Consider the following 56,025-nt stretch of genomic DNA (forward strand, 5'->3'; position numbering starts at 1 on the left):
GATTGTGTTGAAAAACCCGGCGCTGAGATCGGCGCTGGCGCGAGCCTGAGCGGCGCTCTGAGGCTTCGCCCCCGCTTATGCGGGGGCTGTGGTGGCTGGCATGGGGATCAGCTTGGCCATTTTCCGGAGGTTTTGGGCGGTGGCTGCGAGGAGGAACTCGTCTCTTGCGCCGTTTGGACCTCGCAGGCGCAGGCGATCCATCCTGAGGATGCGCTTGAGGTGCGCGAACAGCATCTCGACCTTCTTGCGCTGGCGGCGCGAGACCAGATAGGCGTCGGTCGTGGCGATATCGCGGGCCAGATCACGGGCGCCCTCGTGGACTGAACGCAGGATCTTGCGCGCTGGTTGGGTCGGGCAACAGCGCGGCTTGAGAGCGCAGGCACTGCAGTCGAGCTTGCTGGCGCGGTAACGCAACATGCCGTTCTCATCGACGAACGGACGTTCCTCGCGATAGACCTTCTGCCTCTGGCGCAGCCGCTTGCCAGCAGGGCAGATATAGCTGTCATCCTCATGGTCGAAGGTGAAGGCCGAACGCTCGAAGGTATCATCGCGGCGGGCAGACTTGTCGAACACAGGGATGTGCGGCTCGATGCCGCGCTCCTCGACCAGCCAGGACAGGTTCCTTGCATCGCCATATCCGGTGTCGCCCACGAGCCGCTCGGGCCAGAGGCCGAAGCGCTCCTGCGTCCGGTCGATCATGCGGCGCTGGGCGGTCACCTCGGCCTGACGGATGGCGGTGGTCGCCTCGACATCGACGATCACTGCGTTCTGGAGATCAATGAGGTAGTTGGTGGCATAGGCGAAGAAGGCACGCTCGCGGCTTGCCGCTGTCCAGCGTGCGGCCGGATCGGCCACCGCCAACTGCTTGGGCGGCACCGGGGTTGCGCCCCCGAAGGCCGCATCGTCGAGCACAGCCAGATACTCGCGAACGGCATGGCTGGTGGCCGGGTCCGGCAAGCCATCGGCCTGATCGACGGCATGCTGGCGGTTCACATCGGCGCGCACGAGGCTGCCATCGACCGCGAACCCTTCACCGCCGACCAGTCCTTCGGCGATGCAGCGCGCCACGGTCGTCTCGAACAGCTGGCGCAGCAGATCACTGTCGCGGAAGCGACCGTGACGGTTCTTCGAGAAGGTCGAGTGGTCGGGCACATCGCCTTCCAGCCCCAGGCGGCAGAACCAGCGATAGGCGAGGTTGACATGCACCTCCTCGCACAGCCGCCGCTCGGACCGGATGCCCATGCAGTAGCCGATGATCAGCATCCGGATCATCAACTCGGGATCAACTGACGGTCGTCCGGTCGAGCTGTAGAAGGGACGCAGATGTTCGCGAATGCCCGACAGGTCGACGAACCGATCGATCGAGCGCAGCAAATGATCCTGCGGAACATGCCGCTCCAGGTTGAAGCTGTAGAACAGGGCCTCCTGCGCCACCGTCCGCTCACCCATCATCCGACCGTCTCCGCTTGTCTGCCAAGACATAGAATCAATACTTTAGCCCGATTGCAAGGAGGAGTTTTTCAACACAATCCACCCACTTGCGGTCATTGCACCACTTCCGCCCTCTCCCCGGAAACGGACACCCCATCCCCGGTGGATGGCTCGAATGCCAAAACACCGCCTGATTGGCTACATCAGGGTGAAACACTCCGGCAAGGGCTAGGACCTCTTCGATTTGTAGTGCTGCGCTATGCTACAAAGACCGCCTCGTCTTTCAGAGCCCTGTAGACGCTTGCTCGTGCGATCCCGAGCTTCTGGGCGATCTTGGTGGCACCAAGGCCCTGATCGCGCAGAGAACGCACCTGAGCGGGGTCTATGGTGCTTCTACGACCTTGATACACCCCGGCCGCCTTTGCACGCTCTATCCCCTCTCGTTGGCGCTCTTTGCGAATATCGGTCTCGAACTCCGCGACTGCACCGAGAATGCTAAGGATCAGCTTACCCATGCTGGTCGTGGTGTCCACCGCGCCCTGCTGCAAACACCGGAATCCGACACGCTTGTCAGACAGATGCGCGATGATGTCGTGAAGGTCGCGACCTGATCGCGCGAGGCGGTCCAATCTCGTTACTACAAGGGTGTCGCCCTCGCGGACCCAGTCGAGGCAATCTGCGAGAGCGAGACGATCATCGCGTGTCGTCCCGGTCACCTTCTCCGCGAAGATCTTCTCGCAGCCCGCTTCGGCCAATTGCTCCTCTTGGACTGCAAGGTTCTGGGAGCTGCTGCTGACGCGCGCATAACCGACGATGCTCATGATCTCACTTTCGCTGTCTCATTTAGGTTTAGAGTCAGCGCAGCTTACTGTTTCATTGAGAAAATCGAAGTCATATGAGACACTCTGTGGATGCTTTGAGACGCCTCGGGAGGGTATACTCTATGCAGACGCTCAAGCCTCGACTGTTGGTGCAGTCGCGCTGGAAATAGGACAAATGCCTGCTATCCTTCCCAGAAATAGGGGAAGACTATGCGTTACATCGATAGCGGCACGCGGAGTGAAGATCAGGCGGTTGCTCATTGGCTCCAACAGGAGCTCACCAACTCCATTACACAGCTGCGAGTTCAGTCTGGGTTCTTCAGCCGCGACGCCGTTCGCCCTTTCTTGCCGCGCCTCGCTGCCATGCAGGAAGGCGGGGCCCTTCTACGCTTTGTGATCGGCTCGAATGATGGTGGCACTGTAGCCTCTCACGTAAGAGAACTGGTCGAAGCCTTGGGTCTCCCACGCGAAAGATCATCGCTAGGGATCGTCTACCTTTCAGGAGCCTATTATCATCCGAAGACGATCCACCTTCGGCGGAACGATGGCTCACAACTCGCGTATGTCGGTTCTGCGAACTTCACCTTGCCCGGTATTGCGGCAAGGCACATTGAGGCTGGGCTTTTGCTTGATAGCGCCACCGGCGACTCCGACGAAATCCTCAATGAGATTGCGAAAGCGGTCGATGACTGGTTCGAACAAGATCGACCCGGATTCGAGCTTGTCTCGAATGCTGAGGATGTAAATCGCCTTCAGGACGACGGCATACTAAGCCTCGCCCGGCCTCCCAGCGCACCTCGACCAAAGGGAGCCGGAGGGCAACCACCCAATCGTCCGAAGCAGACCTATCTGGTTCAGTTGCAGCAGCCGCAGCAGAAAGAAGCCGTTAGCACTGGCGCTCCACCCGCGGAAGCACCGGATGATGATCTGGACTTGGCCATCGTGCAACACGCCCCTCCATATCCACCATACATGTATTTCTCGCCATCTGCTGAGGGCCCGACAGTTGGCGCGGAAGCGCTAACCGGGTTCACTTTGGGAGACGCGATGGGCCTCATTGTCAGATTGAGCCGAGACAACGACCGGCATTGGAGGGACGCACCCGGAACGGCGAACTTGAGTGTCCCAATTTCGGCAGTCTCAAGCATCAGGTTCGGCTTTTATGGCGACCGCAACAGACCTCGTGCCGAATTTCCGTTTCTTTTGCGCTACGTAGATGATGGGAAAGAGATCCGAGCAGATGAGACCCCCACTGGATTGATGTCATACGGCTACACTAAGGGAGATACGGGTCATGCCGACCTCAGGTTAGTCCTGCCAAAGGCGGCGATCACCCCGGTCAAAGCTGAGCTAGAGGGTTACGGAACTCGCATTCCTCAAGCAGGCGATCTCGCCATCCTAGAATGGCCGACTATCGAAGATGCGGCCTTCCGCATGACGTTCACCGACCCAAACTCCGCCTTAGGGACAGCGATCGCCGGGGTGTGGGAAGCAGACACGAAAGCCGAGAGGATGGCCAGTCGTGGAGCTTGCTGGCTACCCTCTGGATTATCCCCCAAGTGGTAAGCTGCGCCGCTCCAAGATAATGAGCGACTCCTCTTTCGTCGCATTTGCCGCGTGCAAGCCGTAGCGTTGATAGGGCTGGAGCGCGGTAACCTCTTCGACGTCCCAGCCACGATGTGCTGCCAAGGAAGCGAGATGCGCAGGGGTATCTATTTCGAAGCGCCTACCGCCAAGCTGAGTGTGATTGTGTCCGACTATGAGCGCGAAGCGGGCACCAGGCTTCATTGACCTTGCCACCCCTTCGAACGCTTGGGCCATCAGATTGAAATAGCGATACATAAGCATCGGCATTGCAGCACGCCGGAATCCATCTTCAGGCCCCAATGCGCTGTGGAGGGTCGCGCAGAATGTCGCTTCCTTGTCCGGTAGCGATGCCGAATTTGAGACGAGAGCCTCAAGCATTCGCCTCTTCTCCGCCGGCGCCATTTCGCGGCTGCCGATCAGATCACCATCTACCGACCTAATCTCAGATGGCGACAACAATCCCAGCCAAACCAACGACAACCTCTGAGTGTCGATATAGGGCAAAGCAGTTGCATACGGCGGACTCGTTATGGCGCCGTCAAACCTAACCTTGGGGACCGCGCTATCGATAAAGCGATTGTCGCAGACAAGTGCCCGCCCGATCGGATCGACTGACCCAAGGATGGCCAATGCGGCCTCTAGTCTGTCGATCGCGACTTCTGCGCTCCTCATAAATGCGTCTACGAAGTGCTCAGTCTGATTGGCGCTCACCCGACGACGTATCCGCAGGTCCGCTGGGTTCTGGAGGGAGAAATCGCGCAAAAGGTTGCTTGCGATCACCAAAAAGAATGGACGGAAATCTGCAATTTCAGCCTCGATGCACACTCGCAACGCTTCAATCTGCCTGAGCGGCTCATCCTCGAACCACGCCGAGAGGTAATCCAATCGCACTCCGGCATCTTCTTGTGCTTCAACCTTCCGAGCCTCTGCGCAAAGCCGCTGAAGGGTCCGACGGAGATCTGCCGGCGAAAGTTTGAGGGCCCCCAGCTTGGCATTAGATATGAACACAGCCAAGGGATTGAGATCTGTCCCGAGCGCCTCGATCCCGCGGTGAGCCGCCTCTACCAGAGTAGTCCCACTTCCACAGAAAGGGTCGAGCAGCCTATCGCCTTCTGAAAGTCCTAAGACGTTTATGAGAGCGCTGCATACTTGCGGATTGAACTTCCCGCGATATTCATGAAGACCATGCACGGAATAGCGTGTCGATTGCCGCCGGCTGTTACCCGAACCGGAGCTCTCCAGGCGACTTTGCAGGGTGGATGCACAGTCATTCCCCTTGCGAGCGCGGGAAAAATAGGTGAGTTTTTGTGTGAGGCTCAGGTCACCTGTAGGGACCAAGACGTCGCCTTCAGATGAAATTCTGGCCTCACAACCAAGCACAGCGGTAGCCTCCCGCAATGCCAGTTCCCGTTCATAAGGAAAATGCCGATACTCACTCCAGTCGAGGTGTATCATTGCGCGCCTCGCAGGATCAGGACTGTCTCTGTCTTGATGTTCGCATGGGAGAGATTGAAGGACTTCCTTGAGCTCTTTACAACTCGTTCGGTGCGAAAGAACGGCTCAAATCCCGCTTGTGCCGCAACATCTTCGATAATTTTTGCATTATCCACAATAAGTCCATGTATCTTTGATCTGCCTACTACAAAGCATGCCCATGCCTTAGGCGCCGCAACGAAATTCATTATCTCGAATACAGCACTCATCTGCTCAATGAATGTGTCAGCCGTGTGATGATTTTTCTTAAAGAAGTGAGCCCTTGCACCTATTTCCTTCTGCTTGACCGCAAGAGGATCGTGCCCAAGCCACCACATGCGGTATTTATGATAAAGCCAATACTCGTAGGCGTTGGGGTATGGCGGGGATGTAATGAAGATTCCTACTTTTTTCTCTAAGTCTTCACAATCAAATGACAGAATGTCACTTTCGATCACGCGGCTGTTCACAAGATCATAGTCTCGACGCTCCAACGCTTCGTAAAGTTTGTTGCACGCTCGTTCAAACAGTTTTGCGACGTCGGAGCCAGTTACTGGCTTATCAACAGCCGCATACCGAGTATCACTGTCCTGATTGGAAACGCGAACGATGATGCTTGATGCTGCAAGCTTGAGAAAATCCTGATCGGCCGCAGGCGCTTCGCTGATTGCCTGCATTAGATTTGCCAATTGGGCCTGCACCGAACCTTTGAACCAGTGGCCTAGGTTGGGAATAAGGGGAACAAGAGCTGCGGAATTTCCGAGCTTATCGAGAACCATGGCCGCGCTCTGAGCAGCCGACTTCGGCAGGGGTGCGGTTTTGACCCTTGCGATCAAGCATGCAACCGGATTCAGATCTACTCCGATCGTTTGCAAGCCTCTTCTCTGCCCCTCCGCCAAAGTGGTTCCGCTGCCACAGAAAGGGTCCATCAATAGCGTATTCGGGCGGCTTGGAAGTGCGTCCAAGATTGCAGCGGGAAGGTCTGATATGAACTTAGCCGGATATGGATGGACGCTCTCGACCTCGTGCTGGATTATGCGAGATTCAAAGCTCCAATCTGTGGTCTCAAGCTTCCGCAATATCTCCTGGTCGGTGACATCCACCTTCGGGGACTCAAGCGATGTGGCATGCAAGCTGGTTCTCACGAGGGTTCTCCGATGGCAATCGACCATGGGCGGCGGGCTGTGACAGTCAAGATCACTCTGGGTCGTGCCGGTAGCTTTTGCACCGCCGCAGCCCACCTCCCCTAATCTCTACCATACCCACCAGCCGTCGTGTTCCTCGTCGCACTCTGCGATGCCCGCCTGACCAGCCGCGAGCACCTTGTCGAGGTTCTTGCGCTCCGGCTCGACGATGGTGTCGGTGACGTCGCGGATGTCGAAGGTGTAGACCTGACCAGCGCGTGGCAGCTGTGTGTTGACCATTAGGGCCAAAGCGACACCTTTGTTTGGGGCTGCGGCGTAAATCGGTATTCCCCTACTGTCCTCAGACGCAAACAGCCGGAGCTTGTGGACCGGCGCGGTATGAGCAACCCATCCAATGTCGGTGAAACTCACTAGGCCCGCCGGGGCATTCTCAAGGATCTCGTCGAGCTCGGCGCCACCACCCCACTCTTCCGGCAACACTTCATCGACGCGCTGAAGTTTGTAGCGAGCCTCGGTCAGGCCGAGTGCTACGAAATGGTCCTCGATGAGAATCGATGCATGTTCCATATCCGAGGAGACGATGTGGCAGATGGATGTTCCAGAGTTTTGTAGTATCTGACATTCGAAAAGCTTGAAGCGCACTGCATTTTTCCTTGTGCAAGTTGACGTTGCACAAGGTCTACGAGCACCACAGACGTAAGTCGGGTGGGAAACACCACCTCGACCTTGGATTGTTTAGAAGGCGCTGTTCATGATGCGATCGCGGGCGATCGCTGCAGCGCATTCGGTGTCTTTTACTCCGAAGAAATTGTAACATTCGGCGTAGGGGTCATTGCTCTCAGGCTTCAGCACAATAATGCCGACGCCGCCCACCACTGCAATCGTGCTGCAAATCAGCAGTGTCATCGTCGATCTCGACATTTCCTTTTCAGCCACCTGTGAATCTCCATTCGTGCGTGCCATTGACCATAGGGAGATTGGCTGCCCGCGCAACGCCGGTCAGTCGCTATACCATTAGATTTTTTGAAGGATCATGTATTACGCGTTGCCGCGACTCCAATGGCAGATGTGATATTGATCGGGTCAACCACGACGCGCAGCTCCGGTGGCCCGAACGCCGCAGACTTCAGCCAATTCTGGCCAGCGCCGGTGAAGGGCAGAATTGCGCACAAGGAAGAAGTTCAGTGACGCCGAACGCAAGCGAGGCGAAAAAGATGCCGGATTCGGTCAACAACTTTGCAACAACTCTCAACCGAGGTCGGGCCTAGCGATGTCGTTCCAGAAATCACGGGCCGCCTGCGTCATCGCCCGCGACATCACCAGCCTCTTTTCATCTAGACGCGGATCGCGCCGCAGCGTGAATTTGAATAGGTAGTTGGGGTAGGCGACCTGCATGAGCTGAAACCATTTCGACCTAGCGGCTCGATCAGGCCGCCCTCTACCGCGCATGTCATGGCCGGCAGCCTTGCATAGCACATCCTCGATCATTTCGAGGCTCTCACCATCCCTTGCAGCCAATGCCCCATGGACGTGCAGGTGCGTTTGCGAGCCCGTCCAGTTGCTGTGGCCCTCGATGACAAAGAAGTATTCACGGCCTGCCCCTAGCGACCGGGTCACATGCTTGCGCACCCGCTCGGACAGCTTCCCCCTCACATCACCATTGGCAACCAGCTCAGCCTCAAGGTCGGGGTGTAGGTTGACGTTGAATGTGAGCAGCTCCCACTCGTCACTAACCACCGTCGCCATGGTTACCTTCATCCATTGGGACAGATCTTCCCATTGCGGCATGGGCCTCCCATTCACCTGTTTTCCCATGGGGAAGGGGCTGAGTTCCCATGATGCCGGTTTCGTTTCTTTCCCATAGAATACTGACAGGGCTTCGACAGGCTCCCCGAACATGGCATGACGGCGCTCTGCTTCAGCCACCAAGAGCCGTAGTTTTCCGAAGATTTTGCGATCTCGTGCCAGCCGCTTCGCCTCACGGCCACGGCGCCGTTTCTGTCCGATATTTCGAGGATTCGGGGATGGCATGGGGCTGAGAGACAATGGTGAGAGACAACTGGCCTCGCGCTTGCACTAAGCCCTTGAAAAATAGTGGATGGTGAGCCCGACAGGATTCGAACCTGTGACCCGCTGATTAAAAGTGCGGCATCAGTGGGTTAATCGGCGTCAATCATGGTCAATCAGGCGCTCCCAAGCATGTAAAACCACGACATTCCAGTCAATCAGCGTCAGCAGGCGGCAATCAAGGGTGATGGCCGTTCGGTGCCTGGCGCGGTACTTGAAGGAGAATGTCGGCATGGCCGTCACCAAGCTCACCGAAGCCCGCATCAGGGACTTGCCCCTGGGATCGGGCATCCACCGCGATACCGAGGTCAAGGGCCTCATGGTCATCTGCCACAAGACCACCCGATCCTACGCCGTCCAAGGCGACGTCAGGCGGAACGGTCGCCACATCCGCACCGTGCGGGTCAAGATCGACAGGGTGGACAGGATCGGCCTGCGCGACGCCCGCAACCGCGCCCGCGTGTTGATGAGCCAGATACAGTCTGGCGTTGACCCGACCGACGGGCCCGAGGAGACCGGCATCACTTTGGCCGCCGCGCTGGACGCCCACCTCGACGAGAAGCAGCACAGGCCCCGGACCGAGGAGGGCTACCGTTATCATCTCGATCACTACCTCAAGAACTGTCGGAACAAGGCCGTGGCTGACATCTCGCGCCAGATGGTGCGGGACCTGTTCGCCGACCTGAAGCGAAAGCATGGCGAGCCCACCGCAGCCTCGGTCATGCGGACGCTCAGGGCGGTCATCAACACCGCCATGCGGATTGACGAGAGCCTCGACGGTAATCCGGTCGCCGCGCTTCGGGTTCCGACAACGCGGCGAAGAAAGGTGGCGCCGCTCGACATGAAAGAGTGGTGGGGCAAGGTCATGCGCCTCAGCCCTGCCCGTCGCGACCTGCACGTCGCGATGCTACTGACGGGTGCCCGCCGGTCGTCGATATTGAACGTCAAGCGAGAGGACGTCGACTTTGCAGGCAAGGTCCTGACGCTGACCCACATGAAGACCTCGGACGATCCGTTGAAGCTGCCGATCGGGTGGCGGCTGGCCAAGGTGTTGGCGGTGCGGATGGAGCAGGACCGCCCGCTGAACAGCGAATGGCTGTGGCCCTCCGTTACCAGCCGCAGCGGCCACGTCGAGGAGCCCAAGGAGAAGGGCCTGCCTTCGCCCCACGAGTATCGCCACCACGCCCGCACCCTCTACATTCAGGCTGGTGTTGGTTATGCCGAAAGCGCACTGTTGCTCGGCCAGAAGCTGCCTGGCGCATCCGGCGGATACGTGCATGCAGACCACCTCGTCGAGCACCTCAGAACGCACGCGCAGGCGCTCGAAGACCTCGTCTTCGACGCTGCGCTACCGGACGTCACCGAGACGCGTGACGGCGAATTCGTGGACCCGCTGGGCTTCACTCTCGTCCTGCCCGCGTCGGAGTAATGGGTTAGGATAATCCGTCGATCGTCCACTCATGCCCCCAAGCAGCAGGAGGCGTGAGTGGACACGATCACAATCGAAGACATGCGGGCGATCCTGCGCGAGGAACTGGCCAGGGCGCAGAGCCCGTGGCTCGACAGTGACGGCGCCGCCGCATACCTCGGAACCACACCCGGAACGATGAAGACATGGCGGGCGTCGGGCAAGGGCCCCCGCTACCATGTCGTGCAGGACCGATTGGTCCGTTACCACAGGGATGAACTGGATCAGTTCGTCCGCAGCGGCGGCTGACCGCCACAACTTCCAGCAGCAGCAAACGTTGATACCGCGTGCACGCCGAAAGGCGCAGGGCACCTCCGTACCCGCCGCAAGATTGCCGGCGACTGAAACGGAGGAAGCAAGAAATGACGCTCATGCAAGCGCAGGAGGCCGCTCGGCAGGCGCGACTCGACTGCGGCATCATGACCCCCACCGAGGCCGCAGCATACATCGGTTCGACCGAGGGAACCCTGCGGTCCAACAGGTGCAGGGGCAAGGGCCCGCCATACCAGAAAGACGGCGGCCGGTACTTCTACAAGATCGAAGACCTCGACGCCTACCGCGCCGAGCGAGCGCGCTAGGCGCCCAAAAGGAAGGGGCGCCCTCGTTGACAAGACGAGAGCGCCCCGAGGCGGGAGCCGGAATGGGATTGGCCCGCTGCAGACAGACCCAACAACGCCCAACCAATAGGATCGAAAGTGTCTGACAAAATCTCCAATAGCCCCTCGCGAGGGGGCAACACGCCAACGTTTGAGTTCGAACCCGAACAGTTGGAACCGTACCGCGGCACCGGGTACGAGCTGATACGGCTGAATGCGCCAAACGCACTGGATGCGCGGGGCAGGTCGGTAGGCAAGGTGCCGGACAAGGGCTGGCGTAATGCCGTTCCTCTGGACGTCGATGAAGCACGCGACTGCCTGAGTGCGAACGTGAACGTGGGCGTTCGCCTGCGTGAGATCGACCTCGTCGTCGATGTGGACCCCCGCAACTTCATTGATGGTGACGACCCCGTCGCCCGGCTGCAAGCCGAACTCGGCATCAAGTTCGACCAGTGGCCGCGCGTGGACACCGGATCGCGTGGAATTCACTTCTACATGACCGTCCCCCCAGGCTTCCGCGCCGTCGACACTCTAGAGGCTTACCCCGGCATTGAGTTCAAGGCCTACGGTCGCCAGATGGTCGCGCCCGGCAGCAGCCACCCTGACACGGGCAAGCCGTACCGATGGGACACGCTAGCTGAACCGGTCGCCGACGCAGCGGCTGCGCCCGACGCGCTTCTCGACCTCATCCGCCGCCCCGACGTCAGCGAAGCGAGTGGCGCGGGCGAGTTCGACGCCGAGCAGGTCGAGCGGATGCTTTCCGGGCTCGACCCTACGGACTTCCGAGACCAGTCCAAATGGTTGGACATGATGATGGCCTGCCACCACGCGTCTGCGGGCGATGCGCGGCAGGAGTTCATCGACTGGTCTATCTCCGACCCGCAGTACGCCGACAACGCTACGATCATTGGGCGCCGGTGGGATAGCCTTCACGGCGATGACGCGGGCAAGCGGATTACCGTCAAGACGCTGTTCAAGGCGCTCATTGCAGCGGACAGGGGCGACCTCATCAACGCCGCCACCGTGGCAAACGACTTCGCTGATGAATTGGAAGACGCGGCCCCTAACGGCTCAATCGACCCGGCGAAGGCAAAGCTCCAGGCAAATGCGGCCAAGGCCCGCGCGGTTAAGCTTGAGAAAGGCAAGCTGCGGAAGTTGAAGCAGGCTGCTGACCAGCAAGAGTACGCAAGATGGCTGAACGCGACCTTTGTGCGCGACCGCTCGACGGGCCTCTGGGTCAACAAGGAAACCGGCGAGACGCTTGACGACAGGGGGCTGGAGATTGAGCACGGGCCCGGTTGGGCCAAGTCGAACGGCAAGGGGTCGCTCCTCGACGCCATCAAGAAGGGACGCGCGGGTATCGACATCCCCTCAGTGCGGATGTGCGGCGCGTTCCCCGGCAAGCCGCGCTTGGTTCCGATCGACATGGGAACCCACAGTGATCTCGCGCTCAACTCTTGGTACGACACCACGCTGGAGGCGGTCGAGGGGGACGCGTCCTGGTGGCTCGCAGAGATCGAGCGCCTGTTCCCCGGCGATCTGCTGCAGCAGGAGATCATCACAGACTACTGGGCGGCGCGATGCTTGGAGCCGGGGCGCAAGGTGCGTTGGGCACTCGTTCTCGAGAGCGCGCAGGGCGCCGGGAAGGGTATGATGAAACTCGGACTCAGCACCATGCTAGGCTGGCGCAACTGCGGCGACTTTGGGCCTACGCAGATGACCGACAAGTACGACTCGTGGCGGGTCTCCGCAGCGAACCTGTTCGGGGAGGAAATCGGCTTCCCGAACTGGAGCAAGGCACGGGAGGCCTACGAAGGGATGAAGGCCCCGCTCACCGAGGACTTCATCGCTGTGCGTCCGATGCACAGGGAGAGCCAGTTGCAGGTGCCTAACGGCACGAACTACATCATCAACCGCAACCCGGACCTCAAGTTCTACATATCGCCGGGCGAGGACGAGCGACGCTTCTGCTACCTGCGTCCCGCTCCCGAGCCGATGGACGAGCGGGCCCCATACTTCAGCAGGCTGAAGGCCAACTATCAGAACCGCAAGGCTATGGCCGCCGTGCGGTGGTGGCTCCTGAATGTGTGGGCACCCAAGCGGGTGCGGTGGGATGACATGGGCATCGAACGGCTCGGCGTCGGGCTGGTTCTCTACGACACGGACCCACCGATGACGCCGGCCAAGGCGTCGATACAGCGGGACAGCCTCCAAGCGGACGGTGACGCACCGGTCGACTTCCAGCAACTGGCCAGGCTGATGGGCGAGGTCGGCGCCCTGTTCACGGCCAACGATGTGCTTAAGCTCATCTTGGACGGCGCTCTCGACCGATATGACGCGACCGACACCCAGCTGCTGGACGCGATCCGCAAGTGGCTGAAGGTGTCCGGCTACCATAGCGGCCGCAACAAGAACGGCGAAGGAATGACGATCTATTACCGCGCCGACGACGCGGCCGCCGAAGCGCTCGGTCCAGCAGGCCGCGAGCGGGCATATACGGAGAGCAAGATGGTGTAAGACAGGGCCAGGGAGGCGCGGTCGCCCAGAGCCGCGTCTCTAAGCCTTCGGGCAAGACACGGCCACCAAGACATGGTTCGTCAGCTTATCCCGAGAATGACTATGTTTCTATGTCCTTCAATGTTGCTTGACGCTGGGTTTGATAGGCTGATGGCTTAGAGAGACATAGAAACTTAGAGATTTTTGCAATGAAAGGCTTAGCCGTGCCTTACCGGCAAGACAGGGGGATTGGACGTATGGAGGATCGGCATGACGGGCAAACCCATGGTCATCGGTGCGGCCGTCCATTCTCCGCCCGGACCCAAAAGGCGCGCGCGCGTGCATAATGCCCGCACATACGGGCCCGCGTGGGACACCCACTGATCGGCAATTCAAGGTTGCATCCGGCGAATATCCAGCATGGTGAATAGCTTGGACCACCTTGCATCGCACAAGCACCGCAGTAAGCACCGTTTGGGCGGGCCCAATGGCTCGAATGGGAGAAAGCCATGGGCAGCTGGACAGATAACACTCAATCGGTCGAACTGGATGGTTCGTCGTCGGTCAGGCACCGCGTAGTCTATTCCGTCCGCGATGTTCCCGAACAGAAAGTGCAGTTCGGTACGGTAAAGGTGGACTACGGCACCGTCGCTGTCTGGCGCCCCTTCGACCCCGACGACAAGGGAGTTGATGCGTCTTGGAGAAACGGCGTTTGGCGCAACGTTTATCGCATCAAGGTTCCCCAACATCCGATCCCTAACCGACTCAAATATGTCCAGTACGGCGTCGAGGAGGTCACCGTGGGGGAGGTATGTGCTAAATTACCTGTCGCTGAGCTTCAGGTAAGCTACCAGCTCCAAGAGCATCTTCGATCCATATAGGCCGACGCTGGCTTCGCTCGCCCACGCCCGCGTGGCATCTGCCCGCACATGGTAGGTTCACCGAGGAAGCGAGCAAGGCGTGAGAGGGCAGCCGCTGCGGTCGATCCGCTGGACGAGGCGGGGCCGCGCCAGCCGCTCAGGCCCATCCCCTGGAACAAGGTCGAGTTGACCGACGACGGCCGCCATGCGGTCGCTACCGCACTGACGCAGGGATACCCCCGCCACCAGATCGCGCAGGCACTGGGCACGACCGTCAAGACGCTCAAGCGGCTGATCGACGATAGCGAGGAACTGCGCGACGCCATCGAAGCCCGCAAGGACGCCGAGGAGGCGGAACTGCGCGACCTGCTGATGGGCATGGCCCGCGGCGGCGACACGGTCGCTGCTATCTTCCTGGGCAAGAGCCAGTACGGCTGGCGCGACCGCGACGACGGCAAGGGTCAGGCAGTGGAAGGTGGCGGGATACTGTTCGTGCCCACCCACGTCCCCATCGACGAGTGGAGCGCCGCGGCTGCGAGACAGCAGGAGCGGTTCAGGCAGGCACCCGTGATCAAACCCACCTTCGAGGCCCCGCATACTGGTTCACCGGGCATCGAGGGGTTGCGGCTGGTCAAGCCTCGGTAAAGGCCTGCCAGCCGCTGGAACTCAAGCTGCCCGGCGAACTTCGTCGAACAGGGTCTCAAGCTCGTCCTTCGTGAAGTCGGCGGCGCGGATCGCGGCGAGGACCACATCCATGGTCGCCGGACGATCATCCTGCTCATAGACGCGGACCTTTGCCGTGCGTTTGGGGGTCTTCCCAAATAGGGCGCAGACCTGCTTCACAGCCTCGACGGCGGGGTGATTGGACGAGATTCCGGCATCGCGACCAACGCCGTAATACGTGCCTCCGAACTTCTCGACACGGCGCTTGGTGTCAGTGCCCGTCAGGTGCGTCTGGCGGAGCTGGTCGTAGAGCGGGAAGGTGAGATTATTGTAACCCACGTACTTGCAGAAGGCGACGAGCCACTGATCCCCCTCTTTGAATGCCACCCATTCGACCGCGTGGGAACACCCGTTCCCGATCGCGTCGGACACAGTGCCGCCGGATGCGGCCAAGGCGGGAACGGTCTGTGCGAATGCAACCGTGTTGGTGCGAAGTTCGGTCTTGGTTTCGACGAGTTTGGGCTTGGGCATCTTGATTTTCCTGATGGACGGTACACCTATATGGAGCGTCGGGAGAAGTTTTGCAACATCCAAATGCGCTTGACGATTCTGGCACCTGATTGCTTGTCGGAGCGTCGACCTGCCCAAGCCCTTTAAACGGTTCGCGTTTGGTAGAGTGATTCGCCGTCAGAACCGCGCCAAACACCGAAAATGGGGCTCCAGTAGTGCCTGTGGATAAATATCGTTCGGGGGCCAGCAAGCTTCGGAAAAGAGGCGAAAACTTCTCAGCCCTCGCAGAAAACGTGGTCAAGGTTCAATTTTTACTGTGTCTTTTCAATTATTTATCCTGCTCATAGATAGTCTCCCTCTGCGGCCAATTGGGGTCGCGGAAGCAGGAGAAAACGAATGCCGAATGACAATGTGCGAGCAATGCCGCGTCAGCCGGAAGACAACTTCACTGATGTGGTGATCCGAGTGCCGGACAAGACCATGGCTGACAGCTGGGCGGACCTGGAACGTCCGATGATGGACAGTCCAGACTACGAGCACATGCTGTGCGAAGTGAGCGAAGGAGGCTCTTCGGAATGGAGTTTTGAAGAGGGTGAACTGCGACTGCTCGTGGGTGCCTTCGTTGCGGCGAGCGGGTACCTGCCGATGGGCCCCTTCGAGTACGTGCGTTGGATCGATCGCTTCGACGAAAAGCTCTCAGGCCGCCAGTACATCAATGAGTTCGTCGGCAACAGGATGGTCGAGGACCCGCCTCTCTTCGAGCTGAATGACGATCAGCTTGACGAGCTTGTTGCCCGCATTCCCGAGGCAAAGTCAGAGAGAGCAAAGTGGAACGAAGAGCGGGACGCGAGGGCTCGCGAGACCGAACGGCGGAAGAACCCCGACCAAGGCAGCAAGCAGGCCGCCATTGAGAGCGCTCTCGCCGATGCAAGCATCGGAGAGACGTGGAATGCATTGGCGAACTCGTTCAAGGGAGAGGAGCTGAGCGAGATCAGTTACAATCTCGAAGCGCACGTGGATTACCTGCAGATGCTGGCCGCCCAGATCGAGGCCGCCTGACAGCCAATCAGCGAACGATCCCGAGAAACTGTCTCGCCTTCGAATGACTTGTCCGCTGTGGTCGCCACCAAGCACCGCAGCGGGCACCGTTCGCTGGTCCTAAACGCTGACCGGCGAGCGCATCCGTTTGCTCGTGTCGAGTTCGAGGCGACTGCGCTTCGACCGGGTCCGCAGATGGCGGGCCATTCGTCCAGGGTGTGCCCGGGCATGGTCGAAACGTTCAGCCTCGGGCGCGATGCCAGAGCCTCAACGGAAAGGAATACCATGCCCAACCCCAACAAGACGAAGGCGAACCTCGGCGCCGCGTGGATGACCGAAAGCGACATCCGCACCACGCTCACCAAGATCCATCACAACCGCAACCAGCACGATAATCTCGTTCGCAATGCAGTGTCGAACCTCGAACGCCGTCGGCGCGACCTCGAGAGCTCGCTCGATGGCATTGAAGCGCGCGACCGCACTTCGGTGGTTAGGAAGGCGCTCATCGGCCACCGCGCCGAACTGTCGCGTCAGAGCAAGGACGCTCGGCTGGCACTGACCCGCGAACTGTCCGCGCTCGCCGAACGGGTCCGATCCGCCGACGTGCACTATCGCTCGCCCATGCAGATGCTGATGCGCGACACGCTGGGGTCGGAGCGGCGCAGCCGCATCCAGCAGCAGATCGAGCATTCCGGCCCTGTCGAGCTCGCCAGCATGGCCGAGCTCGCCGCAGCAACCAAGGACAAGGAACTGGCCGCCGCGCTCTGCGGTCGGATCGGAAACATGCGCCGCGACGATCGCCCGTTCAACGCAGGCGAACTGGCCGACGTGATGTTCGGCGAACTGCACCGCGAGCTCAGCCAGGCGCTGGTCGAGGCTGAGCGCCGCGTTCTGGAAGCGCTTCAGGCAGACCAGGAATTCGAGACCGGCAAGGGCAACCCGCACCGCGCGCTTCAGATCGCGATGCTGAAGAAGCGCGAGGATGAGATCGGCGCTTACGCGCAGGATGACGATGTGGATGACGAGGAGGCCGAGGACGAGGCCCCCGAGATCAACCCCACGGATCGCATCGCCGCTGGCCTCAATGCACGTCGCAACCCGGCACCTGAGCCGGCCGACTGAGCACCATACAGACCTAACCCCAACCGAAAGGAAATCCTACCATGGCCATCTACATCTTCCACCCCACCGAAACTGCCCACCGCCGCGCTGACGGCATCGGCTTCGTCGTCGCCGAGGGCGGCAGCGAAGCCGCGGCACGTGCCGCCGCCGGCAACATGATCGGAGCACCCGGCATCGACGCGTGGGCGGCTGTCCCGGTCGACCCCGGCATGGACCCTGTCGCGGTGCAAGGCCTGCCCGTCGGCAAGCCCGGTAACGCCACCTGGCCGCAGCGGACGCGCGCTGACCGCGCGCTCAACGCGTGAGCGTCCTGCCCTTGGGCATGACCGATGCGCAGTCGTACCGGGTGATCGTCGAGGGCGTCCGCGCCCTCGCCGGTCACCAGGTCATCACGTTCGGCGATGCTTGGACCGTGCTAACCGGCCTCAAGCCCGACGACATGGATCGGGAGGAGGCGCGCTTCCTCCGGTGGCTGCTGGACGAGCTCGGCTACGAGCCCCAGTGGGTGACCGAACCGGGGCGCACGACGTTTCTGCGCCGTTGGATTCGGGACATCTGGGCAATCGACTTCAACGCGAACCTGAACCGGCCCATCAAGGTCTACGTGCCGCACTGAGCGAGGCGGGAGGCCCGGTCGTTTGCTCGGCCGGGCCTCGTCGCTTCTGGTCGCTTCGATGGCCGGTTGTGGCAGGTCGCGAGCGCGGCGCTCACCGAGCGCTCCCACGGCAGCCGAAACGCGACAAGGCTGAGCTCCGGTAACAAGGAGACAGACCGATGAAGCAGAAAATGGATGCCCAGGCCCTGCACGACCTCGTGGCCTCAATGCACCTCAGCTACTATCAGATGGGCGGGCCGGAACGGCAGATCGACCTGATGCTGTGCGTGGTCGTACAGGGAAGGGTAGGGTTCGTCGAACTCGAAGCGGGCAACCGCGACGAATGGTACGCCAAGGCAGCCACCGTCCTGCGCGGGTTGGACGCCGACCTCTACTGTGTTGCGAGCGAGGCATGGCTGGCAGTGGCCAAGCCCATCGGCGATCCCGTAAGCCGCCTAACGCCGTCGCGGCGGTCCGACCGCATGGAGGTGGTCGCGACCGTCGCCGTGGATCGCTCGGGCAACACCGCGTCGTCGGTGAAGGTGATCGGCCGGCACTGCGAGGGTGAGCTCGCGGGCACAGTGCGGGCTCTGGCTGACTGCCAGGGCTTCGACGGTGCTGAGGGGCGGATGTTCTCGATTTTCGAGATGGCCGGGTTGACCTAGATTTGGGCCATCCGGCTCACTTCGCCCTGTAGCCGCTCAAGGGACACTGCCATCGCGTCGGCGCGTGGCAGGGCAAGTTCGTTCAACACTCTGAAGGCGACGCGCTCGTCGAGGTCATCGATGAGCGTCTCGTTGACCCTCTCGCCGCCGATCCGAAATACTCGGTACACAAGGACACGCCCCGTGAAGCGGTCGCCTGCGGCAGTGGGTCCGTCGAGCGCGTAGCCAAGCGCGGCGATGCGCGCACGATCCAATCCTGCGAAGACTTCGATGAGCGGTGGACGTGCCGCGCCATACTCGCCGGGTTCCCGGAGACGATGTACCTCGAAGGTCGTCCCTCTCTCATTGCCAGATGTGGCCGCGGTCGTTCTCATGGCGGCGACCAAAGCAGCACAAGGCGCGACTGCCAAACCTGCGATCGGTTTAACTTGCCGCAGTTGTGATCCCGCATTCAGCAAGGCCACGTCGGAACGACTCGTCGAGCTTGATCGGGACATGGCCTTCGTCGGTTGTGTATTGGCCGACGCGGTTCGCTGCGCCGCTCGGAAGGCCGTAGGCCGGTGCAGCCTGCGCCTGCCGGTAGATCAGCGCCTGGCCGCCAAGCATCTCGTCCAGCATCTCGCGGGCAAAATCGCCACTGGCCACCGTGCTCGTCGCTGTCATCGATGCGACGATGTTGCCGGTGCTCGCCATCGCCTCCTCGACCTTCTTGTCCGTCTCGGCGTCACCAGTCTTCAGGGATGGGCCGAACATCGAACTTCCAGCCAAGGCGGGATTGTCAACGGCCCGCAGCGTCCGGTGCGGGTTCTGATCGACGCGCCAGAGGATGTCGCCGGTCGGCACGCGGTAGGTGCCGCCCGAACTCACCCCGACCAGCAAGCCCAGCTTCGAGTTGTTCTCGACCACTGGATAGAGGAAGCCGAAGCGCGAGTACTTCAGCCTTCCGACGGAGTCGTAGGCGGTGACGACGCAGCTGCTGTCGCCTGTGATCGGGTCCGATGTCCGGCTGACCGACCAGACCTCGCGGGGCTTCTTCTTTGCGTCGGCTGCGACCGGTAGGATCATGGCAGCCAAAGCAGCGAGCACGGCAAGACGGAAAACTACACTCATCAGGCACTCCACTGTCGGCATCTCTTGGATCGGGCATATAGTCCCTAGACCCTGTCGCAAAGAGCCTTGCTCTGTCCACCAATGGAATGGGGTAGGATCGTGGGCGCAAATGTGCGGCGCATCCGGGTCGCGCGTGGGCTGACCCAGGAGCAGCTTGCCCATGATGCCGAGATCGACCTGACCTACCTCGGTGGCATCGAGCGTGGGCGTAGGAACCCGTCTGTCGAGGTCTTAGGCAGGATCGCGCATGCTCTCAAAGTGCGGCCAGATGAGTTGTTCCGCGACTGACTTGCCAGATGCGAAGATGACCGCATCACTGCCGATGATTACGGCCTTGTCATCGCAGCATCTGCTCCGGCGCTAGCTAGAAATAAGCCTTAGCCAAGGCGACAGCCAACGTGGCAGCCAGGACCGGTGGAACCGCATTTCCCACTTGAGTGAACTGCCGAGCAGTGGGGCCCAAGAACACGTAGTCATCCGGGAACGTTTGCAACCGAGCGCATTCACGTACGCTCAAAGTTCTCGGTATCTCAGGGTGCAAGTGAGAGCGACCGCCCCCGTTGGTGCCACCCGCAATTACCGTCTTTGAGGGTAGAGTCGGATCGAGCCGATCAACTCGCCCTAGCTGGTCACGTTGGCCATAGTTGAGACGCGCGTATCGCTCAATGGACCCAGCCTTGTGCGACCGAGTTTCGTGGTTGGGAAGCCCATTGGGCAAGCTCTTCAGAACGCTCCCGCAGCCCACATGTTCTTTCTTGCTCGGCACCTTGAACTCGCCATTGGTTCGTGAGCCGACAACAAAGAGCCTCTCCCGATACTGCGGGACTCCATAATCTGCGGCGTTGAAGACCGTCGGCTCGTTTACGACGTATCCCGCCTTCTCGAGTAGTTTGATCGCGGCGGCCAACTGCTCACCGCCGTCGAGATCGCGCAGGCCGGACACATTTTCAACGACGAAGACCTTCGGCTTAAAGTGTAGAATGAGGTTCACGTAGTCAAAGAGAAGGTTGCCGTTCTTCTCGTGCGCGAACCCGACCCGTTTGAAATTTTCACCAGAACGAGAGAAGCGCTGATTTGCGGCTATGCTAAACGGCTGGCAAGGTGGCCCTCCTACGAAAATGCCTTCAAATGGCGTGTCGACGAGCGGCTCCAGCGCCAGCACGACTTCGTCGAACTTCGACACATCACCCGTACCAAAAGGAGGGCCAAACACCTTCCAAGAGGGTCGGTTCTTCCTAAGCGTACGGCAGAATATTTCATTATACTCGAAGGCCGCCACGTTCTCGAAACCGACCTGCTCGAACCCAAGGTCCATCCCCCCACAACCCGTGAAAAAGCTTACAATCGGCACCCCATCGACAAGCTTTTGGAAATCTCCGAGCTCGGTTGGCCTGCCCCCTTTCCAAGCTTTTTCGCTCGATTTCTTATAGGTCAGGTCATCGTAGGTCCATCCGGCTGCTTCCAGCGTAGCTGCAAGATCTCCGCCTGACCTTTCCGCCTGATCGATCAGGGCTTGCTGCGAGCATGCCTCTTTGTCCAAAGCCCGCGTCCTGAGTTGCGCAGCTGTCATGGTTCATTCCTCAAATCTTTGGCCTCGTCGTAAACGGCACGGGCCTCGGCAGCATCCGTGAAGTCTTTCCGACCCTTTGCCTTCAACCACTGCGCGTAGAAGCGGTGGACGGCGCGGTGGCAGGTTGGGCAAACAGCAACCAGGTCGCCAAGGACCGTGCCGCCCTTGTCAGACCTTGTACCGGAACAAAGCGGTAACACGTGATGAATGTCAAGTACACGGTCTGACCATGGGAACTCGCTGTTTGTGTCCCTGTTACAGAAGTCGCATGTGGTGGTCGGGTTCTTGTCGAAGAAGGCCTTGCGCACCGCCGCGTTGCGCTCAAGAACGATATGCGTTTTCTCGACCCTTGTGCCCTCTGAGAAGCCCGCTTCAACTGTCTCGTCCAGTACGGACTTGGCGAAGTCAATATCGAGCTCGGCCACGGCGCTCTCGAAGAGACCCGCGACCCGCATGATCTCCTGCTCGCTATCGCCCTTCTGGGCGCCGCGAATTGCCTGCAGGCTTTCGAACAGGTCTAGCGCGTCTTCGTCATCCAGGGTCACGATAACCTCAGAGGAAGAGGCTGAAAGGTAAGACAACTGGCCGATCACTTGGATGCTCTCGCGCGCCTGCCGATGGTCAGCTGACGACCACTGCTTCTTGGCCAAGGCTAAGTATGCCGATTGGCCTTCATCCCCCACGAACCCGCTCTTCTCGTAAGCGCCCAAAATTTCGCGGATCGGAACAATGGGCTCGCCTATGACAGAGCGGGCAATCAGAAACTTTAGAGTGAATAGCAGCGGGAACCGAGGCGAAGCGCTCGGAGCCCACTCTTGGAACGACGGAGCGGGGTCAGTGAACGCCTGAGCGAGAAAGTGGAAGTAGTCGTCAGAAGTTACGACGCCATCTTGGGCTAGGAGTTGGGCTACACGTGTCGGCCTTGCCACTCCGCCGATCTTTGCGACGAGCATCGCAGTCCGAAATACTCGCGAGTAATTTCGCCACGGCGGGTAAGCAGCGTCCGCGGGAAGGAACGGAAGGCCCGTGGCTGAAACGAGCGGGCCACGCGAAGCTGACCGAAGGTCGTTCCCGACAGCAAACTTCGCAATCTTACGCAGTTCATCGAACTGGAAGTACTCGATGCGTCCCTGATCGAAGCGCCACATGAGCAACGGCGTAACAAAAGCCCTACGGGCGATCCAGAGCGGCACTCAACAAGGCTGAGGAAAACGGCGCTCGTCGCTGTGTAGCGGTGCTTAATCGGTACTCGATCGTCGATCGGGCTGCCGTTAGCCGCGCTGCCGATCCTTAAATATATGAAAAATAAATAGAAAAATGGTGAGCCCGACAGGATTCGAACCTGTGACCCGCTGATTAAAAGTCAGCTGCTCTACCTACTGAGCTACGGGCCCACATCTGCGCCGCGTGGTTGCGGCCGGCGCGCTCACCTAGGCAGGGGGCGCGGGCGGGTCAAGCGGGCTTGGTGGTGGGTGAGCGTCAAAGCGCCGTTCGGACCGCGCCAATGCGGGGCGATGGTGCAGGCCGGATCGAGCACGAAGCGGCGCTGCCTGAAGGCGGGATGCGGGATGGCAAGCCCCGCGCTGCGCCATGCGCCGCCGCTCCACAGGATGATGTCGCAGTCGAGCACCCGGTCGCCCCAGCGCTGCCCGCGCCGCCGCCCGAAGGCGCGCTCGGTGTGCTTGAGCGCAGCGAGCAGCGCGGGCGGATCGAGTTCGCTTTCCAGCACCACTGCGGCATTGGCGAAGCGGCGCTGCGCCGCGCCCATCGCGGGAGTCGCGATCACGGGCGAGCGCGCGGTGACGGTGCCGAAAGCGGAAAGCTCCTCCATCGCCGCACGCACCACCCCCTCGGGCGGGCCATAGATATGGTGCCGCCGGTTGCTGCCGAACGCGATCAGATAGGTGCTGCTCAGCCTCAGATGTCCTGCGAAATCCGCCCGTAAAGCTGCGGACGGCGGTCGCGGAAGAAGCCCATCCCTGCGCGGTGCTTGGCCGCGCGCGCCAGATCGAGCCGGGCGGTCAGCACGCCGGTCTCCTCCTTGCTGAACAGCGCGAGGTCGTCCCCCCACTCGTCGGTGATGAAGGAGTGGCCGTAGAAGCTCTGGGCGCGGTCCTCCGGCCCTTCGTGGCCGATGCGGTTGGCGGCGACCACCGGCATGCAGTTCGACACCGAATGTCCGATCATCGCGCGCCGCCACATGCGGCTGGTGTCGAGATCGGCGTCATAGGGCTCCGAACCGATCGCGGTGGGATAGAGCAGCACTTCGGCGCCCATCAGCGCCATCACCCGCGCGCATTCGGGATACCACTGGTCCCAGCAGATGCCCACGCCAACCTTGACTGGCGCGCCGCCCTCCCCGGGCACGTCCCACACCTTGAAGCCATCATTGCCGGGGCGGAAATAGTATTTTTCCTCGTAGCCCGGCCCGTCGGGAATGTGGCTCTTGCGATAGGTGCCGATGATCTGCCCGTCCGGGCCGATCATCGCGAGTGTGTTGTAATAGTGGTGCCCGTCACGCTCGAACAAGCTGGTGGGGATCGTCACCTTCAGCTTGGCGGCGAGCGCCTGCATCGCGATCACGCTGGGGTGCTCGGCGGTCGGGCGGGCGAGCGCGAACAGCGCCTCGTCTTCCTCGCGGCAGAAGTACTCGCCGCTGAACAGCTCGGGCGGCAGGATCAGCTGCGCGCCTTGTGCCGCCGCCTCTTCGACGAGAGCGGCGACGGCGGCAATGTTGGCGGCTTCGTCAGGCGAGCTGAGAGCAAGCTGGAGCGCGGCGACGGTGATGGCGGTCATGCGCGCGCCATTACTTTGCCCGCAGCGCGAAGTCCACTTGCACGCTGACCGTGCTGGTCGTCTGGCCGGGCTGGATGATGCCGCCCGATTCGAATGCAGCCTCCTCCGGTGGCGCCATTTGCGGCATCATCGGAGGCGGCGGCGGCGCGCCGGGGATGTACCGATTGCCCTGCATACCCCCCGCATCGCGGATATAGAGCACGCGGGAAATCTCCATGCCCGCTGCCTTGGCATAGGCCTCGGCGCGCTTGCGGGCGTTGGCATAGGCGGCGGCATAAGCGGAGTTGGCAGCCGCTTCGGGATCGGTCATGCGCAGGTCCGGGCCGCTCATCACATTGGCGCCCGCGCCCGTCGCGGCGGCAACCGCGGCATCGGCCTTGGCGATGTCGCGCACGGTGACCGCGACGATGTTGCTCGCCTGATACTGGCCCTTGCGGTCGCCCCATTCGATCCGCTGGATGTTGACCGCGCGGGTCTGGATGTCCTTTTCCGCGACTCCTGCCGCCTTGAGCGCGGCGAGCAGCGCGGCAATATCCTCGCGGTTGGCGGCGCTGGCCGCTTCGCCCGTCCGACCGAAATTCTCGACGCCGACCTGGAAGAAGGCCTGATCGGGCCGCGTCTCGGCCTCGCCTGTGGCGCTCACCGACAGCAGGGTTTCCTGCCGGTCGACGCCGCGCGGATCGGCGACGGCGCTGCCGCAGGCGGCGAGCATCAGCGGCGCGGTCAGAGCAGGAATCAGGGCAAGGCGACGTTGCATAGGGCTCTCCCAGTGCCGGGCCGGATTATCCCGCCCGCAAGGATCGCCTTTTTTCCGCCGCCGGGTGAACGCGGGGTGAAGCGCCGACGCTCCACCCCGCGCGCATCAATCCGCCTTCTTGAACAGAAGCGTCATGCGGTCGCTTTCGCCGAGGCCCTTCAGATCGTCACGCTTGGTGGCGAGCACGGGGGGCATCTCCCACACGCCCTCGGCGTGGTCGGCGCTGTCCTTGGCATTGGCGTTGATCTCGCTCGCGGCGACCAGTTCGAAGCCCTGCAAGCGCATGAAGTCGATCACGTCCTGCTGCTTCAGATAGCCCTTGGTGCCGTTGGTGTAGGACCACGGCGCATCCGCCTTGGCGCGGTGCTGGACGATGCCGAGCAGGCCATCGTCCTTGAGCAGTTCGCGCATCGCCCGGATCTCGGTATCGGCGGTGCCGGCGCGCAGGATGTTGTGCATCGCCCGGATCACGAGGATGCGGTCGAAGGTGCCCTTCTGGCCTTCAAGATTGTCGAGCGTGATGCCGGAGAAGGCCTCGGGTGCCAGCCCCGTATAGCCTGCGACTTCCTTGCCGAAGCCCGCCGCAGAATCGCGGATGCGCTGCTGGCGGGTCGCATCGGGGGTGGCCGTGAGCGGGTTGGCGTAGAGGCCGACCAGCGCGCCTTCGCCGCCCAGATAGTGGCCCAGCAGGCGCGAATACCAGCCGCCGCCGGGTGCATATTCGCCGACCTTCATTTCGGGGCCGACATGGAAGAAGGCGAGTGTTTCAGCCGGGTGGCGGAAAGCATCACGGGCCTTGTCCTCGGCGCGGGTCGGGTGGTTGATCGCGCCCGACAGCGCCTCGCCATGCATCTTCATGAAATTGGCGGTGTCGAGGATATGGGCCTCGTCCATAGCACCGTGCCCGGCATGGCCGGCGTGGTTATCGGCGAGGACAGGCGCGGCGAGGGCGAGGCCGCTCGCCGAAGCGAGGGCAAGGATCAGCTTGTTCATGGTGTAACTCTCCCGGGAGATTGAAAGAATAGCGGCCAGCCGGACTGGCAATGGCTGCGTGCTAGCCTATCTTTGCCAGAAACCAACGGAGAATTCGATGAGCAACTTGGCAACAGCAATCATTGCAGGCGGCTGCTTCTGGTGCACCGAGGCGGTGTTCCGCGACGTGGTGGGCGTGACCAAGGTCGAAAGCGGCTATATCGGCGGCACCAAGGCGAACCCGACCTACAAGGAAGTCTGCACCGGCACCACTGGCCATGCCGAGGGCATCCGCGTGACCTTCGACACCGACACCATCAGCCTGGCCGAAATCTACGACGTGTTCCTCGGCACGCATGATCCGACGCAGCTGAACCGCCAGGGCAATGACGTGGGAACGCAATATCGGAGCGCGATCTTCCCCCTCTCGAACGAACAGGGCGCCGAGGCCGAAGCCGCGATCGGGCGCTGGAATGCCGAGAATGGCAAGATGGCCGTGACCACGATCGAGGGCCTGTCGGACGGCGCGCAGATCAAGGAATGGTATCCCGCCGAGGACTACCATCAGGAATACTGGGACGGCGAAGGCCAGCGCAATCCCTATTGCCTCGCGGTGATCCCGCCCAAGCTGATGAAGCTGCGCAAGAGTTTTCAGAAGTATGTGAAGGAATGAGAATGCGCCTCATGCTGGCACTCGCGCTGGCGGCAGCAGGCCTGCCTGCACTGGCAGCCCCCCCGCCGCCGCCGCCTCCCGCCGTGGTGGAGACAGAGAAGGCGTTCTTCGCGGCGCTGCCCCAGTTCATGCCGGCCGAGCATTCTGCCGCGCTCAAGGCCATGATCGCCGAAGACCTCGTGGTGACCGAGGAAGGCGCGCCGATGCTGGAAGGGCGGGATGCCTGGCTGGCATGGCGCGAAGGTTTGGGGGGCGAGAAGGTCGAACGCTTCCAGATGCTGCGCGAGAAATTCTGGCGTGACCGGCAGGGCCGCATCGTCGTCGAGGAAACGTGGTTGCCGCTGGCGAAGGACGTGTTCTGGCATCCCGACCGCCCTCGCAAGCTGGTCGCCTACACCTTCAAGGACGGCCGCTTGATCCGCGTCGATTACCTCATCGCGCTCGACAGCGTCAGCTATCTCGATCCGGTGGAGCCGGGTTAGGGTTTCACCCAGCGCGCGACGAAGAACCCATCCAGCCCGCCCTGCTCGGCGAGCATCCCCGGATGCGTGCGCAGCCAGCCTTCGGCGGTGGGAGCGAGACCTGCGGGGAGTTCCTCGGCGGTCATGGGCTGCGGTGTCAGCCCCAGTTCGGCGTCGATCCACGCCGCCTGTTCCTCGCCTTCCTCGGCCTCCAGCGAGCAGACCGCATAGACCAGCACGCCGCCGGGGTTCAGCCATTCGGCGGCCTTGGCGGCGAGTTTGCGCTGCAACTCCACCATCTCGGCGATCTGCCCCTTGCCGATCCGGTGCAGCACGTCGGGGTGGCGGCGGCAGGTGCCCGTCGCGGAGCAAGGCGCGTCGATCAGGATCGCGTCGAAGCGGTGCTTCGGCTCCCACGCCAGCGCGTCCGCCCGCACGGGCGAAGCCTTGAGGCCGGTGCGCTTCAGATTGTCCTTGAGCAGGTCGAGCCGGCGCTTGCTCATGTCGAGCGCGGTGACCTTCCAGCCTGCTGCCGCCAACTGCATCGTCTTGCCGCCGGGCGCAGCGCACAGATCGAGCGCTGACCGCCCCTCGCCCGGCCCCAGCAGGCGTGCCGGAATCGAGGCCGCGAGATCCTGCACCCACCATGCGCCGTCCTTGAAATCGGCAAGGCTCTCCACCGCCGCCCCGCGCGGCAGGCGGATGTGGCCGCGCGCGAGGCTGATGCCGCCCATTGCCACGGCGCGGGTCTGTGTTTCGGCCTCGTCCTTCAGGGCCAGATCGAGCTCGGGCGGGAAGGCCAGACCCGGCGCGACGGCGGCGGCCTTGTCCGCGCCCCAGCGCGCGACGACGCGTTCCGGCAGGGTCGGCGCCTCGGGCAGCGCGGGCTCCTGCTTTACCAGTGCCGAAAACACGCCATGCGCCAGCCGCCGCGGGCCGCCCGCGAGCAGCGGCAGCCCGGTCGCGATCACGGCGTGCGGCGGGGTATCGAGCCGCCATGCCTGCGCCAGCATCAGCCGCAGCACCATGCGCGCCTTGGCATCATCGGGCAGGCGCTGCTTGGTCGCACTGTCGATCGCCGCGTCCAGATCGGTCAGCCAGCGCAAGCTCTCTCCCGCAATTGCGCGGGCCAGCGCGCGGTCGGGGGCCTTGCGCACATCGGCAAGGCTCGCGCCCTCGGCCTGCTCAAGCGTCTCGCCCCGCCGAAACACGGCATCGAGCAGGCGGAGCGCGGCGCGGCGCACGGGAAATCCGGGAGGTAAGGCCATCACCGGCCCCCTAACCTTCCTTGAAACAAAGTGCCAGCACGCGCATTTGGTTCATATGACCACGCAGAAGTCCGAAGCCGCCAAGGCCTTCAAGAAGCCCGCCCACTGGACCAACGATCCCGTGCCCGCGCCCAAGAAGACCGATCCCCTGAAGGACGAGCCGCGCGATCTCTCCCCCACCCGCTACGGCGACTGGGAGAAGGACGGGATCGCCTGGGATTTCTGAGCGCGCCCTAAAGGCTGAGCGCCAGCCCGCCCGCGGCGCACACGGCGAGGATCCGCAGCACGCCCCATTTCGCGCCGAAGGCCAGCCCCAGCGCCAGCACCGCGAGCACGCCCGCGCGCCAGTCGAAGCTGGCGAGGTCGGGCCAGCTTACCCGCGCAGGCCCCACAGCCACCTCGCCAACCTGCGCGAACAGCACGTGGAGCGCGAACCATGCGGTGAGATTGCCGATCACGCCGACGACCGCCGCGGTCACCGCCGCCAGCCCACCCTTAAGCCACACCGCCTGCCCCAGCCGGTCGATCCACGGGGCGAAGGCGAAGATCCACAGGAAGCACGGCGCGAAGGTAACCCAGGTCGTCAGCCCCGCGCCGATCAGCCCCGCCACCAGCGGCGTGAAGGGCTCAGGGCTGCGGAAGGCGGCGAGATAGCCGACGAACTGGGTGACGAGGATCAGCGGCCCCGGCGTGGTCTCGGCCAGCCCCAGCCCATCGGCCATCTCTCCGGGTCGCAACCAGCCGAAGCCCTGCACCGCCTCCTGCGCCATGTAGGCGAGCACGGCATAGGCCCCGCCGAAGGTCACCACCGCGAGCTGGGAGAAGAACGCACCGATCTGCCACAGCACATGACCCTGCCCGAGCGTGGCGGTGATCAGCAGCATCGGCGCGGCCCAGATCGCGCCCCAGACCATCACCGCGCTCACCGTCGCGCGCCAGGGCCGCGGCGGCAGGGTGCCGCTCGTCGCGCCGGGTTTGAGCGCCAGCCAATCGGGCCGGATCCGTGCCGCGATCATGCCGATCACGCCCGCGCCCAACACGATCAGCGGAAACGGCAGGTCGAGCAGGAACAGCCCGGCAAAGGCCCCCGCCGCCAGCCCGCGCTTCAATCCGGTGTCGAGCGCCCTCCCCGCAATCCGCAAGAGCGCTTGCACCACGATCGCCAACACCGCTGCCTTCACCCCCAGAAACAGCGCCGCCACCCAGCCGAGGTTCGCCGCCAGCGCGTAGAGCATCGACAGCGCCAGAATGACCACCGCGCCGGGGATCACGAACAGTAGCCCCGCCGCCAACCCTCCGCGCACCCCCTGCAAGCGCCAGCCGATCCACGTCGCAAGCTGCTGCGCCTCGGGCCCGGGGAGCAGGTGGCAGAAATTGAGCGCGTGGAGAAAATCGTCCTCGGCCACCCAGCGGCGCTCGTCCACCAGCACGCGGTGCATCAGCGCGATCTGTCCAGCGGGGCCGCCGAAGGACAATAGGCCGATGCGGGTGAAGGCGGAGAGAAGCTCGGAGAAGGTGGGTGCGGGGGCGGCCACCTCCGCTCCCGATGCGCCAGTCGAAACGTGGGTATCGGCCATGCTCACCTCGAAAATGGCCTCGCCGCGCGAGCCTGCGCTGCGGAGGATGACGAGGCAACGCTTGGACCTGTCTCGGTCTGGACGGGAGGTTGCTGGGCCCCGTTGCCATGGTGATATTCTTAGCCGGGGCGCGGTTCAAGTGGCGGCACGACCCAAAGGCGGCGGGTGGCGGCACCCCGTTATCCTTGACTTCGTGCGGCCCTCGCCCTAGTTGCGCGGGCTTCCGTTTCCCCCTCGATTCTGACGAAAAGGCCAAGCATGGCACGCGTTACCGTTGAAGATTGCGTCGACAAGGTTCCGAACCGCTTCGACCTCGTCCTGCTCGCCGCCCAGCGCGCGCGCGAAATTTCGGGCGGGAGCGAGCTGACCATCGATCGCGATCGCGACAAGAACCCGGTCGTCGCGCTGCGCGAAATCGCCGAGGAAACCGTCACGCCGCGCGCTCTGCATGAATCGCTGGTCACCAGCCTTCAGAAGATCCTGCCCGATGACGAGGACGAGGCCGACGAGATCGGCTCGCTCAGCCAGTCGGCCGAAGCGCTGCGGATCACGGCCTCGGCACCGGCGCGCACCTCTTCGCTGGGTGGCGATTACGACGGCTAAGCGCCGCGTCGCCAATACAGTTCTGCCGTTTCGAGAGGGGCGGTCCAGACCGGGTTGAATCCTGCGTCCGGGCCGCCCCTCTCGCATTTGGGCCGCAGACTTGACCGCACGCACTTGACCGCTTTCTGACCCGACCCCGCGGTGCTTGCCAAGCGCGGGAGGGGCGTTATCCCTGCGGTGTCACTCAGCGGTCATATCGGAAGGGGCGCGGATGGCTTCGATTGCGGTCTATAGCGTCAAGGGCGGGGTCGGGAAGACGACGCTTGCGGTCAATCTCGCGTGGTGCGCCAGCGCGATCTCGCGCCGCAAGACGCTGCTGTGGGATCTCGACGCGGCCAATGGCTCGGGCTTTCTCTTGGGGGTGGATCCCAAGAAAAAGCGCAGCGCTGACAGCATGTTCGGCGAAGGTGCGGAACCGGCCAAGCTGATCCAGCCGACCGCATGGCCGGGGCTCGATCTGCTCCCGGCGGACGAGAGCATCCGCGCGCTCGACCGCCAGCTTGACCGGCTCGGCAAGAAGAAGCGGCTGGCCAAGCTGGTCGCCGCGCTCGCCAAGGATTACGACCGCATCATCTTCGATTGCCCGCCGGTGCTCAACGAACTCTCGGCGCAGGTGATGCGCGCCGCCGATTTGGTGATCGTGCCCCTGCCGCCCTCCCCGCTTTCGGCGCGCGCCTTCGAAGTGGTGTTCGAGGAAGTGCGCGGCAGCGGCAAGGGCCATCCGCCGATCCTGCCGGTGCTCTCGATGCTCGACCTGCGCCGGAGCCTGCACAAGCAGGCGCGCGAGGCGAACCCCACGTGGCCGGTGATCCCGCTCGCCAGCGCAGTGGAGCAATGCGCGGTTGAACGTCAGCCCGTCGGTGCCTTCGCTCCGCGCTCGCCCGCCGCCCGCGCCTTCGCGCAGCTGTGGACGGCGATCGAGCGCAAGCTGGCGGCGGGCTGAAGCCCTCTTTCGCACTTGCGGAAACTGCGCCTATAACGGGGCACACGGGACCGAAGGGGCGGAATAATGAACGGGTTGGGCGACGGCATCGGCACGGTGATCGAAGGCGGCCTGCTGGCCCGCGCGGTGGAACCCGGCGCGGGCGAGGGCGCCGGACACGCCGCAGCCCCGGTGACCTGCGCCAATTGCCAGACCGTCCACAATGGCCACTTCTGCCCCGAATGCGGGCAGACCGCGCATATCCACCGCAGCCTTGCCGCGATCGGGCATGACATCATGCACGGGGTGCTGCACCTCGACGGCAAGCTGTGGGAGACGCTGCCGCTGCTGGCGTTCAAGCCGGGGCAGCTCACGCGCCGCTACATCGCAGGGGAGCGCGCCAAGTTCGTCAGCCCGATGGCGATGTTCCTGTTCACCGTCTTTGCCATGTTCGCGGTGTTTCAGATGGTCGGGATCGGCACCCCGACCGATCTGCCCTCCGAATTCTTAGGTTCGGGCAGCGACAGCACATTCCGCAACGAAATTCGCGATCAGATCATCACGCTCGAGAAAGAGCGGGTGGATCTGCCGGACGCGAGCCCCCGCCGCGCGCAGATCGACAACGAGCTCAAGGGTCTCAACATGATCCTCGAAGGATCGCCGGGCACGCTCGAAAAATCGAACAGCGGCGTCACATTCGGCACCGGGATCGACTGGCTGGACAAGGGCCTCATCGCGAAGTGGAAGAAGAACCCCAGCCTGATGCTCTACAAGCTGCAATCGAATGGCTACAAATTCAGCTGGTTGCTGATCCCGCTATCGATCCCCTTCGTGTGGCTGATGTTTGCGTGGCGGCGGCAGTACAAGGCCTATGACCACGCGGTGTTCGTCACCTATTCGCTCAGCTTCATGTCGCTGCTGTTCATCGCCATGTCGATCATCAGCGTGATCCCGGGCGGCGCAGGCTGGGCCGCGCTGCTGTTCTTCGTGAGCGTGCCGCTGCATCTCTACAAGCAGCTGCGCCACGCCTACAGCCTCAGCCGGTTCTCCGCGTTCTGGCGATTGAGCGTGCTGCTGCTGTTCTCGATCCACATCGTGCTGACGCTGTTCCTGCTGATCGTGGGCGCACTGGGCGCCTTCTGACCGGCGAGGTCAGGGGCAGGGATAGGTCTTCGCCATCAGATCGGCGAAGGCATCGGCGAGCGTCATGTTCGCCTGCTCGTCGGGCGCGTAAGACCGCAGATGCGGGATCAGGTTATCGCTGGACAGGTCGATCTGCGTTTCGGGAAGGCAGCTGTGCGGTGCCTGCCCGGCGGCGCGCTCCGCCTGAATCCGTGCCCGGTAGGCATTGGCGGTGGCCTTCATCTCTTCAATCGTGCGGGTGAAATCGGGATGCCTGGTGGCGTCGAAAGTCCCGGTTTCCTCGATCTCCTTGCGGATCGCGAGCCCGTCGATCTGCTCCCAACGCACGAGATAATCGGCGACCGTTGTTTCGGCCCCGGTCTCGTCGGCGGCGGCTGGGACGGTGGTAACGAACGCCAAAACCAGAGCGGGAACCAAGTAACGACGCATGAAAAAACCTCCCGGAGCACTCGCATCAGCGAAGCACCGGGAGGTTGAACCTTTGGTGAATTCTCAGGCAGCGTCGGGAGGTCAGGCCCCCTGCGGCGCCTCGTCACCCTTCCCGAAGCGCTTGCCCGCCTTGGGGATCGCCGAACCGCGCGGCGGCGCGACCAGCGAAGGCCCACGGGGCGCGTCCGGCCGGTCGATCTTGCCGGTTTCGAGCAGGGTCTTGATCTCCTCGCCCGTCAGCGTCTCGTATTCGAGCAGCGCCTGCGCCAGCAGGTGAAGCTGATCCTCGTTGGTCTTGAGAATATCGGTGGCGCGGTTGTGCGCGCCTTCGACCAGGCCTTTGATCTCGGTGTCGATCAGCTCGTTGGTCTTGCCCGAGCGGAAGGTGCGCTGCGCCTGCCCCATGCCGAGATAGCCTTCGGACTGCTCCTCGTACTGAAGCGGGCCGAGCTTGTCCGACATGCCCCACTGCGTGACCATGTTGCGGGCCAGATTGGTCGCGTACTGGATATCGGACGAAGCGCCCGAGCTGACCTTGTCGTGACCGAAGATGATCTCTTCCGCCACGCGGCCACCCATCGCGACCGAGAGGTTCGCGTGCATCTTGTCGCGGTGGTAGGAATAGGAGTCACGCTCCGGCAGACGCATCACCATGCCCAGCGCACGTCCGCGCGGGATGATGGTGGCCTTGTGGATCGGATCCGACGCTTCCTCGTGCACCGAGACGATCGCGTGGCCGGCTTCATGATAGGCCGTCATCTTCTTCTCGTCGTCGGTCATGACCATGGAGCGGCGTTCCGCGCCCATCATGACCTTGTCCTTGGCGTCCTCGAACTCCTGCATCGCCACCAGCCGCTTGTTGCGGCGCGCGGCCAGCAGCGCGGCTTCGTTGACGAGGTTGGCGAGATCGGCGCCCGAGAAACCGGGCGTGCCCCGCGCAATCACGCGCGGATTCACATCGGGGGCCAGCGGCACCTTCTTCATGTGCACGCCGAGGATCTTCTCGCGCCCGTCGATATCGGGGATCGGCACCACGACCTGACGGTCGAAGCGGCCCGGACGCAGCAGCGCAGGATCGAGCACATCGGGGCGGTTGGTGGCGGCGATGATGATGATGCCTTCGTTGGCCTCGAACCCGTCCATCTCGACCAGCAGCTGGTTGAGGGTCTGCTCGCGCTCATCGTTGGAATTGCCCAGACCATGCCCGCGCGAACGGCCGACCGCGTCGATTTCGTCGATGAAGACGATGCAGGGCGCGTTCTTCTTGGCCTGTTCGAACATGTCACGCACGCGGCTTGCGCCGACGCCGACGAACATTTCGACGAAGTCGGAGCCCGAAATGGTGAAGAAGGGCACGCCCGCCTCACCCGCGATGGCGCGGGCGAGCAGGGTCTTGCCGGTGCCGGGCGAGCCGACCAGCAGCGCGCCCTTGGGAATCTGGCCGCCGAGCTTGGAGAAACGCTGCGGATCGCGGAGGAATTCGACGATTTCCTGAAGCTCCTCGCGCGCCTCGTCGATCCCGGCGACATCATCGAAGGTGACGCGGCCCGAACGTTCTGTCAGCAGCTTGGCCTTGGACTTGCCGAAGCCCATCGCCCCGCCGCCGCCGCCCTTCTGCACCTGACGCAGCGCGAAGAACGCGATGCCGAGGATCAGGATGAAGGGCAGCGAATTGAGCAGGATGAACAGCAGGACATTCTGCCCTTCGCGCTGCTTGCCGGTGAAGCGCACGCCATTGTCTTCCATCAGCTTGGTGATTTCGACATCATTGGGCACGGGCACGGTGCTGAAGGCCTCGCCATTCTTGAGCGTGCCGGTGATGAGCTCATCGCCCATCTGCACGTCCTGCACCTCGCCTTCGGCAACCGCGGCGCGGAAATCGGAATAGCGAATCGCGGCGCCCGCCGACTGGCCAGCGTTGCTGAACATGGTGACCACAAGCAGCAGGGCGAGGAAAATCCCGCCCCAGATCATCAGCTGCTTCACCCACGGGTTGGGGCCTTCGCCTTGCGGCTGGGGATCGTTTTGCTGGCTCATCGGCAGGGAATCCTTTCGTCTGCGACAATGTAGGACGCCGCGGCTGAATGGCAAGATAATGCGCCTGCCACGCAGCGATGCTAATTTTCGAACAGCGTGATGCGAATTATCGATGGGTCGGAGCGGCATAGGCAGCGAGGAACACCTCCACCGCGCCGCGGATGCGCCGGTCACGCTCCTGCGGGCTCACATCGGCGCCGAAGCGGCGCTCCAGATCGCCCATGCCCTTGCACAGCGAGACGAATTGTTCGGCCGCCAGCAGCGGGTCTTCGATCACCAGTTCGCCCGCTTCTGCTGCGCGCGCCAGCCATGCGCCGAAGCCCTGCTTCATGCGCCACGGCCCGGCTTCGAGAAAGGCCGCGCCGATCGCCGGATCATGCTCGGTTTCGGCGGCGATGCGGCGTTCGAACTGGATCATCTCGGGGCGGAAAAGGAAGCCGTGGATCGCTTGCCCGATTGCGGTCAGGCGTTCGCGAATCGTGCCGGCCGGCATGGTTTCGAGCGAAAAGTGCCCGCGCATCTTTTCGCATTCGCATTCGACCGCGGCGGCAAACAGCGCGCGCTTGTCGCCGAACTGGTTATAGATCGTGACCTTGGAGACACCCGCATCGGCCGCGACCTGTTCGATCGCGGTGGCGGCATAGCCGTGCTGGAAGAAGTGCTGGGCCGCCGTTTCGACAATCGCCAGCCGCTTGCCTTCATCGAGCGGACGCCCGACCCGGCGGGCTGCTGGATTTTTTCTCGAAACTGATAAACTGCCGGTTGACAATGTGAACGGTCCCGTTCAATTAAACGCTACCGTTCAATATTGGGCTGTCAGGCTCAGGATTGCAACCCTCCCCCGTCGCAGAGGTTCCCCGCCCGTGCTGTGGATTGCCATCAGGATGCTCACCGGAGACGCCCAGAAATTCTACGGGCTGTTGTTCGGCATCGGTTTTTCCACCCTGCTCATCACCCAGCAGATGACGATTTTCGTCAATCTGGTGGAGCGCGGGGCGAGCGGGGTCTACAACGCGCCCGAGGCCGAGGTGTGGGTGATGGACCCGGTCAGCCGCACCACCGATGTCAGCTACGCCATGCCCGCGACCGCGCTCGACCGGGTGCGGTCGGTCAAGGGGGTGGAATGGGCGGTGCCGCATCTGCGCGCAGTGGCCAATGTCCGCACCAAGGACGGCGATCTGGAAGGCGTCGCCGTGATCGGGGTGGATGATGCGACCCTCATCGGACTGCCCGAGCGCATGAAGGAGGGCGACAAGTCGGTGCTGTTCGCGCCCGACAGCGTGGTGATCGACGACACCGGCACCACCCGCTTCTTCCCGCCCGAACAAAGCCCGATCGGCGAGCGGCTCGAACTCAACGATCAGCGCGCGGTGATCCGCGGCATCGCCGATGCGATCCCCAGCTTCACCAGCACCGTGGTGCTCTACACCCGCTATTCCAACGCGCTCAATTTCGTGCCGGGCACCCGCAATCGCCTGTCCTTCGTGCTGGTCGGCGTGAGCGAGGGCGAAACCCCCGAAGCCGTCGCCGCGCGGATCGAGGCGGCAACCGGATTGCAGGCGCAGACCCGCGAAGAATTCTCGCAGGCAGGCGTCAATTTCATCATCGAAAACACCGGCATCCCGACCAATTTCGGGATCACCGTGTTCCTCGGCTTTGTGGTCGGGATCGCCATCGTCGGCCTGACCTTCAGCCTGTTCCTGCGCGACAACATCAAGCAGTTCGGCGCGCTGAAGGCGATCGGCGTGACCAATGCCAAGATCGTGCAGATGGTCGCCGCGCAGGCGGGACTCGTCGGCATGATCGGCTACGCGCTCGGCGTGATCGGCACGGTTGCCTTTATCCGCGGGTTCGGGGCGAATCCCTTCTTCAAGGGCTTCTACATCCCCTGGCAAATCCCGCTGATCAGCCTTGCCGCCGTCGTGGTGATCCTTGCCATCACCGGCCTGATCGCAATCCGGTCTGTGCTCAAGACCGAACCGGCCTCGGTGTTCCGGTGAGCGAGGGGGCGATCATGGAAACCACCACATCCGGCAACTGCGCGCCCGAAGCGGCGATCTGCGCGCGCGGCATTGCCCGCGATTTCGAGGCCGGGCAGACCACCATCCGCGTGCTCCACGGGATCGACACCGACATTCGCCCGGGCGAGCTCACCTATGTCGTGGGGGAGAGCGGATCGGGCAAGACGACGCTGATCTCGATCATGTGCGGCATCCTTTACCCGACCGAGGGCGAGGTGAAGGTGTTCGGCACCGACATTTACAGCCTGACCGATACCGAGCTGGTCAATTTCCGCCTCAAGAACATCGGTTTCATCTTCCAGCAGTACAACCTCATCCCATCGATCGATGTCGCCTCCAACGCCGCAGTGCCGCTGATCGCGCAGGGGATGCCGCGCGAGCAGGCGCGTGAGAAAGCCAAGGTGCTGCTCGACAAGCTCAATATCGGCAATCAGGCCGACAAGCTGCCCCGCCAGCTTTCGGGCGGGCAGCAGCAGCGCGTCGCCATCGCCCGCGCGCTGGTGCACGAGCCGCGCCTTGTCGTCTGCGACGAGCCGACCGCCGCGCTGGATGCCTCTTCGGGTCGCCGGGTGATGGACCTGCTGCGCGAAGTCGCAGTCGCGCCCGACCGGGCCTGCATCATCGTCACCCACGACAACCGCATCTTCGATCTCGCCGACCGCATCATCGTGCTCGAAGACGGGCGCATCACCCATGACGGGAAGGAGATGCCCGATGGCCACTGACACCCACACCCTTTCGAACCCGCCGAGGACGCCATGCTCCGCAATCTAAGCTTTGCCCGCCAGATCCTCCCGGCCCTTGCGCTGATCGGCCTTGCCGTCGCGGTGTGGCTGGTCCTTGGCGGCCTGCCCGACCGCTCGACCGCGCAGCCCGCCGAACAGCCGCCCAAGGCGGTCGGCAAGCTCGCCAATGAACCGCGCGTGGCCGGTGCCGGAATCGTCGAACCGGCGAGCGAGATCATCGACATCGGATCGGCGCTGTCGGGCCTCGTCACCGATGTCCGCGTGCGCCCCGGCGACCGGGTGGAGAAGGGCCAGGTGCTTTTCACCGTCGATGCCCGCGCCGCGCAGGCGAGCCTTGCGCAGGCCAACGCCGCGATCGGCGAAGCGCGTGCCGCCATCGCCGAAGCCAGCACCGCACAGAAGACCGCACGCGAGCAGCTGGCACTCTATCGCGGCCTCGGCGATCCGGCCGCGGTGAGCCGCGCCGAAGTGATCCGCGCCGAGGGCGAGGAAGCCGCCGCGACCAGCCGCCTCGGTAGCGCTCGCGCGCGCCTTGCCGCCGCGCAATCCGCCGCCGCCGCCGCGCGCACCGAGATCGAGCGGCTGGTGATCCGCGCGCCGATCGCGGGCGAGATTCTCGCGGTCAACATTCGTCCGGGCGAATTCGTCGCAACGCAGGGCGGCGGGAACAGCCAGCCCTTTATCCAGATGGGCCAGACCAACCCGCTCCACGTGCGCGTCGACATCGACGAGAACGAAGTCGCGCGCGTCGCGCTGGGCCAGCCTGCGGTGGTCTCTCCGCGCGGCGCTGCCGAGTTGCATGTCGAAGCGACCTTCGTCCGGGCCGAGCCGCAGGTGGTGCCCAAGCGCTCGCTCACCAATTCCGCCGCCGAGCGGGTGGATGTGCGCGTGCTCCAGCTGATCTATGCGCTGCCGCCCTCGGATGATTTCCGCGTCGGCCAGCAGATCGACGCCTTCATCCCCGCCAAGGCCCCGGCGGCGAAGGGGGAGCAGTAAGGCCATGAGCCGCTCGCCCCGCGTCCCCGCCCCCCGCCTCCTCGCCGCTACAGGCCTGCCATTGCTGCTGGCCGCCTGCGCGTTTCAACCCGCGCCCGAGATCGCGACGCCGACCCCGGAGCTGCCGCGTGCCTTCTTCTATGCGCCGGAAGCCGGAACCAGCGCTGCGCTTGCCGCGCTGCTGCCAAATGACGATCCGGCGTGGCGCGCTCTCTCCTCCGCGGCGCTCGCCGACGCACCGAGCCTTGCCGAAGCCGCCGCACGAATCGACGCCGCCCGCGCCGGGGCGCGCCGCGCGGGGGCCGAGCGACTGCCCAATATCGGGGCCGACGCCAGCGTCACCCGCAACCGTATCAACCCGGCGCAGTTCGGAGCGGCGGGCCAGCAGGGCTTCATCCCGCGCGAACAGACCTCCTACGGCGCGAACATTACCGCGAGCTGGGATCCCGACATCTTCGGGCGGCTGCGGGCCGAGGAGCGCGCAGCGCTCGCGCGGATCGACGCTGCCTCGGCACAGGCGCAGGGCGTGCGGCTGGCGCTGCTGGCCGAGATCGCCGCAAGCGTAATCGACTGGCGCGTGATCGAGGCGCGTGGGCAAGCGATCGCCTCCGATGCCGAGGCCGCGCAGGCGCTCGCAGGACTTGCCAAAGTGCGCGAGGATGCTGGGATCGCCCCCGGCTTCGACCGCGTCCGGGCCGAGGCAACCGCCAGCGGATCGGCCACGCGACTTGCGGCGCTCGAAAGCGAGCGCGCGCGGCTCGTCGGGCGGCTGGTGACGCTGACCGGGCAGGACGCCGCCAGCGTCAGGGCTGCGCTTGAGCAACCATCGGCAACGCTGGCCCCCGCCGGTGCGCCCGCAACGCTCCCTTCCGAACTGCTTGCCAACCGGCCCGATGTCGCCGCCGCGGCAGCCAATCTCGCCGCGAGCGACGCCGACCTTGCCGCCGCCGCCCGCGCGCGCTTCCCGCGCATCACGCTGTCGGGCGTGATCGGGCTACTCGCCTTCGATCCCGAGGACTTCTTCAACGATTCCATCGTCGGCACGCTGACCGCCGGGATCGCCGGGCCGCTGCTCGATTTCGGCCGTGTGGGCGCCGGGATTGACGCCGCCGCCGCCGACAAGCGCGCCGCTTTCGCCGCCTATCGCGGGGCGGTCTATCAGGCGCTGGGCGATGCCGAGACGGCCTATGGCATCGTCACCGCCGCCGATGCCGAGGCGCAGCTGGCCCTCGCACAGCGCGACCAGCTGACCCGCGCTGCGGCGATCGCAGAGACCCGCTACCGCGCCGGGCTCGCCAGCTTCCTCGAAGTGCTCGAAGCGCGCCGCGCTGCGGATTCGAGCGGCGAGAATGCAGCGGCGGCGCTCGGCCGGGCGGCACGTGCGCGGGTGGTGCTGTGGCAGGCGCTGGGCGGCGATCCGGCGCCCGATCAGGCAGAGAACCAGTACACCCCATAACCCAGCGCGCCGATCGCGACTGCCCCGCCGATCAGCATCACTAGCCCATCGCGCACCATCATAGCGAGGCTGAGGATCGCAATCGCCAGAAACGGCGCGGCGGCGGCGAAGGGCACCAGCTCCAGCACCGGCAGCGCGCAGCACAGCACCGCGATCAGCCCGGCCACCACACGGCGGACGGGGCCGCTGGCGAGTGTCTGGAGCCGTCCCTTGGCAATCTGGTCGAGCACGCCGGCGATCCGGTCGAGCTTGTCGCTGGCCTTGGTCAGCTTGTCCGAAGCGACCCCGCGCCGGGTGATGAAAGCCGGCAACCACAGGTGCTCACGCCCGAAGGCCATCTGCAATGCGATCACCGCGATGCACAGGCCGATGATCGTCGGCACCGTCGGTATCCCGCCGACCGGTGTCACGCCGATGAGCGCGAGGATCAGCATCAGCGGAGCAAAGGACCGATCGCCGAATTCGTCGAGCAGATCGTCGATCGAAACGTCGTCTTCGCGCTCCGCGATGTCCTCGATCCCGTCGACGACCTCGCCGATGCTGCTTGCATTTTCGCTGTCCGCCATGTGCGCCTCCTGCCGAGGGTAAGCGTTGCGGCGGCGAATTGTTCAGCCCTTGCGTTGCAGCAGTGCCGTCCGGTCGCAGCGGCACACCACCTCGTCGCGCTGGTTCCACATCTCGTGCGTGAAGGTGACGATCCCGGCATCGGGGCGCGATTTGCTCTCCCGCAGTTCCTTCACCTCGGAATAGGCGCGCAGCGTGTCGCCGATGAACACCGGTTTGGGCGTCACCACCTTGTCGAAGCCGAGGTTGGCGACCAGTGTGCCGAGCGTCGTCTCGCCCACCGACAGCCCGACCAGCAAGCTGAAGGTGAAGGTCGAATTGACGAGGATCTGGCCGAACCCGCTGGCCTTGGCCGTCTCGACATCGAGATGCAGCGGCTGCGGGTTGTGGGTCATCGTGGAGAACAGCAGGTTGTCGGTCTCGGTCACGGTGCGGCGGATCGGGTGTTCGATGCGCTCACCCACCTGCCATTCGTCGAAATACTTGCCCGCCATCAGCCTGCCTCCGCCCAGCTTGCGACCACGTCCGCGCCGTCATCCGCGCTGGAGCGCACAGCCCCCGGCGTGCGGCTGAAGCGCGGCGCGGGGGCGGTGTGCCACATCCCGTCATGCTCGACATAGGCGCCGCGCGCCTTCATGTGCGGGTGCTCGCGCGCTTCCTCGATGGCGAGCACGGGCGCGAAGCAGGCGTCGGTGCCTTCGAGCAATTCGCACCACTCGGCTTGCGTCTTGGTGAGGAACAGTGCGGCGAGTTTCTCTGCGTAGTCGTCCCAGTTGGCGGGGTTCATCTGCCCCTGCGCCAGCTCCTCCGGCGCGCCGGTGCGGGCCAGTAGCTCGGCATAGAACTGCGGCTCGATCGACCCCAGAGATATCTCCTTCCCGTCGGCACAGCGGAAGCAGCGATAGAAATGCGCCGCGCCGCCGAGCATCCCCTTGCCGCGCTCGGTGGAAAGATGCGGCATGTGGCGGACCCCGAAGAAGAAGCTCATCAGGCTGGTCGCCCCGTCGACGATCGCGGCATCGACCACCTGCCCCTTGCCCGAGCGCTCGCGTTCGTAGAGCGCGGCCATGATCCCGAAGGCGCAATACATCGACCCGCCGCCGAAATCGCCGACGAGGTTCTGCGGCGGGGTGGCGGTCTCGCCCGCCTTGCCGACCGCCGCGAGCGCGCCGGTGATCGCGATGTAGTTGATGTCGTGCCCCGCGGCCTGCGCCAGCGGGCCTTCCTGCCCCCAGCCGGTCATGCGGGCATAGACGAGCCGGGGGTTGGCCTCGAGCAGCACCTCCGGCCCCAGCCCCAGCCGCTCCATCACGCCGGGGCGGAAGCCTTCGATCAGCACATCGGCACTGGCAGCGGCGGCGAGCACCTGCGCGCGGCCCTCCTCGCTTTTGAGATCGAGCGCCAGCCGGTGCCTTGCGCGTTCCACCACCGGATTGCTCACGGTGCCGCCCGGCCGGTCGATCCGCACCACTTCCGCGCCCAGATCAGCCAGCAGCATCGCGACATGCGGCCCCGGCCCGATCGCGGCAAATTCCAGCACCCGAAGCCCTGCCAGCGGGCCGCTCGATTGGCTCATGTGTCTCTCCCTTTGGCGCAAGTCTCTGACGCGGCAGGAACGCGAGAGCAAGTCTCGACATCGCTAGCGCAGGCCCAAGCGGCACCATCCTTCAGCAAAGCCAAATTTGCTTGTTTTGTGCAATGCAGCGTGTAGCAACCCCCGCCATGCGTAGTCTTACCCACCTCGAGCGGCTCGAAGCCGAGAGCATTCACATTTTCCGCGAAGTCGTGGCCGAGGCAGAGAATCCGGTCATGCTCTACTCGGTGGGCAAGGACAGCTCGGTGATGCTGCATCTGGCGAGGAAGGCCTTCTATCCCGCGCCGCCGCCCTTCCCGATGCTGCACGTGGCGAGCGGGTGGGACTTCGGCGATCTGCTCGCCCACCGCGACCGCACGGTGCGCGAATACGGGCTGAAGCTGATCATCGCCGAAAACGAGGATGCCGAGGCGCAGGGGATCAACCCCTTCGACACCGGCAGCGCGCTCTATTCGCAGGCGCAGCTGACCGATCCACTCAAGCGCGCGCTGACCGCCCACGGCTTTGACGCAGCCTTCGGCGGCGGGCGGCGCGACGAGGAAAAGGCCCGCGCGAAGGAGCGCATCTTCAGTTTCCGCAACGCCGCGCACCGCTGGGACCCGAAGAACCAGCGCCCCGAGCTGTGGAACCTCTACAACGCCAAGAAGGCCAAGGGCGAAAGCATCCGCGTCTTCCCGATCTCGAACTGGACCGAGCTCGACATCTGGCAGTACATCGCGCTCGAAAACATCGACATCGTGCCGCTCTATTTCAGCAAGCCCCGCCCGACGGTGGAGCGCGACGGCATGATCCTCGTGGTGGACGACGAACGCTTCCGGCTGGAAGAAGGCGAGGAGCCCGTCACCCGTTCGGTCCGCTTCCGCACGCTGGGCTGCTACCCGCTGACCGGCGCGACGGAAAGCGACGCGACCGAGATGAACCACATCATTCAGGAAATGCTGCTCGCCACCGGCTCGGAACGCCAGGGCCGCGCGATCGACAAGGGGCAGTCGGCGAGCATGGAAGACAAGAAGCAGGAGGGATATTTCTGATGGACACGCCCTCCAGCTTCCAGACCGACAGCCTCATTGCCGAGGATATCGACGCCTATCTCGACCAGCACCAGCACAAGAGCCTGCTGCGCTTTATCACCTGCGGCAGCGTGGATGATGGCAAGTCGACCCTGATCGGGCGGCTGCTTTACGACAGCAAGATGATCTTCGAGGATCAGCTCGCCGCGCTTGAAAGCGACAGCAAGCGCCACGGCACGCAGGGCGAGGAGATCGACTTCGCGCTGCTGGTCGACGGTCTCGCCGCCGAACGCGAGCAGGGCATCACGATCGACGTCGCCTATCGGTTCTTCACGACGGAAAAGCGCAAGTTCATCGTCGCCGATACGCCGGGGCATGAACAATACACCCGCAACATGGTCACCGGCGCTTCGACCGCCGACCTCGCCGTGATCCTGATCGACGCGAGGAAGGGCGTGCTGCAACAGACGCGGCGGCATTCCTATCTCGTCCACTTGCTCGGCATCCGGCATGTGGTGCTGGCGGTGAACAAGATGGATCTCGTCGGCTACGACCAGTCGACCTTCGAGCATATCGTCGCGGACTACCGCACCTTCGCCAAGAGCATCGGGATCGCGGACTTCACCGCCATCCCGATCTCGGGCTTCAAGGGCGACAACATCACGACCGCGCCCTCGGCCAACACGCCGTGGTATGATGGCCCCGCGCTGATCGAGCACCTTGAAACCGTCGAAGTCGATGCGGCGGCTGCGCAAGAGCAGCCGTTCCGCATGCCGGTGCAGTGGGTCAACCGGCCTAATCTCGACTTCCGCGGGTTCGCCGGACAGATCGCCAGCGGCACGGTGCGCCCCGGCGATGCGGTGCGGATCGTGCCTTCGGGCAAGACCAGCACCGTCAAGACGATCGTCGCTGTTCCAAGTGGCGGTTTTGCAGGCAAAACCGATGGCTTCGACGCCGAACTCGACGAGGCGGTCGCGGGCCAGTCGGTCACGCTGACGCTGGCCGACGAGGTCGATTGCTCGCGCGGCGATCTGATCGCGGCGGCAGGCGATCCGCCGCAGGCTTCCGATCAGTTCCGCGCCACGCTGGTGTGGATGGACGAAGAAGCGCTGAAGCCGGGCCGGGGTTACTGGCTCAAGCTCGGCACGCAGATGGTCACCGCCACCATCCAGCCGCCCGAATACGAAATCGACGTCAACAGCCTCGAGCATCTCGCGGCCAAGACCCTGGGCCTCAACGGCATCGGCGTCGCCGAATTCGCCACCGACCGCGCGATCGCCTTCGAGCCCTATGCCGTCAACCGCCAGCTTGGCGGATTCATCCTGATCGACAAGTTCACCAACGCGACCATCGCGGCGGGGATGATCGAATTCAGCCTGCGCCGCGCGGACAATGTCCACTGGCAGCCGACCGCAATCACCCGCGACGATCACGCCGGGATGAAAAACCAGACGCCGCGCGTGCTGTGGTTCACCGGACTTTCGGGCAGCGGCAAGTCGACCATCGCCAACGAGGTCGAAAAACAGCTGTTCCTGATGAACCGCCACACCTTCCTGCTCGATGGCGACAACGTGCGCCACGGGCTCAACCGCGATCTCGGCTTTACCGAGGCCGACCGGATCGAGAACATCCGCCGCGTGGGCGAAGTCTCCAAGCTGATGGCGGATGCAGGCCTGATCGTGCTCACCGCCTTCATCTCGCCGTTCCGTGCCGAGCGGCGGATGGTGCGCGACATGCTGCCCGATGGCGAATTCATCGAGATCTTCGTTGACACCCCGCTGGAGGTTGCCGAAGGGCGCGACGTCAAGGGCCTCTACAAGAAGGCGCGCGAGGGCAAGCTCAAGAACTTCACCGGCATCGACAGCCCCTATGAAGCGCCCGAGAACCCGGAAATCCGCGTCAACACCGTGGACATGACCCCCGAGGAAGCGGCGCGCTACATCATCCAGCAGATCCTGCCGCTCAAATGAGCATCGCGGCGATGACCGATGCCGAGCTGGCCGCGCACCTCGCCGAGACGGCAGGGCGCCTGCTCGTCGATGTGCGCACCAGCGGGGTGTTCACCGGCAAGGCGCTCGGCAAGGCGGGCGACGCGACCGCCAACGAATTTCTGTGCCACGCAATCCGCCATGCGCGGCCCGATGACGGGCTGCTGTCGGAGGAGGAAAAGGACGACACGCGGCGTTGCGCGCAGAGCCGGGTGTGGATCGTCGATCCGGTCGATGGCACCCGCGAATATGGCGAGGCGCGCGCCGACTGGGCGGTGCATGTGGCGCTGGCGGTGGACGGGATCGCGCAGGTCGGCGCAGTCGCGCTTCCGGGCCTTGGCGGCGGCCTTGTCCTGCGCTCCGACCAGCCGCAGCCCCTGCCTGCGATGGCCGAGCGCCCGCGCTTCCTCGTCAGCCGCACGCGGCCCGCTGCCGAGGCTCATGCCGTTGCAGAGGTGCTGGGCGGAGAGCTTGTGCCGATGGGCAGCGCCGGGGCCAAGGCGATGGCGGTGGTGCGGGGCGAGGCGGAGGTCTATCTCCATTCCGGCGGGCAGTATGAATGGGACAGCTGCGCCCCCGTCGCCGTCGCCGCCGCGCACGGTCTTCACTGTTCGCGCATCGACGGCAGCCCGCTGGTCTATAATCAGCCCGACACATACATGCCGGACCTGCTGATCTGCCGTCCCGAATGGGCCGAGCGGGTGCTGGCAGAGGTCGCCAGTCTGGCAGGCTGAAACTGACGCGCGGCGAACGACCGGCGTGCGGCCTGTTGTGCATTGCAACATCGAAAGGTGCTTGCTAGTCCCGCCGCCAAGCCGAGGGTCGCACCTTCTGGGGGAATCTTGTGAAAGTTGCCATTTTTGGACTCGGTTACGTCGGCTCCACCGCCGCAGGCTGCATCGCCAGCCAGGGGCACACGATCATCGGAGTCGATGTCAGCGAGGCCAAGGTCGCAGCCCTCAACGAAGGCCGCGCGCCGGTCTATGAACCCGGTCTCGACGATCTGATCGCCGCCGCCCACGCCGATGGCCGAGTGAACGCGGTGACGCGGCTGACCGACGAGCTTGACGATGCCGACCTCGCCATCGTCTGCGTCGGCACGCCAAGCGGCGTCGATGGCGCGCACAACATGAGCTACATCGCGCAGGTCACCCGTGCGATTGCTGCGGCGATCAAGCCCGACCGCAAGACGCCGCTCACTCTCGCTTACCGTTCGACCATGCGCCCCGGTTCGTGCGAGAACATCATCTGGCCGATCATCCAGAGCCATCTGGGCGACGCGGCGGAGAGTGCGGTCGAGCTGGTCTACAACCCCGAATTCCTGCGCGAAGCCTCGGCGATCGAGGATTTCTTCAATCCCCCCAAGATCGTGATCGGCACGCTGGGCGGGAAGCCGTCGGCCAACATGGCCAAGCTCAACGAAGGCATCGAAGCGCCGGTCTTCGAAGTCGGCCTGCGCGAGGCGGAGATCACCAAGTTCGTCGATAATTCGTGGCACGCGGTCAAGGTCGCCTTCGCCAATGAAATCGGGCGGGTGTGCCAGAACCTCGGCATCTCGGCCAAGGAGGTCCACGCAATCTTCAAGAGCGACACCAAGCTCAACCTCAGCGCCTATTACACCCGTCCGGGCGGTGCCTTCGGTGGATCGTGCCTGCCCAAGGATGTGCGCGCGCTGCAATATATCGCTGCCGACACCGGCTCGGCCACGCATCTGGTGGATGCACTGATCCGTTCGAACGAAGCGCACAAGCACCACCAGTTCCTGCACGCCACCGCAGGGATCGAGCCCGGTGCCAAGGTGCTGCTGGTCGGGCTCGCCTTCAAGCTCGAGACCGATGACCTGCGCGAAAGCCCGGCGGTCGACATGGCGAGGAAGCTCCTCGAGGCGGGCTACGATCTCGACATCTACGATCCCAAGGTCGCGCCCGATAACCTTGTCGGCCAGAACCTCGGCTACGCCTATTCGGTGCTGCCGCGCATCGACGGGCTGATGGTGACCAAGGACGTCGCCGAAAGCCGCGATTATGCCCGCATCATCGCCACCAACCGGCTGATCGACACGCTCGCCGTCGAGAAGGCCAAGGTCGTCGACACCAGCGCGATCGCCTGACGATGAACGCGCCCGCCAGCATCGCTGCCGAAGAAGGCATCCCCGCCGTCATCGAGGGCGAGCCGCTCAAGGGCCGCCATGTGCTGATCGTGGTCGAGAACCTCCCCCTGCCGTTCGACCGGCGGGTGTGGCAGGAGGCGCGGACGCTCAAGGCGGCGGGCGCGCATGTCTCGATCATCTGTCCGACCGGCAAGGGCTACGAAAGCCGCTTCGAAGTGATCGAAGGCATCGAGATCCACCGCCACCCCCTGCCGCTGGAAGCCAAGGGCGCGATCGGCTTCCTCGCCGAATATGGCGCGGCGCTGTTCTGGGAGACGGTGCTGGCATGGCGCATTCACCGCAAGCGCCGCATCGACGTGATCCAGGGCTGCAACCCGCCCGATCTGATCTTCCTTGTCGCCCTGCCGTTCAAGCTCTTCGGTGTGCGCTACATCTTCGATCACCACGACATCAATCCCGAGCTTTACGAAGCCAAGTTCGACAAGCGCGGGTTCTTCTGGCAGTTGATGGTGCTGTTCGAGAAGCTGACCTTCAAGGCGGCGGATGTCTCGATCGCCACCAACCATTCCTATCGGAAAATCGCCATCGAGCGCGGCGGCATGGCGCCCGAGCGCGTTCACGTGGTGCGATCCGGCCCTGACCTCTCCAAGCTCAAGCGCGTGCCCCCGGTCGAAAGCTGGAAGAATGGCCGCGCGCATATGGTCGGCTATGTCGGGGTGATGGGCGAGCAGGAGGGGATCGACCTCCTGATCGACGCGGTCGAGCACATCGTGCGCACAATGCAGCGCGAGGACATCCAGTTCGTGCTGGTCGGCGGCGGCCCTGCGCTGGCGGAGTTGAAGGACATGACCGCCGCGCGCGGCCTCGGCGATTTCATCACCTTCACCGGCCGCGCGCCCGATCAGGACCTGTTCGAGGTGCTCTCGACCATGGACCTCGGCGTCAACCCCGACCGGGTCAACGCGATGAACGACAAGTCGACCATGAACAAGATCATGGAATATATGAGCCTCGGCAAACCGATGGTGCAGTTCGACGTCACCGAGGGGCGGTTCTCCGCGCAGGACGCCTCGCTCTATGCCGAGGCGAACAACCCGGTCGACATGGCCGAGAAGATCGTCGCGCTGGTCGATGATCCAGCCGCGCGCGACCGCATGGGTGCCTATGGCCGCGAGCGCGTGGTGAGCGAACTCAACTGGCAGCACCAGATCACCCCGCTGCTCGCCGCCTATACGCAGGCACTCGGCAAGTAAGCCGCTTCACATGGTAAAATCGCGGCAAGCCTAACGCGATTTTAAGGGCTTTGCGGCCATCACCCGTCCCGAAAACCGGGACTTTGACCGCATGAACGCTCCTTTCGATGCCACCGCCGCGCTTGGGCGCAAGGCTCTCGGCCATCCTGCGCCCGACCATCAGGTCGCGGTGATTGGGCTGGGCTATATCGGCCTGCCCACCGCCGCGCTGCTCGCCTCCTACGGCTGGAGCGTGTGCGGCGTGGACGTCTCGCCCAAGGTGGTCGAGACCGTCAATGCCGGCGGCGTCCATATCGAGGAGCGCGATCTCGACAAGCTGGTGCATGATGCGATCACCGCGCAGACGCTGGTCGCTTCGACCGAAGTGCCCACCGCCAGTTTCTACATGATCGCTGTGCCGACCCCGCTGGGGCCCGACAACGCGCCCGACATTTCCTATGTCGAGGCCGCCGCGCGCGCCATCGCGCCCAAGATCCTGCCGGGCGCCTGCGTCATCGTAGAAAGCACCTCGCCGGTCGGCACCACCGAGCGCGTGGCGCAAATCATCAGCGAATTGCGCCCGGACATCGTCGTGCCCAGGGACGGCAGCGATGAGGAAGCCGACATCGCGCTCGCCTATTGCCCCGAGCGGGTCTTGCCGGGCCGGATCGTCAACGAACTCGTCCACAACGACCGCGTGATCGGCGGTGTGACCGCCGCCTGCGCCGAACGCGCGGCGGTGCTCTACACCAGCTTCGTCAAGGGCGACTGCCTCTACACCACCGCGCGTGTGGCCGAGACGGTGAAGCTGGTCGAAAACTCCTTCCGCGACGTCAACATCGCCTTTGCCAACGAACTCTCAATGATCGCCGACGTGATCGGGGTGGATGTGTGGGAAGTGATCCGCCTCGCCAACCGTCACCCGCGCGTCAACATCCTGCAACCCGGCCCCGGTGTGGGCGGGCATTGCATCGCGGTCGACCCGTGGTTCCTTGTGGCAGGTGCGCCCTCGGCCGCGCGGCTGGTGAAGACCGCGCGCGAGGTGAACGACCACAAGGCGGTGCACACCGAAGGCAAGATCCGCGCGCTGCTCGACGCTGCGCCAGACGGCAAGGTCGCGCTGCTCGGCCTCGCCTTCAAGCCCGATATCGACGACTTCCGCGAAAGCCCCGCGCTCGAAATCGCCGAGGCGCTGGCCCGCACCCATGGCAATCGCATTCTGGTGGTCGAGCCCTTCACCGACGCGCTGCCCAAGGCCTTCGATGGCACGGGCGCAGAGCTGGTGACGCTTGACGCAGGGCTTCGGCAGGCGGAGATTGTGGTCGTGCTGGTCGATCACACCGCGTTCAAACACCTCTCCCCCGCCGACCTTGCGGGCAAGCTGGTGTTCGACACGCGGGGAATGCTCCGCCGATGAGTGACGCGCGCGGGAAACCCCGCATTCTCGTCACCTTCGGCACCCGCCCCGAAGCGATCAAGATGTTCCCGGTGGTCGCTGCGCTGCGCGAGACCGGGCGTTTCGATGTGAAGGTGGTGGTCACGGCCCAGCATCGCGAGCTGCTGGACTCGGTGCTGTCGCTGGCCGGGCTGGTGCCCGATGTCGATCTCGACCTGATGCAGCCGGATCAGTCACTCGATGCACTTTCGGCGCGGCTCATTGCGCGATTTGGTGCGGTCTTGGACCAGTTGTTGCCCGATCGTGTGCTGGTGCATGGCGACACGCTGACGACGATGATGGCGAGCCTCGCGTGCTATTTCCGGCGCATTCCGGTGGGCCATGTCGAGGCCGGATTGCGCAGCGGCGACATCTATTCACCCTGGCCCGAAGAGGTGAACCGCAAGGTCACCGGCGTGATCGCCGATCTGCACTTCGCCCCCACGCCGACCGCCGCTGCCGCGCTGCGGGCCGAGAACGTGCCGGACAGCGCGGTGCATGTGACGGGCAATACGGTGATCGATGCGCTGCTGTTCGCACAGGAGCGCATCGCGGCCGATCCGGCGCTAGCCCCCGCCATCGCGCCCTTGCGGGAACGCTTCGCCGGGCGGCGGATCATTGCCGTGACCGCTCACCGGCGCGAGAATTTCGGGGCCGGGATGCAGGCGATCGCGCAGGCCCTGCAAGCGCTCGCCGCGCGCGATGATGTGGCGATCATCTACCCGCTGCACCCCAACCCCAATGTCGCCGAAGTGATGCGACCGGCGCTCGCCGGACTTGCCAATATCGCGCTGATCGAGCCGCTGGATTACCTCGATTTCGTTGCCATGATGGCCGCTTCCGACATCGTCCTGACCGACTCCGGCGGCATTCAGGAAGAGGCCCCGTCGCTCGGCAAGCCGGTGCTGGTGATGCGCGACACGACCGAGCGGCCTGAGGGCGTCGCGGCCGGAACCGCAAGGCTGGTCGGCGCGGATGCGGCTGCGATTGTCACCGAGACCAGCCGCTTGCTCGATGATGCGCAAGCCTATCAGGCGATGGCGCGGGCGCATAATCCATATGGCGACGGCACCGCCAGCCGCCGGATCGCGCAGATTATCGCCGACCTGGATTCGGCTGCCGGCGCACCAGCCTGACATAGATCATCGCCGCAGCAAGGGTCATCAGGCTCGCCCCCAGATCGGCGATCCAGTTGAGCTTTAGCGGGCCGTAGAGCGCGGAATCGAGCTGGTGCAGCGAAACGATCCGTAGCCCCACCAGCATCACCATCGCGACCGTGCTGGCCTGCGCGGCGAGCAGCGCAAGATTGCGCCGTCCCCGCGCCGCGCGCCATTGCCGCCACAGACCCCATGCGAACAGCCCCGAAACCCCGAAGATCACCGCCACCGAAAGCGGTCGCTGGAACGAGCGCCGCTCTGCATAGGCGCCTTCAACCCGCAGCATGTCGCGGAAGGAATCGCGGATCAGGTCTTCGAACCCGGCATATCGCATCGCCACCAGCAGGCCGAAGACCAGCGCGATGGCGCTCCACATGCGCCAGTGCGCCGGCGGTTGGCGATAACGGCCCGCAGCAATGGCAGCCACAAGGCAGCTGGTGGCCACGACGATATAGACCCCGGCCGCACTCAGGCTGAGCATCGAGGGGGCGGCATGGGCCATCAGATCACGCTCCGGCAGCTGGCAATCGAAAACACCGCAGCGCCGTTGCGGGGCTGCGCCACTGTCTCATGCTGATACCGCGCGAAAGAGGCAAGTCGCCGATGCATAGCGCGCGGGGGGCGCAATAATGTTGCACCGCAGAAATCGAGGGTATAAGCCAATTTGGGCTTTGAAGGAGGGACTGGTGAAGCATCGCAGGTACAAAGCAGGACTGGGAACATCGCTGGGGATGCTGACGATGTTGGCACTATCGGGTTGTATCTCGTCCCCCGAGCCGGTGATTGGCGCAAGCGTGACACAGCCGCGCAGCGATCTGGGGCAGGATGGCTACAGCTACGCGCGTCCGGACGTGTATCTGCTGCGCCCGACCGACAAGATTTCGGTCTCGGTGTTCCGTGAGCCCGATCTTTCGGCCGAGACGGTTCGAATCGGAGTGGAGGGCAACGTGTCGTTGCCGATGCTCGGTTCGATCCCCGCCGCCGGGATGACCGCCAAGCAGTTCGAGCAGGATCTCACCCGCCGATTCGCGGCGCTCGGCCTCAAGTCGCCGATGGTCAGCGTCAATATCACCGATTTCGCCTCGCATCTCGTGACGGTCGAAGGCGCGGTCGAAAAGCCGGGTGTCTACTCATTCCAGCCGGGTGCACGCCTTTCGTCGGCGGTCGCGCTCGCGTCAGGGCCGAAGCGCATCGCGAAGATCGATCAGGTCGCCGTGTTCCGTGAAAGCCCGGAAGGGATCATGATCGCCAAGTTCGATTATCAAGCGGTCAGTCAGGGCACGATGCTCGATCCGGTGCTCCAGCCGGGCGACCGGGTGGTGATGGGCACCGATGGCCTGTCGGTGTTCTGGGAAGATCTGCTTAAGGCCCTGCCGGCCTTCGGCGTCTTTGCCGTCGCCGGAACCCGCTGACCCGCTTGAACGTAACGGCCCCGGGTCGGGCCACCTTGCACGCGGCGCCTTGCCCCTATCCCGGGCACGGGGCCGCGTTGCCAGAATGGATGTTGATTGAATGAACGAACGCTCCATCATCGAAGCGCCCGAACCCAATGGCGGTAGCCTTTGGGTCGATCAATATCTGCCGGGGCCGCTTGCTGAACAGGGCCCCAAGGGTCAGCAATTCGACGTCGCCTGGATTCGCGGAGCGCTGTTCCGGCAACGCTGGCTGATTGCCGTCGTCATGGTGCTGGCGGTGATGAGCGGCATCGCGATCACCCTGCTGACCCCGCCCACCTACAGCGCAACCGCGACCGTGCGGGTCTCGCCCTGGGGCAACAGCATCGTCGAAGGACAGGAGGTCGCAGCGTCGATCTTCTCGGCGAGCGAGATCGACAGCTTCATGCAGACCCAGATCGCGATCGTCCAAAGCCGCAATCTTGCCGAGCAGGTCGCGCGCGAGCTTGATTTGGGCAAGCGCACGGCGCTGCTGGGGGCGGAGATCGATCAGGCCCGCCCGGCCAATCGCACCGATGCGCAGTGGGAAGAAGACAAGGTCAAGCTGGCGGCCGGCATCCTCCAGAGCAGCGTTTCGGCTGCGGTGCCGGACCAGACCCAGATCATTGCGATCAACGCCATGTCGGAAGACAGGACGCTCGCAGCTGAAATCGCCAATGCCTACTCCGCCGCTTTCGTGCAGAGTGACGTGCGGCGCAGCCTCGACAGCAATGCCTATGCGCGCGACTATCTGCTCAAGCAGATCGAAGATGTGCGCGGGCGGCTGAACGAGGCGGAGCTGGCAGCCAACGCCTATGCCCGCAACACCGGCATCGTCACCCAGCAAACCATGGGCAGCGCCGAAGACGGATCGAGCACGATCGTCGGCGCCAATCTTGCCAGCGTCAACCAGACCTTTGCCGCGGTGCGCGCCAACCGGATCGCCGCCGAGCAGAAGTGGCGCGCCGTCGCCAATCTGCCCGCCTCGCAGATCCCCGAGGTGCTCGGCAGCCCCGTGGTACAAGGGCTGACCGAGGAGCGTGCCAAGCTCAACGCCGACCTTGCGGTGCTGCGTCAGCGCTACAATGACGACTTCCCGGCCATCGCCGACATCCGTTCGCGCCTGTCGTTCATCGACCAGCAGATCGAGCGCACCGGCGCCGATGTGAAGGCCTCGATCCGCAGCCAGTTCCAGATCGCCCGCCAGCAGGAAGAGGCGATGCAGCGCGAGCTGGGTTCGGTCACCTCCGATGCGCTGGTGGAGCAGGACAAGAAGATCGAGTTCACCGGGCTCGAGCGCGAAGCCGAAGCCCTGCGTGAACAGCTGAAGAGCCTGCTGGATCGCTACAACCAGATCAACACCGCATCGAACCTGCAAAGCAGCACGATCACCCCGCTCGACACCGCCACGGTTCCGCGTTCGCCGGTTTCGCCGAGCCTGTCCGGCAACCTCATCATCGCGGTAGTGCTGGGCCTGGCTCTGGCCGGTGGTTTGGCGCTGGTGCGTGAAATCTTTGTCGACCAGTTCCGCCGCGGCGAGGATATCGAGGATCGACTGGGTCTGACCTTCCTCGGCCTCACGCCTTTCGTGAAGAACGAGGATCTGGAGAACGAGGAGGCCAACCAGTTCAGCACGCTGATGGAAGCCTATGCCTCGATCAGGGCGACGATCGACTACACCGTTCCGCGCAACGGGGCGGTGATCCAGTTCACCAGCAGTCAGGCGTCAGAAGGCAAGAGCACAACCTCGCTGATCCTCGCGCAGCTTTTTGCCCGGCTCGGGCGCAAGACGCTGTTGATCGACTCCGATCTGCGCAAGCCGTCGGTCCACGCTCTGCTCGATATCGAGCGCCCGTCGGCGGGCCTTGCCGAAGTCCTGCTGGGCCACGTCAGCTTCGATGCAGCAAAGATCGAGACCATCCGCGAAAATCTCACGGTGCTGTCGGTTGCGGGGATCCCGCCGAACCCGGCAGAACTGGTCTCTTCGGCTGCGTTCCGCGAGCTGATCGACGAATGTCGCAAGGAATATTCGCTGGTCATCCTCGATTCCAGCCCGATGCTCGGCCTCGCGGATTCGGCGGAAATCGCCAAGGTGGTGGACGCCACCGTGTTCGTGATCGAAGCCAACCGCACCAGTCTGGCGCAGGCGCGCACCGCGGTCGGTCGGCTTCATGCGGTCGGCGCCAATGTGCTCGGCGGCGTGCTGACCAAGTACCGCGCGCTGGAGGCAGGGTCGGACTACACCTACCAGTACCAGTATTATCAATACGGCAAGAAGTGACGCGCCAGCGGGCGAGCGCGGCCGGCATCTGACCACCATCATTGTTGCGGGATGATCGTGAACGACAAGATGCCGGACACCATCGCCTTGCCGAGCTTTGCTGATGACGCGCGGCCCAAGGTGCTCAACCTTTCGGCCGATTTTCCCGATCCGATCGACCCGGCCAAGACCCGGGTGATCCGCACCTTGATCGATCATGGTGCGGATGAGATCGACCACGCGGTGATCTCGCTCAACCGGATCAGCCCGTCACCTGCGGCGGCGGTGCGCACGGTGCTGACAGGCCATCTCGGGCTGACCGGCGTGCCCTTCGATCATGGCCTTGCGCTGGGTTATGCGGCACCGGGTCGCGGCCTGTTTCATCGCACCATTCTCGAACGACTGGGGGACCGGATCGCCAGCCAGATCGCCCACATGCCGCGCGGGCCTGATCTTGTCGCGGGCCACAAGCTGACGATCGAGGGGCTCGCCGTGCGCCGTATCGCGACGCGGCTGCAGGTGCCCTATGCGATCACCGTGCAAGGCGACACCGACACCAAGATCCTGGCGGTGCGTCCCGATCTCGCGCCTGCGCTGCGCCGGGTCTATCACGATGCCCGGCTGGTCACCTTCTTCGCGCCATGGACCCGCGCAGCCGTCGAGCAGAAACTCGGGCGGCGGAGCGGGCCGGTCGCGATCATTCCCTGTCCGACCGAGCTCGACGAGCCGCTACCGCCGCGTCCCGGTGGCAACGGCCTGATCAGCGTGTTTCACCTCAAGAGCCACACTCGCAAGAACCTCTCCGCCATGGCCGAGGCCTTGCGGCTTGCCTTGATAGCTGGCGCACCGCTGACCCTGGCCATCTGCGGCGGTGGCAGCGCCGAGGATATCGCCGCCGCCAAAGCGAGCGCGGGGGACACACCCGGCCTGGTGTTCGAAGGTTCGCTGGCGCGCGAGGCCGTCGCTGCACGCATGAACGCCGCGACCGGTTTTGTCCTGCCCTCCCGCCGGGAAACCTTCGGGCTGGTGTTTATCGAAGCGCTGTTTGCCGGCCTGCCGATCATCTATCCGGCCGGGCAGGCAGTCAGTGGCTATTTCGACGACTGCCCTTTCGCCATCGCGGTACCGCCAAACGATCCGGCCGCGCTGGCCGCCGCGATGCGGCGCT

General features: G+C 63.8%; 58 protein-coding genes and 1 tRNA gene (1 of these 59 only partly in view). 33 read left to right on the top strand and 26 right to left on the bottom strand.

Annotated elements, in window-relative coordinates; translation table 11 throughout:
• Nucleotides 1-75: 75 nt before the first annotated feature.
• Nucleotides 76-1,452 (bottom strand): IS1182 family transposase, encoded by a 1,377-nt coding sequence (locus tag BZF59_RS01320; RefSeq protein ID WP_086606213.1) that lies wholly within the window; start codon nt 1,450-1,452, stop codon nt 76-78.
• 236 nt (nt 1,453-1,688) lie between these two features.
• On the bottom strand, nt 1,689-2,252 hold the full coding sequence (locus tag BZF59_RS01325) for a recombinase family protein (RefSeq protein ID WP_086606451.1): 564 nt from the start codon (nt 2,250-2,252) through the stop codon (nt 1,689-1,691).
• Between the two features lie 210 nt (nt 2,253-2,462).
• Here BZF59_RS01325 and BZF59_RS01330 point away from each other — a divergent pair, with 210 nt between their 5' ends.
• Nucleotides 2,463-3,818, top strand: coding sequence for a phospholipase D family protein (locus BZF59_RS01330; protein ID WP_086606452.1), 1,356 nt, complete (start codon nt 2,463-2,465; stop codon nt 3,816-3,818).
• Here the strand turns inward: BZF59_RS01330 and BZF59_RS01335 are convergent.
• The 5 genes from BZF59_RS01335 to BZF59_RS01350 all read right to left on the bottom strand — a co-directional run bounded on the left by BZF59_RS01335 (nt 3,801) and on the right by BZF59_RS01350 (nt 8,383).
• A complete protein-coding gene (locus BZF59_RS01335; protein ID WP_086606453.1) occupies nt 3,801-5,294 on the bottom strand; it encodes a TRM11 family SAM-dependent methyltransferase in 1,494 nt (497 codons plus the stop codon). The genes BZF59_RS01330 and BZF59_RS01335 overlap by 18 nt on opposite strands.
• Nucleotides 5,291-6,415, bottom strand: coding sequence for a DNA methyltransferase (locus BZF59_RS01340; RefSeq protein ID WP_158094240.1), 1,125 nt, complete (start codon nt 6,413-6,415; stop codon nt 5,291-5,293). Before BZF59_RS01340 ends, BZF59_RS01335 begins: the two co-directional genes overlap by 4 nt.
• Nucleotides 6,416-6,565: 150 nt before the next feature.
• Entirely contained in the window at nt 6,566-7,099 is a 534-nt protein-coding gene (locus BZF59_RS01345) for a hypothetical protein (RefSeq protein WP_086606455.1), read from the bottom strand.
• A 93-nt stretch (nt 7,100-7,192) separates the two neighbouring features.
• Nucleotides 7,193-7,393, bottom strand: coding sequence for a hypothetical protein (locus BZF59_RS15955; RefSeq protein WP_143738052.1), 201 nt, complete (start codon nt 7,391-7,393; stop codon nt 7,193-7,195).
• A gap of 312 nt (nt 7,394-7,705) precedes the next feature.
• Nucleotides 7,706-8,383 carry a hypothetical protein gene (locus BZF59_RS01350; protein ID WP_158094241.1) on the bottom strand — a complete coding sequence of 226 codons (678 nt, stop codon included), beginning with the start codon at nt 8,381-8,383 and terminating at the stop codon, nt 7,706-7,708.
• Between the two features lie 373 nt (nt 8,384-8,756).
• Here BZF59_RS01350 and BZF59_RS01355 point away from each other — a divergent pair, with 373 nt between their 5' ends.
• The 6 genes from BZF59_RS01355 (at nt 8,757) to BZF59_RS01380 (ending at nt 14,589) form a co-directional block, all read left to right on the top strand.
• A complete protein-coding gene (locus BZF59_RS01355) occupies nt 8,757-9,953 on the top strand; it encodes a tyrosine-type recombinase/integrase (RefSeq protein WP_086606724.1) in 1,197 nt (398 codons plus the stop codon).
• A gap of 57 nt (nt 9,954-10,010) precedes the next feature.
• Nucleotides 10,011-10,241: a helix-turn-helix transcriptional regulator gene (locus BZF59_RS01360; protein WP_211277332.1), complete on the top strand. Its 231-nt coding sequence runs from the start codon at nt 10,011-10,013 to the stop codon at nt 10,239-10,241.
• 113 nt (nt 10,242-10,354) lie between these two features.
• Nucleotides 10,355-10,570 (top strand): helix-turn-helix domain-containing protein, encoded by a 216-nt coding sequence (locus tag BZF59_RS01365; RefSeq protein ID WP_086606457.1) that lies wholly within the window; start codon nt 10,355-10,357, stop codon nt 10,568-10,570.
• A gap of 117 nt (nt 10,571-10,687) precedes the next feature.
• A complete protein-coding gene (locus BZF59_RS01370) occupies nt 10,688-13,105 on the top strand; it encodes a bifunctional DNA primase/polymerase (RefSeq protein ID WP_086606458.1) in 2,418 nt (805 codons plus the stop codon).
• A gap of 488 nt (nt 13,106-13,593) precedes the next feature.
• Nucleotides 13,594-13,965, top strand: coding sequence for a hypothetical protein (locus BZF59_RS01375; protein ID WP_086606459.1), 372 nt, complete (start codon nt 13,594-13,596; stop codon nt 13,963-13,965).
• Between the two features lie 165 nt (nt 13,966-14,130).
• A complete protein-coding gene (locus BZF59_RS01380; RefSeq protein ID WP_143738054.1) occupies nt 14,131-14,589 on the top strand; it encodes a hypothetical protein in 459 nt (152 codons plus the stop codon).
• A 21-nt stretch (nt 14,590-14,610) separates the two neighbouring features.
• On the opposite strand, the gene BZF59_RS01385 is transcribed toward BZF59_RS01380, so the two are convergent.
• Nucleotides 14,611-15,138: a hypothetical protein gene (locus BZF59_RS01385; protein WP_086606461.1), complete on the bottom strand. Its 528-nt coding sequence runs from the start codon at nt 15,136-15,138 to the stop codon at nt 14,611-14,613.
• Between the two features lie 375 nt (nt 15,139-15,513).
• Here BZF59_RS01385 and BZF59_RS01390 point away from each other — a divergent pair, with 375 nt between their 5' ends.
• The 5 genes from BZF59_RS01390 (at nt 15,514) to BZF59_RS01410 (ending at nt 18,537) form a co-directional block, all read left to right on the top strand.
• Nucleotides 15,514-16,176 (top strand): hypothetical protein, encoded by a 663-nt coding sequence (locus tag BZF59_RS01390; protein ID WP_143738055.1) that lies wholly within the window; start codon nt 15,514-15,516, stop codon nt 16,174-16,176.
• 57 nt (nt 16,177-16,233) lie between these two features.
• Complete coding sequence (locus tag BZF59_RS01395; protein WP_143738056.1) at nt 16,234-17,277, top strand: hypothetical protein; 1,044 nt, start codon at nt 16,234-16,236, stop codon at nt 17,275-17,277.
• Between the two features lie 41 nt (nt 17,278-17,318).
• Entirely contained in the window at nt 17,319-17,582 is a 264-nt protein-coding gene (locus BZF59_RS01400) for a hypothetical protein (protein WP_086606464.1), read from the top strand.
• Nucleotides 17,579-17,893 (top strand): hypothetical protein, encoded by a 315-nt coding sequence (locus tag BZF59_RS01405; protein ID WP_158094242.1) that lies wholly within the window; start codon nt 17,579-17,581, stop codon nt 17,891-17,893. Before BZF59_RS01400 ends, BZF59_RS01405 begins: the two co-directional genes overlap by 4 nt.
• Nucleotides 17,894-18,051: 158 nt before the next feature.
• Nucleotides 18,052-18,537 carry a hypothetical protein gene (locus BZF59_RS01410; protein ID WP_086606466.1) on the top strand — a complete coding sequence of 162 codons (486 nt, stop codon included), beginning with the start codon at nt 18,052-18,054 and terminating at the stop codon, nt 18,535-18,537.
• Here BZF59_RS01410 and BZF59_RS01415 read toward each other — a convergent pair.
• Complete coding sequence (locus BZF59_RS01415; protein WP_086606467.1) at nt 18,534-18,911, bottom strand: hypothetical protein; 378 nt, start codon at nt 18,909-18,911, stop codon at nt 18,534-18,536. The genes BZF59_RS01410 and BZF59_RS01415 overlap by 4 nt on opposite strands.
• A 49-nt stretch (nt 18,912-18,960) precedes the next feature.
• A complete protein-coding gene (locus tag BZF59_RS01420) occupies nt 18,961-19,647 on the bottom strand; it encodes a hypothetical protein (protein WP_143738057.1) in 687 nt (228 codons plus the stop codon).
• Between the two features lie 81 nt (nt 19,648-19,728).
• Between BZF59_RS01420 and BZF59_RS01425 the strand changes: the two genes are divergently transcribed.
• Complete coding sequence (locus BZF59_RS01425) at nt 19,729-19,935, top strand: helix-turn-helix domain-containing protein (protein WP_086606469.1); 207 nt, start codon at nt 19,729-19,731, stop codon at nt 19,933-19,935.
• Between the two features lie 76 nt (nt 19,936-20,011).
• On the opposite strand, the gene BZF59_RS01430 is transcribed toward BZF59_RS01425, so the two are convergent.
• The 7 genes from BZF59_RS01430 to BZF59_RS01460 form a co-directional block, all read right to left on the bottom strand.
• Complete coding sequence (locus tag BZF59_RS01430) at nt 20,012-21,217, bottom strand: DNA cytosine methyltransferase (RefSeq protein ID WP_086606470.1); 1,206 nt, start codon at nt 21,215-21,217, stop codon at nt 20,012-20,014.
• Nucleotides 21,214-22,365 (bottom strand): HNH endonuclease, encoded by a 1,152-nt coding sequence (locus tag BZF59_RS01435; RefSeq protein ID WP_086606726.1) that lies wholly within the window; start codon nt 22,363-22,365, stop codon nt 21,214-21,216. The genes BZF59_RS01430 and BZF59_RS01435 overlap by 4 nt, the downstream gene beginning before the upstream one ends.
• A 170-nt stretch (nt 22,366-22,535) precedes the next feature.
• Nucleotides 22,536-22,611: transfer RNA gene (locus BZF59_RS01440), tRNA-Lys, on the bottom strand.
• 32 nt (nt 22,612-22,643) lie between these two features.
• The gene (gene folK / locus BZF59_RS01445; RefSeq protein ID WP_086606727.1) at nt 22,644-23,132 is read right to left on the bottom strand and encodes a 2-amino-4-hydroxy-6-hydroxymethyldihydropteridine diphosphokinase; all 489 of its coding nucleotides are present in this window, start codon (nt 23,130-23,132) and stop codon (nt 22,644-22,646) included.
• A gap of 2 nt (nt 23,133-23,134) precedes the next feature.
• Nucleotides 23,135-24,013, bottom strand: a complete 879-nt coding sequence (gene aguB / locus BZF59_RS01450; protein WP_086606471.1) for an N-carbamoylputrescine amidase — start codon at nt 24,011-24,013, stop codon at nt 23,135-23,137.
• 10 nt (nt 24,014-24,023) lie between these two features.
• The gene (locus BZF59_RS01455) at nt 24,024-24,770 is read right to left on the bottom strand and encodes an SIMPL domain-containing protein (protein ID WP_086606472.1); all 747 of its coding nucleotides are present in this window, start codon (nt 24,768-24,770) and stop codon (nt 24,024-24,026) included.
• Nucleotides 24,771-24,875: 105 nt separating this feature from the next.
• Nucleotides 24,876-25,763, bottom strand: a complete 888-nt coding sequence (locus BZF59_RS01460; protein WP_086606473.1) for a class I SAM-dependent methyltransferase — start codon at nt 25,761-25,763, stop codon at nt 24,876-24,878.
• 97 nt (nt 25,764-25,860) lie between these two features.
• On the opposite strand from BZF59_RS01460, the gene msrA reads away from it, so the two are divergent.
• Nucleotides 25,861-26,415 carry a peptide-methionine (S)-S-oxide reductase MsrA gene (gene msrA, locus BZF59_RS01465; RefSeq protein ID WP_086606474.1) on the top strand — a complete coding sequence of 185 codons (555 nt, stop codon included), beginning with the start codon at nt 25,861-25,863 and terminating at the stop codon, nt 26,413-26,415.
• Nucleotides 26,416-26,417: 2 nt separating this feature from the next.
• Nucleotides 26,418-26,897, top strand: a complete 480-nt coding sequence (locus BZF59_RS01470) for a hypothetical protein (protein ID WP_086606475.1) — start codon at nt 26,418-26,420, stop codon at nt 26,895-26,897.
• Here BZF59_RS01470 and BZF59_RS01475 read toward each other — a convergent pair.
• Nucleotides 26,894-28,144, bottom strand: coding sequence for an RsmB/NOP family class I SAM-dependent RNA methyltransferase (locus BZF59_RS01475; RefSeq protein ID WP_086606476.1), 1,251 nt, complete (start codon nt 28,142-28,144; stop codon nt 26,894-26,896). The two genes, BZF59_RS01470 and BZF59_RS01475, sit on opposite strands and share 4 nt — an antisense overlap.
• 55 nt (nt 28,145-28,199) lie before the next feature.
• On the opposite strand from BZF59_RS01475, the gene BZF59_RS01480 reads away from it, so the two are divergent.
• Nucleotides 28,200-28,370 carry a DUF1674 domain-containing protein gene (locus BZF59_RS01480; protein WP_086606477.1) on the top strand — a complete coding sequence of 57 codons (171 nt, stop codon included), beginning with the start codon at nt 28,200-28,202 and terminating at the stop codon, nt 28,368-28,370.
• 7 nt (nt 28,371-28,377) lie between these two features.
• On the opposite strand, the gene chrA is transcribed toward BZF59_RS01480, so the two are convergent.
• Entirely contained in the window at nt 28,378-29,721 is a 1,344-nt protein-coding gene (gene chrA / locus BZF59_RS01485; protein ID WP_086606478.1) for a chromate efflux transporter, read from the bottom strand.
• 258 nt (nt 29,722-29,979) lie between these two features.
• Between chrA and rpoZ the strand changes: the two genes are divergently transcribed.
• The 3 genes from rpoZ to BZF59_RS01500 all read left to right on the top strand — a co-directional run bounded on the left by rpoZ (nt 29,980) and on the right by BZF59_RS01500 (nt 32,389).
• On the top strand, nt 29,980-30,324 hold the full coding sequence (rpoZ, locus tag BZF59_RS01490) for a DNA-directed RNA polymerase subunit omega (RefSeq protein WP_086606479.1): 345 nt from the start codon (nt 29,980-29,982) through the stop codon (nt 30,322-30,324).
• Between the two features lie 211 nt (nt 30,325-30,535).
• A complete protein-coding gene (locus tag BZF59_RS01495; protein ID WP_086606480.1) occupies nt 30,536-31,267 on the top strand; it encodes a ParA family protein in 732 nt (243 codons plus the stop codon).
• A gap of 66 nt (nt 31,268-31,333) precedes the next feature.
• A complete protein-coding gene (locus tag BZF59_RS01500) occupies nt 31,334-32,389 on the top strand; it encodes a DUF3667 domain-containing protein (protein WP_086606481.1) in 1,056 nt (351 codons plus the stop codon).
• Nucleotides 32,390-32,398: 9 nt separating this feature from the next.
• Here BZF59_RS01500 and BZF59_RS01505 read toward each other — a convergent pair whose 3' ends face one another.
• From BZF59_RS01505 to BZF59_RS01515, 3 genes are all read right to left on the bottom strand, one after another.
• Nucleotides 32,399-32,818: a hypothetical protein gene (locus BZF59_RS01505; RefSeq protein WP_143738058.1), complete on the bottom strand. Its 420-nt coding sequence runs from the start codon at nt 32,816-32,818 to the stop codon at nt 32,399-32,401.
• An 81-nt stretch (nt 32,819-32,899) separates the two neighbouring features.
• Nucleotides 32,900-34,855, bottom strand: coding sequence for an ATP-dependent zinc metalloprotease FtsH (gene ftsH / locus BZF59_RS01510; RefSeq protein ID WP_086606483.1), 1,956 nt, complete (start codon nt 34,853-34,855; stop codon nt 32,900-32,902).
• 106 nt (nt 34,856-34,961) lie between these two features.
• Nucleotides 34,962-35,624 (bottom strand): TetR/AcrR family transcriptional regulator, encoded by a 663-nt coding sequence (locus tag BZF59_RS01515; RefSeq protein ID WP_086606484.1) that lies wholly within the window; start codon nt 35,622-35,624, stop codon nt 34,962-34,964.
• A gap of 94 nt (nt 35,625-35,718) precedes the next feature.
• Between BZF59_RS01515 and BZF59_RS01520 the strand changes: the two genes are divergently transcribed.
• Genes BZF59_RS01520 through BZF59_RS01535 form a run of 4 tightly spaced genes read left to right on the top strand, consistent with a single transcriptional unit; the run spans nt 35,719 to nt 40,074 of the window.
• Nucleotides 35,719-36,855 carry an ABC transporter permease gene (locus BZF59_RS01520; protein ID WP_086606485.1) on the top strand — a complete coding sequence of 379 codons (1,137 nt, stop codon included), beginning with the start codon at nt 35,719-35,721 and terminating at the stop codon, nt 36,853-36,855.
• A gap of 14 nt (nt 36,856-36,869) precedes the next feature.
• Entirely contained in the window at nt 36,870-37,601 is a 732-nt protein-coding gene (locus BZF59_RS01525) for an ABC transporter ATP-binding protein (protein ID WP_086606728.1), read from the top strand.
• A gap of 33 nt (nt 37,602-37,634) precedes the next feature.
• Complete coding sequence (locus tag BZF59_RS01530) at nt 37,635-38,618, top strand: efflux RND transporter periplasmic adaptor subunit (protein WP_086606486.1); 984 nt, start codon at nt 37,635-37,637, stop codon at nt 38,616-38,618.
• Between the two features lie 4 nt (nt 38,619-38,622).
• A complete protein-coding gene (locus tag BZF59_RS01535; protein WP_086606487.1) occupies nt 38,623-40,074 on the top strand; it encodes an efflux transporter outer membrane subunit in 1,452 nt (483 codons plus the stop codon).
• Here the strand turns inward: BZF59_RS01535 and BZF59_RS01540 are convergent.
• Genes BZF59_RS01540 through BZF59_RS01550 form a run of 3 tightly spaced genes read right to left on the bottom strand, consistent with a single transcriptional unit; the run spans nt 40,047 to nt 42,214 of the window.
• Nucleotides 40,047-40,640, bottom strand: coding sequence for an exopolysaccharide biosynthesis protein (locus tag BZF59_RS01540; protein WP_086606488.1), 594 nt, complete (start codon nt 40,638-40,640; stop codon nt 40,047-40,049). The genes BZF59_RS01535 and BZF59_RS01540 overlap by 28 nt on opposite strands.
• A gap of 42 nt (nt 40,641-40,682) precedes the next feature.
• Nucleotides 40,683-41,132, bottom strand: a complete 450-nt coding sequence (locus BZF59_RS01545; protein ID WP_086606489.1) for a MaoC family dehydratase — start codon at nt 41,130-41,132, stop codon at nt 40,683-40,685.
• Nucleotides 41,132-42,214, bottom strand: a complete 1,083-nt coding sequence (locus BZF59_RS01550; RefSeq protein WP_086606490.1) for a CaiB/BaiF CoA transferase family protein — start codon at nt 42,212-42,214, stop codon at nt 41,132-41,134. Before BZF59_RS01550 ends, BZF59_RS01545 begins: the two co-directional genes overlap by 1 nt.
• A gap of 146 nt (nt 42,215-42,360) precedes the next feature.
• Between BZF59_RS01550 and cysD the strand changes: the two genes are divergently transcribed.
• From cysD to wecB, 7 genes are all read left to right on the top strand, one after another.
• Complete coding sequence (gene cysD / locus BZF59_RS01555) at nt 42,361-43,263, top strand: sulfate adenylyltransferase subunit CysD (protein ID WP_234036199.1); 903 nt, start codon at nt 42,361-42,363, stop codon at nt 43,261-43,263.
• A complete protein-coding gene (cysN, locus tag BZF59_RS01560; protein WP_086606492.1) occupies nt 43,263-45,212 on the top strand; it encodes a sulfate adenylyltransferase subunit CysN in 1,950 nt (649 codons plus the stop codon). The genes cysD and cysN overlap by 1 nt, the downstream gene beginning before the upstream one ends.
• A gap of 11 nt (nt 45,213-45,223) precedes the next feature.
• Nucleotides 45,224-45,964, top strand: a complete 741-nt coding sequence (locus BZF59_RS01565) for a 3'(2'),5'-bisphosphate nucleotidase CysQ (protein ID WP_245805967.1) — start codon at nt 45,224-45,226, stop codon at nt 45,962-45,964.
• Nucleotides 45,965-46,074: 110 nt separating this feature from the next.
• A complete protein-coding gene (locus BZF59_RS01570) occupies nt 46,075-47,340 on the top strand; it encodes a nucleotide sugar dehydrogenase (protein ID WP_086606494.1) in 1,266 nt (421 codons plus the stop codon).
• A 2-nt stretch (nt 47,341-47,342) separates the two neighbouring features.
• Nucleotides 47,343-48,593 (top strand): glycosyltransferase family 4 protein, encoded by a 1,251-nt coding sequence (locus BZF59_RS01575; RefSeq protein WP_086606495.1) that lies wholly within the window; start codon nt 47,343-47,345, stop codon nt 48,591-48,593.
• 91 nt (nt 48,594-48,684) lie between these two features.
• Nucleotides 48,685-49,989: a UDP-N-acetyl-D-mannosamine dehydrogenase gene (gene wecC, locus BZF59_RS01580; protein ID WP_245805968.1), complete on the top strand. Its 1,305-nt coding sequence runs from the start codon at nt 48,685-48,687 to the stop codon at nt 49,987-49,989.
• Nucleotides 49,986-51,143, top strand: coding sequence for a non-hydrolyzing UDP-N-acetylglucosamine 2-epimerase (wecB, locus tag BZF59_RS01585; protein WP_086606496.1), 1,158 nt, complete (start codon nt 49,986-49,988; stop codon nt 51,141-51,143). Before wecC ends, wecB begins: the two co-directional genes overlap by 4 nt.
• Here wecB and BZF59_RS01590 read toward each other — a convergent pair.
• Complete coding sequence (locus tag BZF59_RS01590; RefSeq protein ID WP_086606497.1) at nt 51,103-51,666, bottom strand: hypothetical protein; 564 nt, start codon at nt 51,664-51,666, stop codon at nt 51,103-51,105. The genes wecB and BZF59_RS01590 overlap by 41 nt on opposite strands.
• Before the next feature lie 184 nt (nt 51,667-51,850).
• Between BZF59_RS01590 and BZF59_RS01595 the strand changes: the two genes are divergently transcribed.
• The 3 genes from BZF59_RS01595 to BZF59_RS01605 all read left to right on the top strand — a co-directional run.
• On the top strand, nt 51,851-52,576 hold the full coding sequence (locus tag BZF59_RS01595) for a polysaccharide biosynthesis/export family protein (protein WP_245805969.1): 726 nt from the start codon (nt 51,851-51,853) through the stop codon (nt 52,574-52,576).
• A gap of 100 nt (nt 52,577-52,676) precedes the next feature.
• On the top strand, nt 52,677-54,878 hold the full coding sequence (locus tag BZF59_RS01600; protein WP_086606498.1) for a GumC family protein: 2,202 nt from the start codon (nt 52,677-52,679) through the stop codon (nt 54,876-54,878).
• Between the two features lie 57 nt (nt 54,879-54,935).
• Nucleotides 54,936-56,025, top strand: partial view of a glycosyltransferase gene (locus BZF59_RS01605; protein WP_158094243.1) — the 5' portion only. Its footprint extends 131 nt past the window's final position; the window shows 1,090 of its 1,221 coding nt (coding positions 1-1,090); the start codon lies at nt 54,936-54,938; its stop codon lies off the right edge, out of view.

Source organism: Erythrobacter donghaensis, from assembly GCF_002155425.1.
GTDB classification, from domain to species: domain Bacteria; phylum Pseudomonadota; class Alphaproteobacteria; order Sphingomonadales; family Sphingomonadaceae; genus Erythrobacter; species Erythrobacter donghaensis.

Coding starts and splice junctions, on each gene's coding strand:
- chrA (WP_086606478.1), bottom strand. CDS start 29,721: ATGGCCGATACCCACGTTTCGACTGGCGCATCGGGAGCGGAGGTGGCC.
- BZF59_RS01460 (WP_086606473.1), bottom strand. CDS start 25,763: ATGAACAAGCTGATCCTTGCCCTCGCTTCGGCGAGCGGCCTCGCCCTC.
- BZF59_RS01400 (WP_086606464.1), top strand. CDS start 17,319: ATGGCCATCTACATCTTCCACCCCACCGAAACTGCCCACCGCCGCGCT.
- BZF59_RS01495 (WP_086606480.1), top strand. CDS start 30,536: ATGGCTTCGATTGCGGTCTATAGCGTCAAGGGCGGGGTCGGGAAGACG.
- BZF59_RS01420 (WP_143738057.1), bottom strand. CDS start 19,647: ATGAGTGTAGTTTTCCGTCTTGCCGTGCTCGCTGCTTTGGCTGCCATG.
- msrA (WP_086606474.1), top strand. CDS start 25,861: ATGAGCAACTTGGCAACAGCAATCATTGCAGGCGGCTGCTTCTGGTGC.
- BZF59_RS01385 (WP_086606461.1), bottom strand. CDS start 15,138: ATGCCCAAGCCCAAACTCGTCGAAACCAAGACCGAACTTCGCACCAAC.
- BZF59_RS01425 (WP_086606469.1), top strand. CDS start 19,729: ATGGAATGGGGTAGGATCGTGGGCGCAAATGTGCGGCGCATCCGGGTC.
- BZF59_RS01550 (WP_086606490.1), bottom strand. CDS start 42,214: ATGAGCCAATCGAGCGGCCCGCTGGCAGGGCTTCGGGTGCTGGAATTT.
- BZF59_RS01355 (WP_086606724.1), top strand. CDS start 8,757: ATGGCCGTCACCAAGCTCACCGAAGCCCGCATCAGGGACTTGCCCCTG.
- BZF59_RS01435 (WP_086606726.1), bottom strand. CDS start 22,365: ATGTGGCGCTTCGATCAGGGACGCATCGAGTACTTCCAGTTCGATGAA.
- BZF59_RS01565 (WP_245805967.1), top strand. CDS start 45,224: ATGACCGATGCCGAGCTGGCCGCGCACCTCGCCGAGACGGCAGGGCGC.
- BZF59_RS01390 (WP_143738055.1), top strand. CDS start 15,514: ATGCCGAATGACAATGTGCGAGCAATGCCGCGTCAGCCGGAAGACAAC.
- BZF59_RS01375 (WP_086606459.1), top strand. CDS start 13,594: ATGGGCAGCTGGACAGATAACACTCAATCGGTCGAACTGGATGGTTCG.
- cysN (WP_086606492.1), top strand. CDS start 43,263: ATGGACACGCCCTCCAGCTTCCAGACCGACAGCCTCATTGCCGAGGAT.
- rpoZ (WP_086606479.1), top strand. CDS start 29,980: ATGGCACGCGTTACCGTTGAAGATTGCGTCGACAAGGTTCCGAACCGC.
- BZF59_RS01600 (WP_086606498.1), top strand. CDS start 52,677: ATGAACGAACGCTCCATCATCGAAGCGCCCGAACCCAATGGCGGTAGC.
- BZF59_RS01530 (WP_086606486.1), top strand. CDS start 37,635: ATGCTCCGCAATCTAAGCTTTGCCCGCCAGATCCTCCCGGCCCTTGCG.
- BZF59_RS01525 (WP_086606728.1), top strand. CDS start 36,870: ATGGAAACCACCACATCCGGCAACTGCGCGCCCGAAGCGGCGATCTGC.
- BZF59_RS01540 (WP_086606488.1), bottom strand. CDS start 40,640: ATGGCGGACAGCGAAAATGCAAGCAGCATCGGCGAGGTCGTCGACGGG.
- BZF59_RS01545 (WP_086606489.1), bottom strand. CDS start 41,132: ATGGCGGGCAAGTATTTCGACGAATGGCAGGTGGGTGAGCGCATCGAA.
- BZF59_RS01320 (WP_086606213.1), bottom strand. CDS start 1,452: ATGATGGGTGAGCGGACGGTGGCGCAGGAGGCCCTGTTCTACAGCTTC.
- BZF59_RS01455 (WP_086606472.1), bottom strand. CDS start 24,770: ATGCAACGTCGCCTTGCCCTGATTCCTGCTCTGACCGCGCCGCTGATG.
- BZF59_RS01475 (WP_086606476.1), bottom strand. CDS start 28,144: ATGGCCTTACCTCCCGGATTTCCCGTGCGCCGCGCCGCGCTCCGCCTG.
- BZF59_RS01470 (WP_086606475.1), top strand. CDS start 26,418: ATGCGCCTCATGCTGGCACTCGCGCTGGCGGCAGCAGGCCTGCCTGCA.
- BZF59_RS01365 (WP_086606457.1), top strand. CDS start 10,355: ATGACGCTCATGCAAGCGCAGGAGGCCGCTCGGCAGGCGCGACTCGAC.
- wecC (WP_245805968.1), top strand. CDS start 48,685: ATGAACGCTCCTTTCGATGCCACCGCCGCGCTTGGGCGCAAGGCTCTC.
- cysD (WP_234036199.1), top strand. CDS start 42,361: ATGCGTAGTCTTACCCACCTCGAGCGGCTCGAAGCCGAGAGCATTCAC.
- BZF59_RS01480 (WP_086606477.1), top strand. CDS start 28,200: ATGACCACGCAGAAGTCCGAAGCCGCCAAGGCCTTCAAGAAGCCCGCC.
- wecB (WP_086606496.1), top strand. CDS start 49,986: ATGAGTGACGCGCGCGGGAAACCCCGCATTCTCGTCACCTTCGGCACC.
- BZF59_RS01505 (WP_143738058.1), bottom strand. CDS start 32,818: ATGCGTCGTTACTTGGTTCCCGCTCTGGTTTTGGCGTTCGTTACCACC.
- ftsH (WP_086606483.1), bottom strand. CDS start 34,855: ATGAGCCAGCAAAACGATCCCCAGCCGCAAGGCGAAGGCCCCAACCCG.
- BZF59_RS01330 (WP_086606452.1), top strand. CDS start 2,463: ATGCGTTACATCGATAGCGGCACGCGGAGTGAAGATCAGGCGGTTGCT.
- BZF59_RS01335 (WP_086606453.1), bottom strand. CDS start 5,294: ATGATACACCTCGACTGGAGTGAGTATCGGCATTTTCCTTATGAACGG.
- BZF59_RS01535 (WP_086606487.1), top strand. CDS start 38,623: ATGAGCCGCTCGCCCCGCGTCCCCGCCCCCCGCCTCCTCGCCGCTACA.
- BZF59_RS01325 (WP_086606451.1), bottom strand. CDS start 2,252: ATGAGCATCGTCGGTTATGCGCGCGTCAGCAGCAGCTCCCAGAACCTT.
- BZF59_RS01500 (WP_086606481.1), top strand. CDS start 31,334: ATGAACGGGTTGGGCGACGGCATCGGCACGGTGATCGAAGGCGGCCTG.
- BZF59_RS01430 (WP_086606470.1), bottom strand. CDS start 21,217: ATGACAGCTGCGCAACTCAGGACGCGGGCTTTGGACAAAGAGGCATGC.
- aguB (WP_086606471.1), bottom strand. CDS start 24,013: ATGACCGCCATCACCGTCGCCGCGCTCCAGCTTGCTCTCAGCTCGCCT.
- BZF59_RS01410 (WP_086606466.1), top strand. CDS start 18,052: ATGAAGCAGAAAATGGATGCCCAGGCCCTGCACGACCTCGTGGCCTCA.
- BZF59_RS01575 (WP_086606495.1), top strand. CDS start 47,343: ATGAACGCGCCCGCCAGCATCGCTGCCGAAGAAGGCATCCCCGCCGTC.
- BZF59_RS01415 (WP_086606467.1), bottom strand. CDS start 18,911: ATGAGAACGACCGCGGCCACATCTGGCAATGAGAGAGGGACGACCTTC.
- BZF59_RS01590 (WP_086606497.1), bottom strand. CDS start 51,666: ATGGCCCATGCCGCCCCCTCGATGCTCAGCCTGAGTGCGGCCGGGGTC.